Here is a 55667-nt window from a genome sequence, read left to right as displayed (position 1 = left end):
GGCCATAGATGCTCAGGGTCACCGGCAGGTAGAACAGCGCCAGCAGCAACACCCGTTTGTCCTTGAGGGCATGCAGCGGATTGCCGTGACGGGTCTGGCCGTATTCCTGCAGATCTTTTTTCAATTCACCGGTCAGCCAGTCCTTTTCGGCCTGGTCCATCCATTTCACTTGCTGCGGGCCGTCCGGCAGCCAGCGCAATACCGGCCAGGTCAGCAGGATCGCCGGGGTGCCGATGACGATGAACAGCCACTGCCAGCCGTGCAGACCGAGGATCCCGTCCATGCCCAGCAGACCGCCGGACACGGGGCCGGTGATCATCATCGCAATGGGTTGGGAGAGGATGAACAGCCCGAGGATCTTGCCGCGATGGCGCACCGGGAACCATTGGGTGATGTAGTACAGAACGCCGGGAAAGAACCCCGCCTCCGCCGCGCCGAGTAGAAAGCGCATCACGTAGAAACTGTGCGGGCCTTGGACGAAGGCCATGCCGATGGTGATCGCGCCCCAGGTGATCATGATCCGCGCGAACCAGCGCCGTGCGCCGAAGCGTTCGAGCATCAGGTTGCTGGGGATTTCAAACAGAAAGTAGCCGATGAAAAACAGCCCGGCGCCGAGGCCGTAGGCGGCATCGCCGATGCCGATGTCGGCGCCCATGTGCAGTTTGGCGAAGCCGACAGCGGAGCGATCCACGTAGGCGATCAAGTACAGCAGGATCAGGAAGGGAATCAGTTTCAGCGTGATGCGCCGGACAAGCCGCAGTTCCTGGCTCATGAGATCGGTCTCCGATTGTTGTTTTTATGGAACCTTGGGGGACGCCTCTCGCGGAAAACCGCCAGGGCCTTCCCTCCGTCGAAATCGACTATATAGTAATACTAATTATGCAACAACACTTCCAAACCGTCGATTTTACGCTTATGTTTAACCGAAGCTCGCAAACAATAGTCTTACAATAAGAGAATCGATCATGTCTGATAAGAAACCCACACTGCGCTCCGCCCAATGGTTTGGCACGGCCGACAAGAACGGCTTCATGTACCGCAGCTGGATGAAGAATCAGGGCATCGCCGACCATCAGTTCCACGGCAAGCCGATCATCGGCATCTGCAACACCTGGTCGGAACTGACCCCGTGCAACGCGCACTTCCGGCAAATTGCCGAGCACGTCAAACGCGGGGTGATCGAGGCCGGTGGCTTCCCGGTGGAGTTCCCGGTGTTCTCCAACGGTGAATCGAACCTGCGCCCGACCGCCATGCTCACCCGCAACCTGGCGAGCATGGACGTCGAGGAAGCGATTCGCGGCAACCCGATCGACGGCGTGGTACTGCTGACCGGTTGCGACAAGACCACCCCGGCCCTGCTGATGGGCGCGGCCAGTTGCGACGTGCCAGCGATCGTCGTCACCGGCGGGCCGATGCTCAACGGCAAGCACAAGGGCAAGGACATCGGTTCCGGCACCGTGGTCTGGCAACTCAGCGAACAGGTCAAGGCCGGCACCATCACGATTGACGATTTCCTCGCGGCCGAGGGCGGCATGTCTCGCTCGGCCGGTACCTGCAACACCATGGGCACCGCGTCGACCATGGCCTGCATGGCCGAAGCACTGGGCACGTCCCTGCCGCACAACGCGGCGATTCCGGCGGTGGATGCACGGCGTTATGTCTTGGCGCACATGTCCGGCATGCGGGCGGTCGAGATGGTGCGTGAGGATCTGAAACTGTCGAAGATCCTGACCAAGGAAGCCTTCGAAAACGCGATCCGGGTCAACGCAGCGATTGGTGGGTCGACCAACGCGGTGATCCACCTCAAAGCCATCGCCGGGCGCATCGGCGTCGAGCTGGATCTGGACGACTGGACCCGTATCGGTCGCGGCATGCCGACCATCGTCGACCTGCAACCGTCCGGCCGTTTCCTGATGGAAGAGTTCTACTACGCGGGCGGCTTGCCGGCCGTGTTGCGTCGCCTCGGCGAGGCCAATCTGATTCCGAATCCGAATGCGCTGACCGTCAACGGTAAATCCATCGGCGAGAACACCAAGGACGCACCGATCTACGGTGAAGACGAAGTGATCCGTACCCTCGACAATCCGATCCGCGCCGACGGCGGCATCTGTGTATTGCGCGGCAACCTGGCCCCCCTGGGTGCAGTGCTCAAGCCGTCAGCCGCCACGCCGGAACTGATGCAGCACCGGGGCCGCGCGGTGGTGTTCGAGAACTTCGACATGTACAAGGCGCGGATCAACGACCCGGAACTGGACGTCGATGCGAACTCGATTCTGGTGATGAAGAACTGCGGGCCGAAGGGTTATCCGGGCATGGCAGAAGTCGGCAACATGGGGCTGCCGGCCAAGCTGCTGGCGCAAGGCGTGACTGACATGGTGCGCATTTCCGATGCGCGGATGAGTGGCACCGCGTACGGCACCGTTGTCTTGCACGTCGCCCCGGAAGCAGCGGCCGGCGGGCCTTTGGCGGCGGTGAAGGAAGGTGACTGGATCGAACTGGACTGCGCCAGCGGGCGTTTGCATCTGGATATTCCGGACGCTGAACTGGCAGCGCGGATGGCGGATCTGCAACCGCCACAGCAGTTGTTGGTGGGTGGGTACCGTCAGTTGTACATCGACCATGTGCTGCAGGCGGATCAGGGTTGCGACTTTGATTTCCTTGTGGGTTGCCGAGGGGCTGAAGTCCCGCGCCACTCCCACTGACACCGCCGTCCCTGCGGGAGCGGGCTTGCTCGCTCCCATATTTGGCGTGTGTATCTGCCTCAAGATTGTGTCGTGCCTGCTATGATGCGCGGCATCTCCATCGCTCAGGATCGCGCCACTACCCATGGATTACCGCAAACCTTCCGACCGTAAAAGCATGCACTCGCGCATCGTCCAGGAGCTGGGCATGCAGATTGTTTCCGGACGCTTTCTGCCCTGCGACAAACTGCCCGCCGAAGCCTTGCTCTGCGAGGAGTACGCGGTCAGCCGGCCGGTGTTGCGCGAAGCCACGCGGGTGCTGGTCGCCAAGGGGCTGGTGTATTCGAAACCGCGCGTCGGCACCGTGGTCAAGCCGCGCCGCGAATGGCACATGCTCGACCCGGACGTACTGCACTGGCTGATGCAAAGCAGCCCGCAGAACGAGTTCTTCAACGTCCTGACCAGCGTGCGCAGCATCATCGAACCGGCCGCCGCCGCCCTCGCCGCCCAGCACGCGACCGACGCCGACATCGCGTCGATTGCCGAGGCTTACCAGCGCATGGAAGCCGCACCGACCCCGGAAGCCTTGCTGCAACCGGATCTGGACTTTCACAGCCGGATTGCCGACGCGACCCACAACGATTTGCTGGCCAACCTGTGCAACATGCTTGCGGTGGCGATTGCCGAGGCGCTGAAGCACTCCAACCAGCGGCCGAACCTGCATGAGCTGGCGTTGCCTCGGCACAAGGCGATTTTGACGGCCATCGAGAATCGGGATGCGTTGGGGGCGCGGCATGCGACGTTGGTGCAGCTGGATGATGCGCGCAGTGCGCTTAGCGTCGTGCTAGGCACCGAACTTTCTTAAGCCTTCAGACCGCTTGCCCTCACCGCAGGCATGAAAAAGCCGCAACCCTAAGGTTGCGGCTTTTTCATTTCAGCCAAATGGATCAGTGAGCAAACAGAGAATTGCCCTTCTGCCCCGCCAGTTTCTCCGGCTTGATCAGGAACTTGGCCAGTGCCGGCAGCAGCCACAGCGCACCGAACATGTTCCACAGCAGCATGAAGGTCAGCATCAGGCCCATGTCGGCCTGGAACTTGATCGCCGAGAAAATCCAGGTGCACACACCAATGGCCAGGCACAGACCGGTGAACAGCACCGCCTTACCGGTGGATTTCAGGGTCTGGTAATAGGCTTCCTGCAACGGCAGGCCGGCACGCAGGAAACTTTCCAGACGGCTGTAGATGTAGATGCCGTAGTCCACGCCGATGCCCACGCCTAGCGCCACCACCGGCAGCGTCGCAACCTTCACGCCGATGCCCATGAACGCCATCAGCGCGTTGCCCAGCACCGAGGTCAGCACCAGCGGCAGCACGATGCACAGGGTCGCCGCCCACGAGCGGAAGGTGATCATGCACATGACCGCGACGCAGATGTACACCAGGATCAGGATGGTCAGCTCGGACTTCTTGATCACCTCGTTGGTGGCCGCCTCGATCCCGGCGTTACCGGCGGCAAGGATGAATTCCAGGCCTTCCTTGTTGTTTGCCTTGGCGAAGTCCTGCACCGCATGCACCGCGCGATCCAGGGTTTCGGCCTTGTGGTCGTTGAGGAACACCAGCACCGGCGCCAGCGAGCAGCTGTTGTTGTACAGGCCGTCGGCCCGGGCGATGGAGTTGTTCAGCACGTCCGGGTTGCGCGACAGGGTTTCCCATTTCAGGTTGCCCTCGTTCATGCCCTTGATCATCTGCTTGGACACGGTTACCAGCGAGATCGCCGACTGCACGCCCTCGGTGTTCTGCATCTTCCACATCAACTCGTCGATCGGCGCCATGGCTTCATAGCGCGAGCAGCCTTCGGACTTGGTCTTGACCATCACCACCAGCACGTCGGAGCTGGTCGAGTAGTTGCTGATGATGAAGTTGTTGTCCTTGTTGTAGCGCGAATCCGGACGCAATTCCGGCGCGCCCTGGTCGAGGTCGCCGATCTTCAGGTTCTGGCTGTACCAGAGGCCGCCACCGAAGGCGAGCAGCGCCAGGGCGACGGAAATCGGGGCCACTTTCGGGTTGGCGAAGTTCGACAGCAGGCGCCAGAACGGATGTTCGCGGTGCGCGTCCTTCTTGCTTTTGGCGATGGCGCGCTTGCTGATGCCGACATAGGAAATCGCCACCGGCAGCAGGATCAGGTTGGTGAACACGATCACCGCCACGCCGATGGAAGCGCCGATGGCCAGCTCGCGGATCACGCCGATGTCGATGATCAACAGCGTGATGAAGCCGACGGCGTCCGCCAGAATCGCGATCATCCCCGGCAGGAACAACTGACGGAATGTCCGCCGTGCCGCCGTCAACGCGTTGTCCGCCTCACCGGATTGGAGGGCGATACCGTTGATTTTCTGCACGCCGTGGGAAATCCCGATGGCGAAGATCAGGAACGGCACCAGCATCGAATAAGGGTCGAGGCCGAATCCGAAGAAGTGCATCAGCCCGAGCTGCCAGATCACCGCCACCAGCGTGGTGCTCAACACCGCCACGGTGCTGCGCAGGCAGTTGGTGAACCACAGCAGCAGGATCAGGGTGATGACGAAGGCGATGCCGAAGAACATCACCACCATCACCAGGCCATCGATCAGGTCGCCGACCTTCTTGGCGAAGCCGACGATGTGGATCTTGACGTTGGGGTTCTGCGCTTCGAACTTGTTGCGGATCTTGTCTTCAAGCTCATGGGAAAACTTGCGGTAGTCCAGCGCCAGCAGCTTGCCCTGATCCTGCGGGTCCGGGTAGGACTCCAGCAGCGGGATGTCGACGATGCTCGACTTGAAGTCGTTGGCCACCAGACGCCCGACCTGACCGGACTTGAGCACGTTGTTGCGCAGCAGATCGAGGCTGTCCTGGGAGCCGTTGTAGCTCTGCGGGATCACTTCGCCGCCGGCAAAACCCTCCTCGGTCACTTCGGTCCAGCGCACGCTCGGGCTCCACAGCGACTTGAGGCCGGAACGGTCGACGCCGGAGATGTAGAACACCTCGTCGTTGATCTGACGCAGGGTCTCCATGTACTCCTTGGAGAAGATATCGCCGTCCTTCGCCTCCACCGAAATACGCACGGTGTTGCCCAGGTTCGCCAGATCGTTGCGGTGCTCCATCATCTTTTCAATGAACGGATGCTTGAGCGGGATCATCTTTTCGAAACTGGTGGACGGACGGATCAGCGTGGCCTGCCAGAACAGGAAAATGCTGACCAGCAGGCAGATCACGATCACTGCCGGGCGGTTGTTGAAGATCAGACGCTCGAGAAACGTCGCCTTGTCCTGATGATGAGTGCTCAAGGAAGTCATAGCCCCGCCTTCTTATTATTGATTCGGCTCATTTGCTCAGCTCGGCGCCGTTCGGCGCAGTGACCCGAACGCCACCCTGCCCGCTCAGGATCAGATTGCCGTTGCCGGCGGCGGTGACCGACGACAGCGAGATGCGATCCGGACGGTTGAACACGCTGAAGGTTTCGCCGTTGTCGCTACTGCTGACCACCGAGCCGCCGTTACCGACGATGACGATGGAGCCGTCCGCGAGCAGTGTGGCACCGGACAGGCCGAACTCCAGCGAACCGCGCGCGGCTTTCAGTTCGACCTGCTCCCAGGTGCTGCCGAAATCGGTGGAGCGGTAAAGGTTGCCGCGCAGACCGTAGGCCAGCAGGGTCTGCGGCTGCGCCGTGCCGATCACGCCAAACAGCGACCCTTCGTACGGGCCTTCGAGCTTTTCCCAGGTCTGGCCCCAGTCGGCGGAGCGGAACATGCTGCCCGACTCACCGACGATGAACAGGCCGGCGTCTTTTACCGCGCCAATGGCGTTGAGGTGGAACTGGTCTTCGTTGTCGAGGCGATCACTGACGTCTTCCCAGTGCTTGCCGCCGTCGGTGGTTTCCAGCAGCGCGCCGTAGGCACCCACGGCCAGACCGCTGTTGACGTCCTTGAACCAGACGTCGAGCAGCGGTGATTCGCGCTTGAGGTCTTCGAACTGCTTGGTCCAGGTCAGGCCGCCGTCTTCGCTGGCGAGTATCTGTGCATCGTGGCCGACGGCCCAGCCGTGCTTGTCATCGACGAAATACACGGCGGTCAGCAACTGGCGGCTCGGCACCTTGGCCTGAGTCCAGGTCTTGCCCTGGTCCTCGGAATAGAGAATGTGCCCGCGATCCCCGACCGCCACCAGCCGGGTTCCGGCGTGAACGACATCGAGCATCAGGCTTTTCGAGGCCTTGGCCGATTCGATGGCATAGACCACGTCGGCAGGCGCTTCGGCGGCGAGAACCGGCGCCGACAATGTGGCAAAGCCCAGCAGAGAGAGTGCTGTGGCCAGCAACGCGGTGTTGCGTAACGCCGGCGGGCGGCAACGACTCATAGACCTTCCCCTGTTTATTATTGTTGGTCATGGACCTTAAGGGCGCCGCAAGGGTGCTCACGGTGACTGCCTGGTCACAAGCATAGTCCTGAAACCCGCCGTCCAGAGCCCCTTCGGAAGCTGGCTCATCCTATCGGGCATTCGAAACGTCTGACAATCGGCGCAACGTTATCTTTTGTTAACCGAAAGGGACTACAGCGGCGGCTGAATGCGCAGGCATTCGTCCGACTGATGGCAGGGAAACATGCGAGGGGGACTTGCACGATCGGTATTATGGTATACCATCAGACGCACAGACACTCTTTATCCCCTACGGAGCAGCTCATGAGTTTCGAAATTCGCAAGATCGTCAGCTATGTCGAAGAGACCTTCATTGAAGGCGGCAAGGCGTCCGACACCCCGGTGACCATGGTCGGCCTGGCCGTCGTGATGAAAAACCCGTGGGTCGGCAACGGCTTTGTCGAAGACCTCAAGCCGCAGATCCGCGCCAATTGCTCGGACCTCGGGGCAATGATGGTCGAGCGTCTGGTGGGCATCATCGGCGGCGCCGAGAAGATCGAGGCTTACGGCAAAGCCGCGGTGGTCGGCGCCGATGGCGAAATCGAGCACGCGTCGGCGGTGATCCACACCCTGCGCTTCGGCAATCACTACCGCGAAGCGGTCAAGGCCAAGAGTTACCTGAGCTTCACCAACAAGCGCGGTGGTCCAGGCACTTCTATTCAGATCCCGATGATGCACAAGGACGACGAAGGCTTGCGCTCGCACTACATCACCCTGGAAATGCAGATCGAAGACGCCCCGCGTGCCGACGAAATCGTCGTGGTGCTCGGTTGCGCCGACGGTGGTCGCCTGCACCCGCGCATTGGCAACCGCTACATCGATCTGGAAGAACTGGCCGCCGAAAAAGCCCAGTAATCACAATAAAAAAAGGCATTGCAGGAGCGCTCCATGATTCGGCTCACCGCTGAACTCACCCCGGCCGGCACCAGTTATCTGGCGACAGGCGTTGGCCAACCCGTGGTGTTGATCCACGGCGTGGGCCTGAACAAAGAAATGTGGGGTGGCCAGATCGTTGGCCTGGCCACGCAATACCGGGTGATCGCCTACGACATGCTCGGCCATGGCGCCAGCCCGCGACCGGCCAGCGGCACCGCCCTGCTCGGCTATGCCGATCAGTTGCTGGAGCTGCTCGACCACCTGCAATTGCCCCAGGCATCGGTGATCGGCTTTTCCATGGGCGGTCTGGTGGCGCGGGCGTTTGCCCTGCATTACCCGGAACGCCTGAAAAGCCTGGTGGTGCTCAACAGCGTGTTCAACCGCAGCGCAGAGCAACGCGCCGGGGTCATCGCGCGCACCGCGCAGGCCGCCGAACACGGGCCGGACGCGAATGCCGAAGCGGCGCTTTCGCGCTGGTTCAGCCGTGAATATCAGGCGGCCAACCCGGCGCAGATCGCCGCGATCCGCCAGACCCTGGCCGGCAATGATCCGCAGGGATACCTGACCACCTACGAACTGTTCGCCACCCAGGACATGTACCGCGCCGACGACCTGGGCAGCATCCAGGCGCCGACGCTGATCGCCACCGGCGAGCTGGACCCCGGATCGACCCCGGAAATGGCCGAGCAACTGGCCGCGCGCATTCCCGGCGCGAAGGTTGCCGTGCTGCCCGAGCAACGGCATATGATGCCGGTAGAGTCGCCACGGCTGGTGAACCAGACGCTGCTGGAGTTTCTCGACACCGCACACGCCCGACAAAACCATATAAAGGGGATCGTTGCATGACGCTCGCACGCTTCCAGATGTGCATCGGCGGAGAATGGGTCGACGCCCTCTCCGGCAAGACTTTCGAAAGCCTCAACCCGGCACTGGCCGAGCCATGGGCCGAGCTGCCCGACGCTGACGAGGCCGACGTCGAACGCGCCGTACAGGCCGCGCAGACTGCTTTCGACAGCCCGGCCTGGCGTGGATTGACCGCCACCGCACGCGGCAAATTGCTGCGCCGCCTCGGTGACCTGATCGCCGAAAACAAGGAACAACTGGCGCAACTGGAAAGCCGCGACAACGGCAAACTGATCCGTGAAACCCGCGGTCAGGTCGGTTATCTGCCGGAGTTTTTCCACTACACCGCCGGCCTTGCCGACAAGCTCGAAGGCGGCACCCTGCCGCTGGATAAACCGGATCTGTTTGCCTACACCGTGCATGAAGCCATGGGCGTGGTCGCCGCGATCATTCCCTGGAACAGCCCGCTTTACCTGACCGCGATCAAACTGGCGCCGGCATTGGCGGCGGGCAACACCATCGTGATCAAACCCTCCGAACACGCCTCGGCGACCATCCTCGAACTGGCGCGCCTGGCCCTCGAAGCCGGGATTCCGTCGGGCGTGGTCAACGTCGTCACCGGTTATGGCCCAAGCACTGGCGCCGCCCTCACCCGCCATCCGCTGATCCGCAAGATCGCCTTCACCGGCGGCGCGGCGACGGCCCGGCATGTGGTGCGCAGCAGCGCCGAGAACTTCGCCAAGCTGTCGCTGGAACTGGGCGGCAAGTCACCGAACATCATCTTTGCCGACGCTGATCTCGACAGCGCGATCAACGGCGCGATTGCCGGGATCTATGCGGCGTCCGGGCAGAGTTGCGTATCCGGTTCGCGACTGCTGGTGCAGGACGAAATCTACGACGAATTCGTCAGCCGACTGGTGGAACGCGCCCGACGCATCCGCATCGGCAACCCCCAGGACGACAGCAGCGAAATGGGCCCGATGGCCACCGCGCAGCAATTGGCAGTGGTTGAAGGTCTGGTGGCCGATGCCATCGCTGAAGGGGCGCGTCTGCGTCTGGGCGGCAAGCGCCCGAATGGCGTGGGTGACGGCTGGTTCTACGAACCGACGCTGTTCGAATGCGACCGCAATTCGATGAAGATCATGCAGGAAGAAGTCTTCGGCCCGGTGGCCTCGGTGATCCGCTTCAAGGACGAAGCCGAAGCGCTGGCGATTGCCAACGACTCGCAGTTCGGCCTCGCCGCCGGCATCTGGACCCGCGACTTGGGCCGCGCCCATCGTCTGGCCCGGGACGTGCGCTCGGGCATCATCTGGGTCAACACCTACCGCGCGGTGTCGGCGATGGCACCGATCGGCGGCTTCAAGAACAGTGGCTATGGACGCGAAAGCGGCATCGATTCGGTGCTGGCCTACACCGAACTGAAAACGGTGTGGATCAACCTCTCCCAGGCGCCGATGCCTGATCCGTTTGTGATGCGTTAGGAGGCCTGCGAGATGATCGAACCCGGCATTTACAAAGACGTCATGAGTTCGTTTCCGTCCGGGGTCACGGTGGTCACCACCCTCGACCCGGATGGCGGCATCGTCGGCATCACCGCCAGCGCCTTCAGTGCGCTGTCGATTGACCCGGCGCTGGTGCTGTTCTGCCCCAACTACGCCTCCGACACCTACCCGGTGCTGCGCGACAGCAAGCGTTTCGCGATCCATTTGCTGTCCGCCGACCAGACCGCCGAGGCCTACGCGTTCGCCGGCAAAGGCAAGGACAAGGCCAACGGCATCGAGTGGCACTTGAGCGAGCTCGGTAACCCGATCCTCGCCAAGGCCACGGCGATCATCGAGTGCGAACTGTGGCGCGAGTACGACGGCGGCGACCACGCGATCATCGTCGGCGCGGTGAAGAACCTGATCCTGCCGGCGCAACCGGTCACGCCGATGATCTATCACAAGGGCAAGCTTGGCGCGTTGCCGACACTGGGTTGAGCGGAGGACACATGAGCAACGAAAAATACGAGCAAGGCCTGAAGATCCGCACCCAGGTACTGGGCGAAGCCTATGTGCAGCGCTCGATCGAGAACGCCGACGACTTCACCCGCCCGTTGCAGGAAATGGTCACCGAATACTGCTGGGGCCACGTCTGGGGACGTGAAGGCCTGTCGCTCAAGGAGCGCAGCATGATCAACCTGGCGATGATCTCGGCGCTCAACCGCCCGCACGAACTGAAACTGCATGTGCGCGGCGCCTTGCGTAACGGCCTGAGTCGTGAGCAAATACGCGAAATTCTGCTTCAGGTCGGTATTTATTGCGGCGTCCCGGCAGCCGTGGACAGTTTCCGGCTCGCCCGTGAAGCCTTCGCCGAAGCCGACGCCGAGGCCTCCAGTTAACCCCTCGGCTGTTTTGATGCCCGTCTGGCATGGACAGCCACCTTAAAGAGCGGACCCCATGAAACGCCTGCCACTCGACGACAGCTTCAAGGTCAATCGCAACCCGGTCACCCTGCGCGAAATCGTGCTGGATAAACTGCGAAGCGCCATCATGAACTTCCAGTTGCTGCCCGGCGATCGCCTGGTGGAGCGCGATCTGTGCGATCGCCTGGGTGTGAGCCGTACGTCGGTGCGTGAAGCCTTGCGTCACCTGGAATCCGAAGGCCTGGTGGAGTTCGCCGACGCCAAGGGTCCGCGTGTAGCGATCATCACCCTCGCCGATGCCGTCGACATCTATGAACTGCGCTGTGTGCTCGAAGGCCTGATCGTCCAGCTGTTCACCCTGCGCGCCAAGGCCAAGGACATCAAGGCCCTGGAAAAAGCCCTCGACGAGAACCGCAAGGCGCTCAAGGACGGCGAGTTGCAACAGGTGATCGACTCGGTGCAGGGTTTCTACGACGTATTGCTGGAAGGTTCGGGCAACCATGTCGCCGCCACGCAGCTGCGTCAGTTGCAGGCACGCATCAGCTACCTGCGCGCGACCTCGGTGTCCCAGGAAAACCGTCGCGGCGCGAGCAACCAGGAAATGGAAAAAATGGTCGAGGCGATCAAGAGCGGTGATCCGCTCGCGGCGCATCAGGCGTGCGTCGATCACGTTCGCGCTGCGGCTGCCGTGGCCCTCGACTACCTCAAGCGCAAGCAGGAAGAGACCGGCGCCACTCCACCGATCACCCTGCCCATCGCGCTGAAAGAACCGCGCATAGGTCACTGACATGTTCAGCCCGAGCTTTTGCCCGAAATGCGGTGGCACTGACCTCGGTCAGCAGGTGCCGCCGGGCGATACGCACGAGCGCCTGATGTGCCGCGGCTGCGGCTACATCCACTACGTAAACCCGAAAATCATCGCCGGCTGCATCATCGAGCAGGACGGCAAGTACCTCCTGTGCCAACGGGCGATCCCTCCTCGCCCCGGCACCTGGACCCTGCCAGCGGGTTTCATGGAAAGCGGCGAGACCACCGAACAGGCTGCCCTGCGCGAAGTCTGGGAAGAAAGCGGCGTACGCGCGGAAATCGTCTCGCCGTACTCGATCTTCAGCGTGCCAAAGATCAGCGAGGTCTACATCATCTTCCGCGCCCTCGCGCTGGAAATCACCGGCCAGTACGGCCCGGAAACCCTCGCCTGCAAATTCTTCGCCCCCGAAGATATCCCGTGGGAGCAGATCTACTACCCGGCGATCCGGCAGATCCTCGAACGCTACATCGAGGAACGCCAGGCCGGGGTCTATGGCATGTACATGGGCAATGACGACAGCGGCAAGATTCATTTCATGCGTTGATCAGCCGTCACTTGCAGGAAATACAGAGCCCGGCCCAATTCCTCGGTAAATAGGTGCTCAATCCGGCATCGCACGAATGATATCCGCCAAATCATCTTTGGTGATTTCATTGGCTTTGAGAGCAGCGCAGATGTCTTTCTTGGAGAGCGGGAAACGCTTGAAAATGTCCTTCAAGGTATCGGCATCAATATTGGCGAGCCAAAGAGGATCAATAAAAGAACCGCCATATTCAGGCTTCATTGGGACTTCTTCGTGGGCAATGGCACCTTTGTGATTCAGATACACAACATATCGATCGTGCCCTTCAGGAAAGCTTTTATCGTGATATAGCGTCGTTCCCATCGGCAGGACATAGTAATTGTCATCGCCACCTTGCCCTTCGATCAGCAGGGGTTCTGTGGTTTTAACCCTCTCCAGATCGCGTCCCTTCGTACTGTTCCAAAAAATCAGAAAAGCCAGAAAGATCGCATTTACAAATAAAGCCGCCACTATCCAGAGGCTTACTCGCCAACCTGCAAACATTCCTTTTTTCATCGTGCGCATCAAACTCCCTAAAGCACATCGTGTAAAACCGCAGGCAGAAAAGTCCGTCCGGCGGACGATTTCCTGCTCCAGAAAAATATCAAAAGATCGCGGCCACGTTCGATTCTGTAGTTCCCGCGGGTTTACAGGCAAGCCGTTACGGAGCCATCCCTTCAACGATGACGATCTCCGCCCTCGCCCACTCCTCGCGAAAACTTTTCGCCTCCTGATACGCCGCCGAGCGGTAGCACGCCACCGCCTGCTCATAACTGTCGAATTCAATCACCACGCTGCGCTGCGGCGTCGCCCTGCCTTCCATCGCTTCGCTGCGCCCGCCTCTGGCCAAAAACCTCGCGCCGAACTCGACGAACGCTTTCGGCGCGCGCTGGGTGTATTGGCTGTAGTGATCGGGATCGGTGATGTCCACGTGAGCAATCCAGTACGCCTTCATAGTGACCTCTTGGTTGATTTTGTATTATGGTATACCACGAAATTCATCCACATCGAGAGTCCAGCATGGCCTTCAACAGCATCGAAGAAATCATCGAAGATTATCGCCTCGGCAAAATGGTGTTGCTGGTCGATGACGAAGACCGGGAAAACGAAGGCGACCTGCTGCTGGCGGCCGATCGTTGCACACCCGAGGCGATCAGTTTCATGGCTCGTGAGGCCCGGGGGCTGATCTGCCTGACGTTGACTGACGATCATTGCCAGCGTCTCGGGCTGGAGCAGATGGTGCCGAGCAATGGCAGCGTGTTCAGCACCGCGTTCACGGTTTCCATCGAAGCGGCGGTCGGCGTGACTACCGGCATTTCCGCAGCCGATCGCGCTTGCACCGTTGCCGCCGCCGTGGCGCCGAACGCTCGCGCAGAAGACCTGGTGCAGCCCGGCCACATCTTCCCGCTGCGCGCCAAGGAAGGTGGCGTGCTGACCCGCGCCGGTCACACCGAGGCCGGTTGTGATCTGGCGCGGCTGGCCGGGTTCACGCCCGCCTCGGTGATCGTCGAGGTGATGAACGACGACGGCACCATGGCCCGCCGTCCGGATCTGGAAGTCTTCGCGCGCAAGCACGGAATCAAGATCGGCACCATCGCCGACCTGATCCACTATCGCCTGAGTACCGAACACACCATCGAGCGCATCGGCGAACGGGAGCTGCCGACGGTGCATGGCACGTTTCGTCTGATCACTTTTGAAGACCGCATCGAGGGCGGCGTGCACATGGCGATGGTCATGGGCGAAATGCGCCGCGAAGAGCCGACGCTGGTGCGCGTGCATGTGATCGATCCGCTGCGCGATTTGGTGGGTGCCGAATACAGCGGGCCGACGAACTGGACGCTATGGGCGGCGCTGCAACGGGTCGCGGCCGAAGGGCATGGCGTTGTGGTGGTGCTGGCCAATCATGAGTCTTCCCAGGCGTTGCTGGAGCGCATTCCGCAACTGACACAGCCGCCCCGGCAGTTCAGTCGCTCGCAATCGCGGATCTATTCGGAGGTCGGCACCGGGGCGCAGATTCTGCAGAACCTGGGCGTCGGCAAGCTGCGTCACCTGGGGCCGCCGCTGAAATATGCCGGTTTGACCGGCTACGATCTGGAAGTGGTCGAGAGCATTCCGTTCACCGAATAACCCCGTTTGCCAGATAGCCGGTACGGCAAAGTGCTTGCACAAAGTTTGGAATACCATAATATGATATTCCATAGACCGGACGACTTGAAAAACCGTCCAGCTACTGCTCCCGACAGGCGGGCAACAACGCAAGCCCGCTCAAAAACACAACAATGAGGGCGTAAAAATGGTGTTGAACAAAGCTGCAACCGCGATTTTTTTCGCGGGACTGCTGAGCGTGACCGGTCAGGCCGCGATGGCCGCCGAGAGTGTGAACTTTGTCAGCTGGGGCGGTAGCACCCAGGATGCGCAGAAACAGGCCTGGGCCGATCCGTTCAGCAAGGCCAGCGGCATCACCGTCGTGCAGGACGGCCCGACCGACTACGGCAAACTCAAGGCCATGGTCGAAAGCGGCAACGTGCAATGGGACGTGGTGGATGTCGAAGCCGACTTCGCCCTGCGCGCCGCTGCCGAAGGCCTGCTCGAACCCCTCGATTTCAAACAGATCCAGCGCGACAAGATCGACCCGCGTTTCGTCAGCGACTACGGTGTCGGTTCGTTCTTCTTCTCCTTCGTCCTCGGCTACAACGAGGGCAAGCTCGGCGCCAACAAGCCGCAGGACTGGAGCGCGCTGTTCGACACCAAGACCTTCCCCGGCAAACGCGCTCTCTATAAATGGCCGAGCCCCGGCGTGCTTGAACTGGCCCTGCTCGCCGACGGCGTCGCAGCCGACAAGCTCTACCCGCTGGATCTGGATCGCGCCTTCAAGAAACTCGACACCATCAAAAAAGACATCGTCTGGTGGGGCGGCGGCGCGCAGTCGCAGCAACTGCTGGCCTCCGGTGAAGCGAGCATGGGCCAGTTCTGGAACGGCCGGATTCACGCCCTGCAGGAAGACGGCGCGCCGGTCGGCGTGAGCTGGAAACAGAACCTGGTCATGGCCGACATTCTGGTGGTGCCAAAGGGCGCGAAAAACAAGGACGCGGCGATGAAGTTCCTGGCCAGCGCCAGCAGCGCGAAGGGCCAGGCCGACTTCTCCAACCTGACCGCCTACGCCCCGGTCAATGTCGACAGCGTGGCGCGTCTGGACTCGACGCTGGCCCCGAACCTGCCGACTGCCTACGCTAAGGATCAGATCACTCTTGATTTCGCGTACTGGGCCAAGAACGGCCCGGCCATCGCGACACGGTGGAACGAATGGCTGGTCAAATGAAAATGGCGGCCACCGCGTCCCGTCCCTCCACGGCCACCGGGAGCGCCGCGAGCGCTGCCGGCCTGGCTGAAGGAAAAAAGGCGAGTGCCATGGCGCAAGCCCCGTCCCTCAAGCAACGCTGGCGCGGCGCCGGCAACCTCGCGCCGGCGCTGCTGTTCCTCGGCCTGTTCTTTCTCGCCCCGCTGATTGGTTTGTTGCTGCGCGGCGTGCTGGAGCCGGTGCCGGGCCTCGGCAACTATGAACAACTGTTCGCCAACTCGGCCTACGCCCGGGTGCTGTTCAACACCTTTTCGGTGGCGGGACTGGTGACGGTGTTCAGTCTGCTGCTGGGCTTTCCGCTGGCCTGGGCGATCACTCTGGTGCCGCGCGGCTGGGGCCGCTGGATCCTCAACATCGTGCTGCTGTCGATGTGGACCAGCCTGCTCGCCCGCACCTATTCGTGGCTGGTGCTGTTGCAGGCTTCGGGTGTCATCAACAAGGCCTTGATGGCCATGGGCATCATCGATCAACCGCTGGAAATGGTGCACAACCTGACCGGCGTGGTGATCGGCATGAGCTACATCATGATCCCGTTCATCGTGCTGCCGTTGCAGGCGACCATGCAGGCCATCGACCCGATGATCCTGCAGGCCGGTTCGATCTGTGGCGCAAGTCCCTGGACCAACTTCTTCCGGGTGTTCCTGCCGCTGTGCCGGCCGGGGCTGGCGTCCGGCGGGCTGATGGTGTTCGTGATGTCGCTCGGTTACTACGTCACCCCGGCGCTGCTGGGCGGAGCGCAGAACATGATGCTGCCGGAATTCATCATTCAGCAGGTGCAGTCGTTCCTCAACTGGGGCCTGGCCAGCGCCGGCGCCGCGTTGCTGATCGTCATCACGCTGGTGCTGTTCTACGTCTACCTGAAGCTGCAGCCGGAATCCCCGGTTGGCGCCAGTCACGCGAGGTAAGCCCAGATGCTCCTGACGCCCAATGCCATGAGTCGCCGGATGCGCTTCGGCCTGTATTTCACCACCGGGTTGATCGGCCTGTTCCTGCTGTTGCCGATCGTGTTCATCGTCCTGTTGTCGTTCGGTTCGTCCCAGTGGCTGGTGTTCCCGCCACCGGGCTGGACGCTGAAATGGTACGTGCAGTTTTTCTCCAATGCCGACTGGATGAGCGCAGCGCTGGCCAGCCTCAAGGTCGCGGTGCTGACCACGATCTGCGCCGTCGCCCTCGGATTGCCGACGGCCTTTGCGCTGGTGCGCGGACGCTTCCCCGGCCGGGAAATGCTCTACGGCCTGTTCACCCTGCCGATGATCGTGCCGCTGGTGATCATCGCCGTGGCGGTGTATGCGCTGTTCCTCAAGCTCGGCTACACCGGGACGATGTTCGCCTTCGTCGTCAGCCATGTGATCGTCGCGCTGCCGTTCACCATCATCTCGATCATCAACTCGCTGAAGCTGTTCGATCAGTCGATTGAAGACGCGGCGGTGATCTGCGGAGCGTCACGCTTGCAGGCGGTGTTCAAGGTGACCTTCCCGGCGATTCGTCCGGGGATGGTGGCCGGCGCCCTCTTCGCTTTCCTGGTTTCGTGGGACGAAGTGGTCCTCAGCGTGATGATGGCCAGCCCGACCCTGCAAACCCTTCCCGTGAAAATGTGGACCACCCTGCGCCAGGACCTGACGCCCGTGATTGCCGTCGCCTCGACGCTGCTGATCGGCCTGTCGGTATTGGTCATGGTGATCGCCGCCGCCCTGCGCCGGCGCAACGAAATCCGCGCCTGAGCGCCCAGGAGTACGACATGAGTGCCGTGATCAAAGACGCATCCCAGCAGAACGACAAACCCCTGGTCAGCCTGCGCAACCTGAACAAGCACTACGGCGATTTCGCCGCCGTGGACAACATCTCGCTGGACATCAAGGACGGCGAATTCCTGACCTTTCTCGGCTCCAGCGGCTCGGGCAAAAGCACCACGCTGTCGATGCTCGCCGGCTTCGAAACCCCGAGCAGCGGCGAGATCCTGGTCAACGGCCAGTCGCTGGTGAACGTGCCGCCGCACAAGCGCGACATCGGCATGGTGTTCCAGCGTTATTCGCTGTTCCCGCATCTGTCGGTGCGTGACAACATCGCGTTCCCGCTGGCGATCCGCAAACTCGCTGCGGCCGAACGGGACAAACGGGTCGATGCGATGCTGAAACTGGTGCAACTCGAACAGTTCGCCCATCGCCGCCCTTCACAACTGTCCGGCGGCCAACAGCAACGGGTCGCCATTGCGCGGGCGCTGGTTTACGAGCCACGCATTCTGCTGATGGATGAACCCCTCGGCGCACTGGACAAGAAACTGCGTGAAGACTTGCAGGACGAACTGCGCCAGCTGCACCGTCGCCTCGGCATCACCATCGTCTACGTGACCCACGACCAGGAAGAAGCCATGCGCCTGTCCCAGCGCATCGCGATTTTCAGCCACGGCCAGATTGTCGGGCTCGGCAGCGGTTATGACCTGTACCAGAATCCGCCGAATGCGTTTGTCGCGTCGTTCCTCGGCAACTCGAATTTCCTCAAGCTCAAGGCACAAGGCAACGCGGCGGCGAGTTTTGAGGGGCAGTCGCTGTCGATCCGCCTGACTGCCGGATTGCAGACCGGGCAGGACGTGCTGCTGATGGTGCGCCCGGAAAAGGCGTTGGCACTGAGCGTGCAGCAAGCGATCGGTGAACCGTTGGCGGCGGGCTGGAACGAGGTGTCGGCGAAGGTGGTCGAGGTGCTGTTTCTGGGTGAGAGCCAGACGTGCAGTGTGGTGACGTCGGGCGGGACTTCGATGACGGTGAAGGCGTTGTCGGCGGCGGGTATGCCGTTGAAGGCCGGGGATCCGGTTCGGGTGCGCTGGGCGACGGCGGATGCCTGCGTCTACACCGAATGGGCCGAGAGTGATTTGAACAAAGCTGCCGGCGCTCACTGAAAAAACGCGTCATTTGTTAAATCCTGCCCCCGCCCTCTCTCTCCGGGAGAGGGCGGGAGTGAGGGCCAGCAGGCGACTCGGACTACCTGATCGGCGCAAACCCATCCATTTCGTCGGGCCAGGCCGTCAACACTTCAAACCCGTCTTCTGTCACCGCCACCATGTGCTCCCACTGCGCCGACAACGACTGATCCTTGGTCACCACCGTCCAGCCATCCGCCAGGCTCTTCACATGCCGCTTGCCGGCATTGAGCATCGGTTCGATGGTGAAGATCATCCCCGCCTTCAGCTTCAGCCCCTGCTGCGGATAACCGTAATGCAGCACCTGCGGCTCATCGTGATAAACCTTGCCGATCCCGTGACCGCAGTACTCGCGCACCACGCTGAATCCCTCCTTCTCCGCCAGGCTCTGAATCGCATGGCCGATGTCGCCCAACGTGGCACCCGGCCGCACGACGCGGATACCGGCACACATGGCGTCATAAGTGGTCTTGATCAGGTGTCGCGCCTCGGGCGTCGGTTCGCCGACCACGTACATGCGGCTGGTGTCGCCGAACCAGCCGTCCTTGATTACCGCGATATCGAGGTTGACGATGTCGCCGTCCTTCAGCACGCGCTTCGACGGAATGCCATGGCAGACCACTTCGTTGACCGACGCGCAAACGGTCTTCGGGAAGCCGTGATAGCCAACGTTGGCTGGAATCGCCTTCTGCACGTTGACGATGTAGTGGTTGCACAACTGGTCGAGCTGATCGGTGGTGACCCCGGCCTTGACGTGCGGCACCAGCATCGCCAGCACCTCGGCGGCCAGTCTTCCGGCCTCGCGGGATTGGGCGATTTCGGCCTGGGTGTTGATCTTGATCGGGTTTCTCATGCCTTGTCCGCCTCTTTGACCGAGGCGTTCTGCGCGGCATCCGCCAGTGCGCAGACGTGTTGCAGATCCAGACCGCCCGACTGCTCGGCGCGAATCAGCAACCGGCAAATGGCGTGGTGATCAAGGTCGGGATACAGCTCGGCGAGCATGCCGATGCGCATCCAGTGTTCGGCCTGCGCGTTGATCGAGCGGCTGAGTGCGTTGCTGGAGATGCGCAGATTCTCGTGCATGTCCTCTGAAATCTTTACGATGCCCATGGCAATATCCGATACGAAGTGTATATGGATCGTATATTAATCGTGCATCGTCCGGGATTGCAAACGCTGCATACCGGGTAAATCGCGGCGAAAAAAATCTGCCCGGCACCTGAGATTGGTATGACGTGACTTTGCGGCGGTGTGTATTTCACATTCTGACGAGCAATCAATCAGCATTTTTCGCTGCAAGATTTTTACTACCGGATCAAGCGCTTCGTGACGCTGAAGACGCCCTTTCAATACTCGATGACGCCTGCGTATAAACCCCTGCAAATCACTGCCTGCCCCTCGCTGATTTCGTTCTATCGTTAGATCGAAATGGCAGTGTTTCCGGCCGTTTAAAGGTTGCGACAGCACAGGTCTGAGCCTATGTTGCACGCGTGCTTTTTCCCCGCGAATGGAACGCGATCAACACCACAAAGAGGTGAAGAGATGTCAAAGGATTCACGCCCTGCCGTACTTGGGCTGATCGGCAATACACCGCTGGTACAAGTCACCCGCTTCGATACCGGCCCCTGCACACTGTTTCTCAAACTCGAATCACAGAACCCCGGCGGCTCGATCAAGGACCGTATCGGTCTGGCCATGATCGACGCTGCTGAACGCGACGGTCGCCTGCAACCCGGTGGCACGATTGTCGAGGCCACCGCCGGCAATACCGGTCTGGGCCTGGCCCTGGTCGGCCGCGCCAAGGGCTACCGGGTGGTGCTGGTGGTGCCGGACAAAATGTCCACCGAAAAAGTCCTGCACCTCAAGGCCATGGGCGCCGAAGTGCACATCACCCGCTCCGATGTCGGCAAGGGTCATCCCGAGTATTACCAGGATGTCGCTGCGCGTCTGGCCAAGGACATTCCCGGCGCCTTCTTCGCCGACCAGTTCAACAACCCCGCCAACCCGCTGGCCCACGAATGCAGCACCGGGCCGGAAATCTGGGCCCAGACCGAGCATGACCTGGACGCGATCGTAGTGGGTGTCGGTTCAGCCGGCACGTTGACCGGCCTGACCCGCTTCTTCAAGCGCGTGCAACCGGATCTGGAAATGGTCCTGGCCGATCCGGTCGGTTCGGTGATGGCTGAATACAGCCGCAGCCAGCATCTCGGCACCGCAGGTTCGTGGGCGGTGGAAGGCATCGGCGAGGACTTCATTCCGTCGATCACCGACCTGTCGAGCGTGCGCAGTGCCTACTCGATCAGCGACGAAGAAAGCTTCGATCATGCGCGCCAATTGCTGAAAGCCGAGGGCATTCTCGGCGGTTCGTCCACCGGCACCCTGCTCGCCGCCGCACTGCGTTACTGCCGCGAACAGACCGAGCCGAAACGTGTGGTCAGCTTCGTCTGCGACACCGGCACCCGTTACCTGTCGAAGGTTTACAACGATCAGTGGATGACCGATCAGGGCCTGTTGCAGCGCAAGCGCTACGGCGACCTGCGCGACCTGATTGCCCGACGCTTCGAAGACGGCAAAGTCGTCAGCGTTGGTCCGGACGATACGCTGATGACCGCGTTCCAGCGCATGCGCCTGGCCGACGTTTCACAACTGCCGGTGCTGGTGGATGGCAAACAACTGGTCGGCGTGATCGACGAATCGGACATTCTGGTGCGCGTGCATGAAGATGCCTCGCTCTTCAGCAAAGCGGTCTCCAGCGCGATGACCGACAAGTTGCAAACCCTCGCCCCCGGCGCCACGCTGGCTGAACTGGAAGCCGTGCTCAGCAGCGGCCTGGTGGCCATCATCGCCGACGCATCAGGCTTCCACGGCCTGATCACCCGCGTCGACATGCTCAATCAATTACGGAGATCCCTGGCATGAGCCAGCACGACAAAAACGCCCGTCAACAGGGTTTCGCCACCCGCGTGATCCACGCCGGGCAAACGCCGGACCCGACCACCGGCGCGCTGATGCCGCCGATCTACGCCAACTCCACCTACCTGCAAGACAGCCCCGGCGTGCACAAGGGGTTCGACTACGGTCGTTCGCACAACCCGACGCGTTTTGCCCTGGAGCGCTGCGTGGCGGATCTGGAGGGCGGCACCCAGGCGTTCGCCTTCGCGTCCGGGCTGGCGACGATTTCCACCGTGCTCGAACTGCTCGACGCCGGCTCGCACATCGTCTCCGGCAATGACCTGTACGGCGGCACGTTCCGCCTGTTCGACAAGGTGCGCCAGCGCAGTGCCGGGCATCGGTTCAGCTACGTCGATCTGGCCGATCTGTCGGCCTTCGAAGCGTCGCTGCAGGACGACACGCGCATGGTCATGGTCGAGACCCCGACCAACCCGCTGCTGAGCCTGTCCGACCTCGCCGCCATTGCGCGCATCTGCAAGGCGCGCGGGATCATCTGCGTGGCCGACAACACCTTTGCCAGCCCATGGATTCAGCGTCCGCTGGAACTGGGCTTCGACATCGTGCTGCACTCGACCACCAAGTACCTGAACGGTCACTCCGACGTGATCGGCGGGATCGCGGTAGTGGGCGACAATCCTGCGCTGGCCGAGCGCCTGGGCTTCCTGCAGAACGCCGTCGGCGCCATTTCCGGCCCGTTCGACGCGTTCCTCACCCTGCGCGGCGTGAAGACACTGGCGCTGCGTATGGAGCGTCATTGCAGCAACGCGCTGGAACTGGCGCGCTGGCTGGAGCAACAGCCGCAGGTCAAACACGTCTATTACCCGGGTCTGGAATCGCACCCGCAGCACGCACTGGCCAAGCGGCAGATGCGTGGTTTCGGCGGGATGATTTCCCTGGATCTGAACAGTGATCTGGCGGGCGCCCGGCGCTTCCTGGAGAACGTGCAGATCTTCGCTTTGGCCGAAAGCCTTGGCGGTGTGGAAAGTCTGATCGAGCACCCGGCGATCATGACTCACGCAACCATCCCGGCGGAAACCCGCGCCAAACTTGGCATCGGTGACAGCCTGGTGCGTCTGTCGGTGGGCGTCGAGGACATCGAGGACCTGCGTGCGGATCTGGCGCAGGCGTTGGCCAGTATCTAAAGCCGGAAAACGTCAAAGCCCGCGCGAGGCGGGCTTTGGTATTTGAGTAGGCGGCCAGTGCTGGTCTCTGGCTTACGAGGTTTCTCAGGACTCCCACAGTACAGGCAATGTGCTCTGCTGCTTCACACGGCATAAGGGCTGGAACCCAGCGCGGGGTTCTTTCTAACCGTGTACCCTTCGGAACGCGCCCAACGCTTCCTCGCTATCCGCTTGCGCATCAGTCTGCGTCTTCGCCTACATTCTTGAGCCTAGCAAACACGCGGCATTGCGCTACGCGGTTTTTAGACTGATTGTTTTCTAGCGCAGGCCTGCAAGGAAGCTAACCGACTATCGCCTTCACGCCCCTTCGGCCTGCCTCCCGCCAAGGGCGAACTATACTTCTCAGCTCGCTTTGCGGATTCCTGTAAACCGTCGACACCCGTGCACCTTCCGGTGCCCCCGTGCCACTCACCAATCTGGTTGACCCCGGGCCGACGAGCCTTCCGTCAATGATCGAATGACGGGTAGAGCTCGGTTGCTGTGTGGCTGATGGGGCGTGGAGAACATCATGAAGTACACGCTTTGGCCGGGCCTTGTCCTGGCAGTTGCGGCAACAGTGGCAATGCCCAGTGTCTGGGCTGCGCAGGCACAGGCATTGGCGTCGGATGGGGCGGATCATGTCGGCGCCGGAGCAGTTGCTTCTGACGGCGCGGATCACGTCGGCGCTGGAGCAGTCGCCTCTGACGGCGCGGATCATGTCGGTGCTGGGGCTGTTGCTTCTGATGGCGCGGATCACGTCGGTGCTGGCGCCGTCGCCTCTGACGGTGCCGATCATGTTGGCGCCGGAGCCGTCGCCTCTGATGGCGCGGATCATGTCGGTGCTGGCGCCGTCGCCTCTGATGGCGCGGATCACGTCGGTGCTGGAGCCGTCGCCTCTGACGGTGCCGATCATGTTGGCGCCGGAGCCGTCGCCTCTGATGGCGCGGATCATGTCGGTGCTGGAGCAGTTGCTTCTGATGGGGCGGATCATGTCGGTGCTGGCGCCGTTGCCTCTGACGGTTCCGATCACGTCGGCGCTGGCGCCCTCGCCGCCGATGGCGCAGACAAGGTCGGCGCCAGCCGGCTCGCCTATTCCCGCGCAGGCGTCGGTTCGGATCAGGTGGCTTCCGCCCTCATGAGCGGCAGCTATTCCGACCAGTTCAACAGCCCGCAATAACCGCTATCGGCGCAACCAGCCCACCGCTGGTTGCGCCGCACTAGCACATTTGTGCTAATCGACCACCCCGTTCCCTGGCGTTATATTCCCTCGCAACCCCCGACGCTCCCCAACATTGCCGCTGTGCAGTGCGCGGGATCGTTGTGCCTGGAAAAACAACAACACCAAGGAAGAAACACCATGAAACTGCAGCTCAGCCTCGCCAGAATCTCGATTCTCGGTGCCCTGCTCCTCGGCGCTAGCGGTTGCCAGACCGCCAAACCCACCGAAGACAGCATGCGCGAACGTGCCCAGACCGTCATCGGCCAACCGGTCACCAGGATCGGCAACATCCGCAACGACAGCACGCTGACCTATTACACCGCCTACACCGCCGCTGGCGAATACAACTGCGAGCTGCCCAGCGGCGCGATCATCGCAGTGGCCAGCATGGGCATCATGACGCCTCCGCTGTCCTGCCTGCCCAAAGGCGCGTCGCCGATTCCGTACCAGTAATCCGGCGCAGAAAACCGTTCCAACGCCTCTTCTCATCCGGTAAAGGATTGCGTTCAATCATGAAAACACTCATCGCCACCCTCAGCCTCGCGGCCGTCGTTCTCACCGGCTGCGCCACCCCCAAGCAATGGGAAGCCACCGGCGGCAGCAAGACCGACGGCGTTGTCCAGATCTCCTATGAACTGGGCCAGTTCGAAAGCGGGCAAACCTCCGCCGCTCAAGGGTTGGCCGCGGCTGAAGGACGTTGCAAGGTCTGGGGCTACAAGAGCGCCGAAGTGTCGGGCTCGGAGAAAAACATCTGCCGCACCATGGGCCAGTACAACTGCCTGCAAACCACCATCACGCAAGACTATCTGTGTAAGCGCTGACCCCTTCGGTCTGCCGGTCGCGCAGCGCACGCAAGGTCGCGCGCAGCTCGGCCGGGCGGACCGGCTTGGACAGAATGGCGATCTGGCGATCGTGCAGGGCCGCCTGAATTTTTTCGATGTCGTGCCCGGTGATGATCATGGCCGGCACCGCATAACCGCGCTGACGGCGAACCTCATCGATGCATTCGATGCCGGTACTGTGGGAACCGAGGTCATAGTCGGCAACGATGATGTCGCAGTCCGTGACCAGACCCTGCCCGCTCAGTTCGGCCTGCACGACGCAGCCCCAACGCTCGAGCAACGCCGAGGTCGCCAACAGAACGTTGCGATCATCCTCTACCAGACACACCTTCAACCCCGTCAGTAGACCGACCAGACGAGCCTCCTCACGATTGACCGGCACCTGCGGCGGCGCCAGCGGCAGCCCATGCAAGGTCACCGCCGTGCCACGCCCAAGCCGTGAGCGGATCGTGACGTCAACACCGATCAACTGCCCCAGGCGCCGGACAATCGACAGCCCCAGCCCCACGCCTTCAACGTCTTTGTCGCGCAACTGGCGAACCCGATAAAACTCCTCGAACACCTTGGGCAAATGCTCTTCGGCGATGCCGCTGCCCCGGTCATAGATCGCGATGGCCAAACCCGCGCCGCGCTTGCGCACACCAATCAGCACCGGCCGGTGGGCGCCGTATTTGAAGCAGTTGGAAAGCACGTTCTGGACCATGGTTGCCAGCAACGCCGGATCGGTGCGTACCCAATGTTCACAAGGCCGCAGACGCAACTCCACACCTGCCCAGCGTGCGGCTTCGGCATTCTGGCGGATCAGATCCGCCAGCCACTCGCCCAGTTCAAGCGTCTGCAACCGGGGCAGAATCCGCCCGTTATCAAGGGTGTAGAGATCGAGAATCGAGCGAAACAGCTGCGACACGTTGAGCAGCGAACGGTCGATGCTGTCCACCAGCCGCCGCTCTTCCTCGCCCAGCCGTGACTCGCGCAGGCATGCGGTAAACAGGCCGATGGAGTGGATCGGCTGGCGCAGGTCATGACTGGCCTGGGCCAGGAAACGTGATTTCTCCAGATTGGCGGCGACCGCTTCTTCAGATGCCTTGCGCGTGCGTTCCAGCAGCAGGTGCGCATACACCGGAATCACCGTGCTGGTGATCATCAGCATCAACACCATGAACGGTTGCGCCTGCCAGTACGGCGTCAACCGATAAACCGCCAGCAGTGCCAGCAACGCCAACACCGTGGCGATCGCCAGGTAGCGCGAGCCGTAGCGCATGCCATTACCGAGATTGACCCAGACCATGACGGCATAGATGGGCAACGCCGCTTCACCGCCGACCACCAGCCCGAAACTGGTGCCGGTGTAATCGTGGAGCATGCCGAAAATCCGCCGCGCCGGATAATGCCCCGGCCAGCGCACGATGGCCTGGCGCAGACCGACGGAGGCCAGTAGAAACAGAGCAATGTAGGTAACCACCGGCAGATAAGTATCGAAGCGCTGGCCCGGCAGGAAACCGAGCACGGCCATGTAAACCAGCGCAATGCTGGCGATGATGATGCGCAGATTGGCCTGATCGAGCTCGGTGTTCTTTTCGAACTTCATGGGGGAACGTCCTTGTGCAGCAGTCGTCATAACGCACGAATCAACAGGCAATGCCTTCGCCCGGTGCTAAGGTGCATGCCGTGAGCAATACTGACCCAGGGAGGGTTACGCCATGGCATGCCGAATCATCATAGCCGACGATCACCCGCTGTTTCGCGAAGCGCTGCTGCGCACCGTCCAGCGTTTGCTGCCCGACGCCCTGATCGAAGAAGCCGGCGACCTCGACACCGTGCTCGCCCTGCTGCCGTCCGGCGACGAGCCTGACACCTTGATCCTCGACCTGCGCTTTCCAGGCCTGACCTGTGTCAGCCAGCTCGCAGAACTGCGCCGGCGTTTGCCGCGAACCACGCTGATCGTGGTGTCGATGGTCGATGACGAAGCGCTGATCGGCGAAGTCATGGCCGCCGGCATCGATGGTTTTATCGGCAAGAACATCGCCCCCGACGAGATCGGTCAGGCGATCCGGGCGATTCGTGAAGGTGAGGTACTGGTGAAATTCGCCCCGTCCGGCCTGCTGCCGCTGGACACCGGCACCGCCCTCACCCCGCGTCAGCAAGAGGTGCTGCGGCTGATCGCCCAGGGCAAGACCAACAAGGAAATCGCCCGTGAACTGGATATTTCGCCGTTCACGGTGCGGATTCATGTGTCGTCGTTGTTGCGGGTGCTCAACGTGCCGTCGCGCGCTGCGGCGGCAGTCAAGTATTCCGGTGCGGGGTAACGCTGGAAGCCGAGATCAAGGATCAACCTGCGCCATCAGTTCAGGCACCGATTCCTGGCGTTTCGCATAGCGTTGCGCCAGCACCGCACAAACCATCAATTGAATCTGATGAAACAGCATCAGCGGCAGAATCAGCACGCCGATGGTGCTGCCGGCGAACAACACCTGCGCCATCGGCACACCGGTGGCCAGGCTTTTCTTCGAGCCGCAGAACAGGATGGTGATGCGATCCTCCAGACTGAAACCGAACGCCTTGCCCAGCAGCGTGGACGCCAACAGCACCAGTGCCAGCAGAATGCAGCAGACCACCACCAGCCCCAGCAGGTCGCTCACCGGAATCTGGTGCCAGATGCCCTCATTCACGGCTTCGCTGAACGCGCCGTAAACCACCAGCAGAATCGAGCCCTGATCGACGAATCTCAGCCAGTTCTTGTTGCGACCGACCCAGGCGCCGATCCAGCGACGGGCAATCTGACCTGCGATGAACGGCAGCAGCAATTGCACGCTGATTTTCACGATTGCGTCGAGGGTCGAACCGCCGTCACCGTGAACGTTCAGCAGCAGCGTCACCAGCAGCGGTGTCAGGAAAATCCCGAACAGACTGGACGCCGCCGCGCTGCAGATCGCCGCCGGAATATTGCCCCGCGCCAGCGACGTGAAGGCAATTGCCGATTGCACCGTGGCCGGCAGCGCACACAGGTAAAGCATGCCCATGTACAGCTGATCGCCGATCAATGGCGACAGCAGCGGCTTGAGCGCCAGTCCCAGTAGCGGGAACAGGACAAAGGTCAGGCCGAACACCAGCAAATGCAGGCGCCAGTGGCCGGCGCCGGCGATGATCGATTCCCGCGACAGCTTGGCGCCGTGCAGGAAAAACAGCAGCGCGATGGCGATGTTGGTCAGCCAGCCGAAACCGGTCGCGACCTGGCCGCTGGCGGGCAGGAAGCTGGCCAGCAGCACCACGCCGATCAGGGTCAGGGTGAAGTTGTCGGGCAAAAATCGTGGGCGCGTCATGGTTTGCTCATCCGGGGGTTGCCAGTACGTGGCAGCGACTCTAACGTGACTGGAAATTACCGACTAACGCCGAAGAACCCACAGATGCCGCCAAAAGGACATGACAAAAGCGTCAGACGCAGCATTCCCGGGCTTCCAAGCCTGCCGCGCCCGCTCTACGGGCGCACCGAATCGCTGCCCAATCGCGCGCTGACCCGCCGTCACAGTCATCCGTGGGTGCAGTTGTCCTACGCGATCCAGGGTGTGCTCGAAGTGCAGACCGCCGTCGGTCGCTTCGTTGCGCCGCCCGAGCGGGCGGTGTGGATTCCGGCGGGCGTGCCGCATCGGGTATTCAGTTCGCCGCACACCGAAATGCGCAGCCTGTATATCGATTGCAGCGTCGCCAACTGGGCGCCGGAGCGTTGTCATGTGCTCGGCGTCAGTGATCTTTTGCGTGAGCTGATTCGGGCCTTCAGTCAGATTCCTGTCGAATATGATCAGAGCGGCCCGCACGGGCGTCTGGCTCAGGTGATCCTCGATCAACTGGCCGATGCACAGCCCATCGATCTGATGCTGCCACTGCCGCAGGACAGTCGCTTGCGCCAGATCTACCAGAGTCTGGAGCAACATCCGGAACAGCAGACCACCCTGGCGCACTGGAGCGAAAAATTCGGCGTAACCGAGAAAACGCTGACTCGGCTGTTCCTGCGCGACACCGGTTTGACCTTCCGCACCTGGCGTCAGCGCCTGCGTCTGCTGGGTGCGCTGACGCCGCTGGAACGCGGCGAACGCGTCACCGACGTGGCTTTGGCCTGTGGTTATGACTCGACGTCGGCCTTTATCGCGGCGTTTCGCCAACAGTTCGGCGAGACGCCTGGAGAGTTTTTCCGATGAAATTAACCGATATTTATCGACTTTGTGCATGCCAATGGGCCCATTTCAGGGTAGAGTTTCGTCCATCAAGAATCTTTGACATCTTTCGACGATAACAATGACCAACCACCCTTTAGCGAACCTGTCGGCGGTAACAGCATGATCGAAGTCACTGAAGTTTCCATTGCCCAATTGCGCGCGGCGCTCGAATCCGGCCAGACCACGGCGGTTGAACTGGTGCAGGCCTATCTGGCGCGCATCGACGCCTTTGACGGGCCGGACACCGCCACTGCCCTGAATGCAGTGATCGTGCGCAACCCCGACGCGCTGAAAGAAGCGCAGGCCTCCGATGCCCGCCGTGCCAAAGGCGAAACTCTTGGCCCGCTGGACGGCATCCCCTACACCGCCAAGGACAGCTATCTGGTCAAAGGCCTGACCGCCGCGTCCGGCAGCCCGGCGTTCGCCGATCTGGTGGCCCAGCGCGATGCGTTTACCATCGAGCGCCTGCGTGCGGGCGGCGCTATCTGCCTGGGCAAGACCAACATGCCGCCGATGGCCAATGGCGGAATGCAGCGCGGCGTCTATGGCCGTGCCGAAAGCCCGTATAACGCTGATTATCTGACTGCACCGTTTGCTTCCGGCTCATCGAACGGTGCCGGCACCGCCACCGCTGCCAGCTTCTCGGCCTTCGGTCTGGCGGAAGAAACTTGGTCGAGCGGTCGCGGCCCGGCGTCGAACAACGGCCTGTGCGCCTACACGCCGTCGCGCGGCGTGATCTCGGTACGCGGCAACTGGCCGCTGACGCCGACCATGGACGTGGTGGTGCCCTACGCCCGCACCATGGCCGACCTGCTGGAAGTGCTCGACGTGGTGGTCGCCGAAGACACCGATCCCCGTGGCGACCTGTGGCGCCTGCAACCCTGGGTGCCGATCCCGAGCGTCGCCTCGGTGCGCCCGGCTTCCTATCTCGATCTGGCGGTGAAAAGTGATGCCCTGGCCGGCAAACGCCTGGGCGTGCCGCGCATGTACATCAACGCCGACCCTGAGGCCGGCACCAGCGACGAGCCGGGCATCGGCGGCCCGACCGGGCAACGTATCAACACCCGCGCCTCGGTGATCGATCTGTGGAAACAGGCACGCCAGGCCCTGGAAGCGGCCGGTGCCGAAGTGATCGAAGTGGATTTTCCGCTGGTCTCCAACTGCGAAGGTGACCGTCCGGGCGCACCGACCGTGTTCAATCGCGGCATCGTCTCCAAAGAATTCATGCACCACGAACTGTGGGACCTGTCGGCCTGGGCGTTCGATGATTTCCTGCGCGCCAACGGTGATCCGAAACTCAACCGTCTGGCAGACGTCGACGGGCCGAAAATCTTCCCGCACGACCCGGGCACCCTGCCCAACCGTGAAGGCGACCTCGCTGCCGGCATGGACGAATACGTGCGCATGGCCCAGCGCGGCATCACGCCGTGGGATCAGATCCCGACCCTGCCGGACGGCCTTCGCGGCCTGGAGAAAACCCGCAAGCTCGACCTCGAAGACTGGATGGATCGCCTCGGCCTGGATGCCGTGCTGTTCCCGACCAATGCCGACGTGGGCCCGGCCGACGCCGACGTCAACCCGGCCTCGGCGGACATCGCCTGGAGCAACGGCATCTGGGTCGCCAATGGCAACCTCGCGATCCGCCACCTCGGCGTGCCGACCGTCACCGTGCCGATGGGTGTGATGGCGGATATCGGCATGCCGGTCGGGCTGACGTTTGCCGGGCGTGCTTATGACGACTCGGCGCTGTTGCGGCTGGCGGCGGCGTTTGAAGCGACCGGATCAAAGCGTCGAGTCCCGCCTCGTACGCCGGCATTACACATTGAACAGTAAAATATCTATTGGTCGCTGACGCCTCTGAGCTTGAATAATGCCGCAAGGTACTTAACCCAAGAACACTCACCAACGAAAAACACACATCTCTACAAAAAGCGCAACTGTCAAATCTGACAGTTGCGCCATATAAAACAAAACACTAACGTCGAGCTTTAACGGGTAAGCATTTTGCACGCCCATTATATTAAATTCCAACTCGACGAATGGTTGAAAACCTCATGGACAACACCCAATTAATAGCCACTCCTGAACTCGACAAAATCCTCGGAAAGACATCTTCCGGGCAAGAATTCACGTCAAAGGTTTTATACTTCAAGGCAGGTTTTACACCTGCTCACCCAGACATAGGAGAGACATTCGACGCTACCCGATTCCTCTATAAATCCCTGGTTCCCGGCAAAATCAGCGTATTGGGATGGATTGTGTTACCTGATGGAAACAAGAACCAGATCGGGGTCGTTTTTCCCGAAGATACTGCGAATGGCACCCACCCTGTCTCCAATGATACTGATAAAATATATATTGTAGTTTCTGGAGACTTCACAGCCCATATTTCACGTGAAGGCTCCATCACAATCCTCCGCGACCTCGTAAACAAAACCATTGCGGCGGAATTTGAATTCTACATCGTTATCAATGATGTAAAATTCACCATTACAGACGGAAAACTTTACTTGCCAGAAACTCCATAATCGAAAAATCGCTCGAGAGATGCTTTATCAATATTTATAAAGCATCTCGGAAGCTGCTTTACTCATTCATTAAATATGCAGCGGGCTTTTAGTTAAATTTGATTCAGGAATTATCGAGAGAGTGACCTCACGCTGATTTACATCAATACCTTCTTTCGCTCCCACTCCGCCAATCCCTCCAGCAAATCCGCCGAACGCACAAAGAACAAACGCCCCGTCACCGCCGTACTGAAATCCAGCAGCCGGTCATAGTGGCCGAGATGTGTAAACGGCGCGCCACCCTTCTACGCCGAACTCGCGAAAGTCATGCAAGGACGCCGGTCGCGGACTGCTGAACAGTCGATCCCGCGCGCCGGAAGAAAACCCGCAAACATCCAACACTTCGTTATTCACGAACAATACCCACGAAATAAACGATTTTTCTTTGTCGGAAGGCTCCTACTAGCATGGCCCCGTCTACCCGAAAAACATAACGACAGGGAGAACGGCATGCACCCCATCAACATCGGCGAACCCTGGATGTGGGTCGCCTTCATCGTTTTTGTCTTCGCCATGCTGGCGATCGATCTGTTCGTACTCGGTGGGCGCAAGGCGCATCGAGTCTCGGTGCGCGAGGCATCCGGCTGGGTGATTGCCTGGTGCACGCTGGCGATGGCTTTCGCCGGATTGCTCTGGTGGTATCTGAACGGCGAATTCGGGCCGGAAATCGCCAAGGTCAAGACCCTGGAATTCCTCACCGGCTACCTGATCGAACAGTCGCTGTCGATCGACAACATGTTCATTTTCGTGATGATCTTCAGCTATTTCGCCGTGCCGCCGGAACTGCAGCGCCGGGTGCTGCTGTACGGCGTACTGGGAGCGATTGTGATGCGCGCGGCGATGATCTTCGCCGGCGTATGGCTGGTGTCGCAGTTCACCTGGCTGCTGTACGTGTTCGGTGTATTCCTGATCATTACCGGGATCAAGATGTTGATGTTCGCCGATCAGCAGCCAGATCTCGAAAGAAATCCGATTGTGCGCTGGGCCCGTGGACATTTACGCATCACCCATAGCTTCCATGGCGAGCGCTTTTTTGTGCGGCAGAACGGTGTGCGCTGGGCCACGCCGATGTTTCTGGTGCTGGTGCTGATCGAGGCCAGTGACTTGATGTTCGCGGTCGACAGCATCCCGGCGATCTTCGCGGTGACTACCGACCCGTTCATCATCTTTACCTCGAACATCTTCGCGATCATGGGCCTGCGGGCGCTGTACTTTTTGCTGGCAGACATGGCCGACCGCTTTCATTTGCTCAAGTACGGTCTGGCGCTGGTGCTAGTGTTCATCGGCGGCAAAATGACGGTGATGCCGTGGTTTCACACGCCGGTGGAGTGGTCGCTGGCGATTGTCGGGGGGCTGATTCTGGCGTCGGTGTTGTTGAGTCTGATCCTGACGAAAGACAAATCGCCTGAAGAGAACCAGGCGAAATAACGGCCGAGGGAGCAAACGCGGTTCGCTCCCTCGCCTTGAACTTATTTATCCGACTTGATGCTGGTCCACACCCGCGTCCGCACCCGCTCCAGCTTCTGCGGCAACGGTTGCACCACGTAAAGTTTCTTCAGTGCTTCGCTGGTCGGCGTCAGGTTCGGGTTGCCGGTGATTTCCTTGTTGATCAGCGGCAGCGAATCCTTGTTGGCATTCGGGTAGCCGAGGAAGTCGCTGATCGACGCGATGACTGTCGGATCGAGCAAGGTGTTGAGGAACTCGTGGGCCTCCTCAACGTTCTTCGCGCTCTTCGGAATCGCGAAAGTATCGAACCAGATCGGCGCACCTTCCTTCGGCAAGCGCCAGTCGACCACCACGCCGTTGCCTGCCTCTTTGGCGCGGTTGCCGAACTGGTAGAAGCTGCCGGAATAACCGATGGCCACGCAGATGTCGCCGTTGGCGATGTCGGTCATGTACTTGGCCGAGTTGAAGTAGGTGACGTAAGGGCGAACCTTGAGCATCAGGTCCTTGGCTTTCTCATAGTCGGCCGGGTTTTGGCTGTTCGGGTCCAGGCCCAGGTAATGCAGGGCCAGAGGCAGGATTTCCGACGGCGAATCGAGCATCGCCACGCCGCAGGATTTCAGCTTTTCCATGTTCTCCGGTTTGAACACCAGGTCCCAACTGTCCACCGGCGCGTTCTCGCCGAGGGCAGCCTTGACCTTGGCCGGGTTGAAGCCGATCAGCACCGTGCCGACCATATAAGGCACGCCGTACTGGTTGCCCGGGTCGTTGGCGTCGAGCAACTTGAGCAGCGCCGGGTCCTGGTGACTCCAGTTAGGCAGCTTGGACTTGTCGAGTTTCTGGAACACGCCGGCCTTGATCTGAGTATCGAGAAACTGGTTCGACGGCACCACCAGGTCATAGCCGGAGTTGCCGGTCAGCAGTTTGGCTTCGAGGGATTCGTTGGTGTCGAAGGTGTCCCAGGTCACTTTGATGTTGCTTTTGGCGGCGAAATCCTTGGGCACCGACGGCAGGATGTAATCCGCCCAGTTGTACACCCGCAGTTCGCGCTGTTCGGCCTGTACGGCGCTGGCCAGCAGCGTCAGCCCGAAAACAGTGGCGCCCAGAATGCGTTTCATCGTGACCATGTTGTGTTTCCCCGAATGCAGCGTGAGTCGATGGTTTTTATGTTCTGTACACGGCAGCGGCTTGCAAATCAGCCAAGGGCAAGGAAGGTGCAGCGTCTTGTTGTGGCTTCGATTCTTGCTGACAGCGTAGCCGCAGCACAGTAGCCGGTTGGCCAAAAGGGGATCGAAACGGCCAATTTGCGTGACCGCCGGGATGCGGAAACAACAATGCCCGACGATGTGCCGGGCATTGTTTGGACAGCCAGCGAACGGTCAGTCGGTAAAACCCAACCGCGTCGCCCTGCTCTGCTGCGCCTGCCCACGGGTCGCCAGGCAGTAATACAGCGGGCATGTCACGATCAGGCCGACCAGCCACGACAGATCCGCACCTTCCACCAGATTGGCGTACGGCCCGACATACAACGATGTGTTGGCGAACGGCAGCTGCACGATGATGCCGATGAAGTAGGCAATGATCGCGTGCAGGTTGAAGCGCCCATAAATGCCGCCGTCGGCACGGAAGATCGAGGCGATGTCATAGCTGCCGCGCTTGATCAGGTAGAAGTCGATCAGGTTGATCGACGCCCATGGCACCAGTACCAGCAGCAACGCCAGAATCAGCCCGATGAACTCGGAAATGAAATCCGCCGACGCCCCCAGCGCCACCACGCAGCAGCCCGCCAGCACCACGCTCGACAAGATCACCCGCACCTTGATGCTCGGCGTCCACTGGCTGGCGAAGGTCTGGATCGAGGTGATGATCGACAGCACCGCGCCATACAGATTCAGGGCGTTGTGGCTGATGATATTGAGCAGGAACAGCACCATCAGAATCGGCCCGAGCCAACCGGTGGACTGCTTGACCGCCGCCATCGCCTCGGTGCCTTCCGGCGTCGCCAGCACCGCCACCGCGCCGAAGGTGAACGACAGAATCGTGCCCAGCGTGGCGCCCAGATATGTCGCGATAAATGGCTTGCCGATACCGATGTCGGCCGGCAGGTAACGAGAGTAGTCAGACACGTACGGCGAAAAGCTGATCTGCCAGATGATCCCCAGCGACACCGTCGCCAGCCATCCCGAAAGATTGAAGCTGCCCCGGGTAAAGAAGTCCGCCGGCAACTCATGGGCAAAGATGTAGATGAACCCGGCCAGCAGCGCGCTGCCCATTACCCAGGTGCCGATGCGGTTCAGCGTGTGGATGAAGTTGTAGCCAATCACGCCAATGGCCGTGGCGCTGAGGGCGCCGATCAGGATGCTCAACGGCGCCGGCACCGAAGGCGCAATGCCGACGATGGATTTGCCGGCCAGCACGATGTTGGAAATGAAGAAACCGATGTAGATGATCGCCGCGAAGAACACGATCAACAGCGCGCCGTAACGCCCGAACTGTCCACGACTCTGCACCATTTGCGGAATGCCCATGCGCGGGCCTTGCGCCGACGCCAGGGCGATCACCACCCCGCCGATCATGTGCCCCAGCGCAATCGCCAGCAACCCCCATAACAGGTCGAGATGAAACACCTGAACCACCATGGCGCCGGTGACGATGGGCAGTGGCGCAATGTTGGTGCTGAACCAAAGCGTGAACAGGTCGCGGGCCTTCCCGTGGCGTTCCGCGAGTGGGACGTAGTCGACCGTGTGATTCTCGATCAACGGATCTTGCCGGGACATCTGGGACATAAAAATGAACTCGATTGGGTCTGTTCTTATCGTTGTATGAAGCCAAACCGGGGGCGCTTCGTGGCCGCTCCTCAGATGGAGACCATATTATGGTATTCCATCTTTTTCACAAGACTGATCCGCTGTTTGCGACGGTGTCTGATCCGGCATCCTCCCTGATAGTCAGCGTTCACGGCTAGAGCAAAGCCCCGTAAATGCTGAGTTTCCGACGGATGAACCACGTTTATCGTTTCACCAAAAAAGCGCTTGCAATCGATGTATTACGGTATACCATCAGACCCATAAACACATAAAAACACGCTTCACCGCACTCGAGGATTGACCAATGATCGATGCTGCCGTCTACAAACAAGTCATGGGCTCGTTCCCGTCCGGCGTCACTGTCATCACCACGCTGGATGACGACGGCCAGATCGTCGGCCTGACCGCCAGCGCCTTCAGCTCGCTGTCGATGGACCCGGCCCTGGTGCTGTTCTGCCCCAACTACAGTTCCGATTCCTACCCTGTCCTGATCAAGAACAAACGCTTTGCCATTCACGTGTTGTCCGGCGGTCAGCAGAGCGAAGCCTATGCCTTCGCCCGCAAAGGCAAGGACAAGGCGCAGGGCATCGAGTGGACGCTAAGCGAACTGGGCAACCCGATCCTGGCCAACGCGACAGCTATCATCGAATGTGAGCTGTGGCGCGAATACGAAGGTGGCGACCACGCGATCATGGTCGGCGCGGTGAAAAACCTCATCGTCCCTCAGCAGGACGCCGGCCCGCTGGTGTATTGCCACGGCAAGATGGGCGCCCTGCCCGCCTTCGCCTGATCCGCACCATTGCACTTAAACAGGCCGGCAAGCGACCGGCCGACCACAAGAGATTCGAGGTAGCGTCATGAAATTTTCCCTGTTCGTACACATGGAACGCTGGGACGAAAGCGTCAGCCACCGTCAACTGTTCGAAGACCTGACCGAACTGACGTTGATGGCCGAGGCCGGTGGTTTCAGCACCGTGTGGATCGGCGAACACCACGCGATGGAATACACCATCTCGCCGAGCCCGATGCCGCTGCTGGCCTACCTCGCGGCCAAGACCACCACGATTCACCTGGGCGCCGGCACCATCATCGCGCCGTTCTGGCATCCGCTGCGGGTCGCCGGTGAGTGCGCGTTGCTCGATGTGATCAGCAACGGCCGGATGGAAGTGGGCCTGGCACGTGGCGCCTATCAGGTGGAATTCGATCGCATGGCCGGCGGCATGCCCGCCTCATCCGGCGGCCAGGCGTTGCGGGAAATGGTCCCGGTGGTCCGCGCCCTGTGGCAAGGCGACTACGCCCACAACGGCGAGATCTGGAAATTCCCCACCTCCACCAGCGTGCCGAAACCGATCCAGAAGCCCAATCCGCCAATGTGGATCGCCGCCCGCGACCCGGACTCGCACAACTTCGCCGTGGCCAACGGCTGCAACGTGATGGTCACGCCGTTGATGAAGGGCGACGAAGAAGTCCTCGACCTGAAGAACAAGTTCCAGACCGCGCTGGACAACAACCCCGACGTGCCGCGCCCGCAACTCATGGTGCTGCGTCATACCCACGTGCACTCGGCGGATGACCCGGAAGGCTGGAAGGTAGGCGCGAAAGCCATCTCACGTTTCTATCGCACGTTCGATGCGTGGTTCGGCAACAAAGAAGTGCCGGTGAACGGCTTCCTCGCCCCGAGCCCGGAAGAGAAGTTTGCCGGGCGGCCGGAGTTTGAGCTGGAGAGCCTGCACAAGACCGCGATGATCGGCACGCCGGAAGAGATCATTCCGCGGATCAAGTATTACCAAGAACTGGGCGTGGATGAGTTCAGTTTCTGGTGTGACAACAGCTTGCCGCATGCGGAGAAGAAGAAGTCGCTAGAGCTGTTTATCAAGCATGTGGTGCCGGCGTTTCGTTAAATACGCCAAGCGACCCTGAATGCAGAGCGCCCTGAACAGAACGTCGGGGCGCTTTTTTTGGTCTGACGCAGGTGTCAGTACGCAGTCGAAGTTGTCGCGATATCTTCCGGCGCCAACTGGCGACCATCGGCCGATAGCAGCTCCAGCTTCCTGATCGGCTTTCGCTTCTGCGCATCGACCATCACCGACCCCGGCTCGCCCGGCTCGAACATGAATTCACCACCCCACTGCGACAACGCAACGATCACGGTTTGCAACGCCCGGCCCTTTTCCGTCAGCACGTACTCCTTGTAGGCGCTGCCGTCGGACGCCGGCACCAGGCGCAGGATGCCCCGCTCCACCAGCCCTTTGAGCCGGGTGCTCAGCATGTTCTTGGCGATGTCCAGGCTCTTCTCGAAATCGCTGAAGCGACTGATGCCTTCCAGCGCGTCGCGAATGATCAGCAACGACCACCAGTCACCGATCAGGTCGAGTGTCCGGGCGATCGGGCAGGCATTGCCCGCAAGGCTTTTGCGCTTCATTTCGGGTGTCTCCGGCAAAACGGCAGGTTCGATTCGGTTGCATCTTACAACCCGTATCGCAAAACCGATAACGCCATGCGCCACGAACTTAGCACCTGCGTACAAGTGGCCAACGCGCTTTGTCGCGATAGTGAACGCTGCCTTCACGGCATTCACGCAGGTCCACACCCAAGGAGTTTTCATGAGCACGTTCAAGACCCAAGACGGCACCGAGATCTATTTCAAGGACTGGGGCAGCGGCAAGCCCGTGTTGTTCAGCCACGGCTGGCCGCTGGACGCCGACATGTGGGAATACCAGATGGAATACCTGAGCAGCCGCGGCTACCGCACCATCGCCTTCGACCGTCGTGGTTTCGGGCGCTCCGAGCAGCCGTGGACCGGCTACGACTACGACACCTTCGCCGATGACATCGCGCAATTGATCGAGCATCTGGACCTGCGTGACGTGACCCTGGTCGGTTTCTCCATGGGCGGTGGCGATGTCAGCCGTTATATTGCGCGCCACGGCAGCGAGCGCGTTGCCGGGCTGGTGCTGCTGGGCGCGGTGACGCCGCTGTTCGGCAAGAAACCGGACTTCGCTGAAGGCGTGGACACCTCGGTGTTCGACGGGATCAAGGCCGGCCTGCTGAAGGATCGCGCGCAGTTCATCGCTGACTTCAACGCCCCGTTCTATGGCACCAATCAGGGCCAGAAGGTCTCTGACGGCGTGCTGACCCAAACCCTGAACATCGCCCTGCTCGCTTCACTCAAAGGCACCGTGGATTGCGTCACCGCCTTCTCGGAAACCGACTTCCGCCCGGACATGGCGAAAATCGATGTGCCGACGCTGGTGATTCACGGCGACGGCGACCAGATCGTGCCGTTCGAAACCACCGGCAAACGCGCCGCCGCGCAGATCAAGGGCGCCGAATTGAAGGTGTATGCCGGTGCCCCCCACGGCTTCGCCGTGACCCATGCGCAGCAATTGAACGAAGACCTGCTGGCGTTCCTCAATCGTTGAGTTGGATGTAAATCAAGCGCCAATTGAAAAGGGCCATCGACACACCTGTCGACGGCCCTTTTTTTCGTTGTCCCGGATTCCGGTGCCAAGGCGAAGCCCCTTGTTTACGGGGCTTTCAGACCTCTGCATCACGTTTTTATCTTCACATGCCAGCTTAATAATATTTTACCGATCCCCCCCCCCTCCCTAGTCTGATCCCAAGCACAGAGAACAGGTCGACAGCGACCTGAATTCAACGGCCTCGTGAGAAGGGATCAGAGATGACCACTGAAATAATAAAAACAGACACGCTTGTTGTCGGCGCCGGTCAAGCGGGGGTGGCCATGAGCGAACACCTGAGCAAACTCGGTGTGCCGCACCTGGTGCTGGAGCGCAGCCGCATTGCCGAACGCTGGCGCACCGGGCGCTGGGATTCGCTGGTGGCCAACGGTCCGGCGTGGCATGACCGGTTTCCGGGGATGGAATTCGATGATGTCGATCCGGACGGTTTCGCCCACAAGGAGCGCGTCGCCGACTACTTCGAAGCCTATGCGAAAAAATTCAACGCGCCGATCCGCACCGGTGTCGATGTGAAAAGCGTGGTGCGCAATGTCGGGCGTCCGGGCTTCACCGTCGAGACCTCCGAGGGCGTGATCGAAGCGGCCCGCGTCGTCGCCGCCACCGGGCCGTTCCAGCGTCCGGTGATCCCGGCGATTGCGCCGAAGGATGAGCGTCTGTTGCAGATTCACTCGGCCGACTATCGCAACCCGCAGCAACTGCCGGCCGGCGCAGTGCTGGTGGTCGGTGCCGGTTCGTCGGGCGTGCAGATCGCCGACGAATTGCAGCGCTCGGGCAAGCAGGTTTACCTCTCGGTCGGCGCCCACGACCGCCCTCCTCGCGCTTACCGCAACCGTGATTTCTGCTGGTGGCTCGGCGTGCTCGGCGAGTGGGACCAGGCCGCGATGAAACCCGGCCGCGAGCACGTGACCATCGCCGTCAGCGGCGCCCACGGTGGCCGCACTATCGACTTCCGTGGTCTGGCCCATCGCGGCATGACCCTGGTTGGCGTCACCGAATCGTTCAGTGACGGCGTGGTGACCTTCAAACAGGATCTGCGCGACAACCTCAAACGTGGCGACGAGAACTACCTCGCGCTGCTGGATGCCGCCGACGCCTACATCGAACGCAACGGCCTCGACCTGCCGTTGGAACCGGAAGCCCGCGCGACGTATCCGGACCCTGAATGCGTGAAGAACCCGCTGGCCAATCTCGATCTGGCCGCCGCCGGCGTCACTTCGATCATCTGGGCCACCGGGTTTGCCGTGGACTATTCCTGGCTGAACGTCGCGGCATTCGACGACAACGGCAAGCCGCAGCACCAGCGCGGTGTGTCCAGCGAAGCGGGTGTGTATTTCCTCGGTCTGCCGTGGCAGTCGCGACGCGGGTCCTCGTTCATCTGGGGCGTGTGGCACGACGCCAGGTACGTGGCCGATCACATCGCCACCCAGCGCAAATACCTGGCCTATCGCGATGCCGAACAACGCGAAGCCGCGCTGCACAACCACGCTGTCGACACCGTCGACGCTTGATTTCCCTCTTCAATACCGGCGCCCATCGCGCCGGGCCCGATTTCGTCAGGAGCCGCACATGAGTCAGCCAACCCACACCCGCATCCGCATGTTCAACACCAAGGACACTTACCCGAACCAGACTCTGGACAACGATCTGTGCCAGGCCGTGCGCGCCGGCAACACCGTGTATGTCCGTGGCCAGGTCGGCACCAGTTTCGACGGTGAACTGGTCGGCCTCGGCGACCCGCGCGCCCAGACGGAACAGGCGATGCGCAACGTCAAGCAACTGCTCGAAGAGGCCGGCAGTGACCTGAGCCACATCGTCAAGACCACCACTTACCTGATCGACCCGCGCTACCGCGAGCCGGTGTATCAGGAAGTCGGCAAATGGCTGAAGGGCGTGTTCCCGATCTCCACCGGGCTGGTGGTGTCGGCCCTGGGTCAGCCACAGTGGCTGATGGAGATTGATGTGGTTGCGGTGATTCCCGAGTAATTCGACCTTAGCGAAAGGAGGCCACACATGACATTTTCCATCGCCGCCCGCTGCCCCGAAACCGGTCAGTTCGGCATCGCCATCAGCTCCTCCAGCATCGCCGTCGGCGCTCGCTGCCCGTGGCTGTTGCCCGGTGTCGGCGCGGTGTCGAGCCAGAACATCACCCTGCCATCGCTCGGCCCGGAAGTGCTCGTTCTGATGGAACAAGGCCTGGCGCCCGAGGCTGCACTGGACAAGGTGCTGACCCGCAATGGCTACAGTCAGTACCGGCAGATCACGGCGATCAACCACCTCGGCCAGACCGCGCATTTCAGCGGCGCGCAAACCCTGGGCGTGCACAACGCCATGTCCGGCGAACAATGCGTGGCGGCCGGCAATATGCTCGCCGGGCGCTCGGTGATCGAAGCCATGGTCAGCGCGTTCGAAGATGGCGAAGGCCAATTGGCCGATCGCCTGATCAAGGCCTTGCACGCCGCCCAGGCCCTGGGCGGTGAAGCAGGTCCGGTGCATTCGGCCGCCGTGGTCGTGGTCGGTGAACTGACCTGGCCCATCGTCAATCTGCGGGTGGACTGGGCCGATGCAGACCCGATCGGCCAACTGCAAAAACTCTGGGACGCCTATCGCCCGCAGCTTCAGAACTACATCGACCGCGCCCTCGATCCGGCCAAGGCGCCGGGTTACGGGGTGGCCGGAGACGACCGATGAGCGACAGCGTCGCGTTGCTCAAGACGCTGGTGGGGTTCGACACCACCAGCCGCGAGTCCAACCTGCAATTGATCGACTTTGTGCGTAGCTACCTCGAAAGTTTCGATGTGCCGTGCGAGCTGATCTACAACGATGAGCGCAGCAAGGCCAACCTGTTCGCCACGATCGGCCCGGCCGATCAACCGGGCATCGTGCTGTCGGGGCACACCGATGTGGTGCCGGTCGATGGCCAGCGGTGGACGCTGCCGCCGTTCGCACTCAGCGAGCGCGACGGCAAGCTTTACGGTCGCGGCACGGCGGACATGAAAGGCTACATCGCCTGCGTGCTCGCGCTGGTGCCGTCATTGATCGAAGCACCTTTGCGCCTGCCGGTGCACATCGCCCTGTCCTACGACGAAGAGGTCGGCTGCCTCGGCGTGCGCTCGTTGCTCAAGGTGCTGGAGCAACGTCCGGTCAAACCGCTGCTGTGCATCATCGGCGAGCCGACCGAGCTCAAACCGGTGCTCGGGCACAAGGGCAAACTGGCCATGCGCTGCGATGTCCAGGGGCACGCCTGTCATTCGGCTTACGCGCCACTTGGGGTCAACGCCATCGAATGCGCCGCCGAGCTGATCGGCGAATTGGGGCGCATCGCTCGACAGCTCAAGGATGAACACCTCGACCCGCGTTTCGACCCGCCGTATTCCACGGTGCAAACCGGCGTAATCAGCGGCGGCAAGGCGTTGAACATCGTCCCCGCCGATTGCCGTTTCGACTTCGAAATCCGCGCCCTGCCCTCGCAGGATCCGGCGGTCGTTGCGCAGCAACTCAAAGCCTACGCCGAGCAGCAAATGCTGCCGCGCATGCGGGCCGTCAGCGAGCAGAGCGCTATCCGTTTCAGCGAATTGTCGGCCTATCCGGGGCTGGCCACCGATGCCCGAAGCCAGGCTGCGCAATTGATCGCCACATTCTGTGGCTCGGACGATTTCGGCACCGTGGCGTTTGGCACCGAGGGCGGATTGTTCGATGCGGTGGGGATTCCCACGGTGGTGTGCGGGCCCGGCAGCATGGACCAGGGTCACAAGCCGGACGAGTTCGTCAGCGCCGATCAGCTCACGGCCTGCGATGCGATGCTGCAACGGATGCTGGCGTCGATTCGCCTCTGAAAAAAACCGGTCTGGTTGCTGGATTCAAGTCCGCAGCCGAGCCGCAACAACACCGACAGACAACTGCACCGATGGATGTCAGCTGCATTGTCGCTGGTAGCACTGAAACACCCGAAACAGAGCACTTTCACCCGACCGGAGAGCCTCGTTTTTTTTTCGCCTGGCGCAACAAACTACTCATTTATCTCTCCCCTTTCCTTGCCCATGATCAGCCCAACAAGAGGTGCTGGTGCTGCCGGTCGTACTGGTGCCGTGGACCGCGATCAACCTGATCGACTTCTACGCCATCCACAAAGGTCAGTGCGACATCGGCTGGAGCTTCCAGGTCGATGCATGAACACGCCGCTGTACGTCGGGCCGGTGTTGGTCTACATCAACGGCGCGGACCTGCGCAAAACTGGCGGGCAGTCTGTAAGCCATCCGTTCTGCGTTGACACATGAAGCCCCTCGAATCCGGGGGGGCGTTCTGTTTTGGATGGAGCCGTCTATTTCGCCTTGAACGCCTCGCGCCGCGCCTGTCGTTCGGCGGCGTACGCCTCTTGCGGCTGGCTGATCAGATCCTCACGTCGCAACACTTCACCGCAGTGATCGCACAGCGGCCCGAGGCCGGCGCTGTGGTTGCAGTGCTTGTGGGTCATGTTCACCGCCAGCCCTTCCTCCGGCGATTTGCACCAGGTTTCGCCCCAGGCGCGTAACGCAATCACCACCGGGTAAAACGCCTCGCCCTTCGCGGTGAGGTGATACTCGTAGCGTTTCGGCCGCTCGTTGTACAAGCGGCGCTCGACCAGCCCGTCCGCTTCCAGGCTTTTCAGACGGGCGGCGACCATCTGCGGCGTACCGCCGGTCTGGGCCAGGATCTCGTCGTAGCGATGGCTGCCCATGAACAATTCGCGCAAAACCAGCACCGACCAGCGGTCGCCGACGATCGCCTCGGCCCGGGAAATCGGGCACAGCGTATCGGGAAGACTATCGTTTACAGCCATCAGGGCTTGCCTCTTTCACAGTTACTATGATTATCATATCAACACGATGCGGGAACAAGCCCTGAGCATCGATCACTCTCATTGCCGGAGTCCATCGTCATGTCGAAACCTCTCTATCCGCTCGACAGAACCGCCTACTTGCTGGTCGATCCGTACAACGATTTTCTCTCGGACGGCGGCAAAATCTTTCCGCTGCTCAAACCGATGGCCGAGCAGAATGGCCTGCTCGACAACCTGCGCAAACTCGATCGCGCCGTACGGGCCCTGCCGATTCCGGTCGTCATCGTACCCCATCACCGCTGGGTCAAAGGCGACTACGAGAACTGGGATCACCCAACCCCGACCCAACAAAAGATCATGCACATGCACCACTTCGCGCGCGGCGAATGGGGCGGTGAATGGCACCCGGATTTCGCACCGAAGGACGGTGACATTGTGGTTCAGGAACACTGGGGCTCCAGCGGTTTCGCCAACACAGATCTGGATTTTCGCCTGAAACAGCAAGGCATCACCCACGTGATCATCGTCGGCCTGCTGGCCAACACCTGCATCGAAGCCACCGCCCGTTACGCATCGGAACTCGGCTACCACGTCACCCTGGTGCGCGATGCGACCGCTGCGTTCAAAGAGGAAATGATGCACGCCGCCCACGAACTCAACGGCCCGACGTTCGCCCATGTCATCACCACCACCGATGAGCTGATCGCCAGCCTCCAGGCGCGTGGTGACGCAAAATGAATCTGACCGGACATCTGCTGATCGGGGCCGCCGACGTCCCCGCCACCGAGGGCACGATGAAGGCGCTGAATCCGGCGACCCACATGCTGATCGAGCCAGAATTCGCCTTAGGTGGCGCAGCCCAGGTCGATCAAGCGGCAACCCTGGCCGACGCAGCATTCGACAGCTACAGCCATACGTCACTGACCGAACGTGCAGCGTTTCTGCAAACCATCGCCGACAACCTCGATGCCGTGCGCGCCGAACTGGCCGCCCGCGCCGCCCTGGAAACCGGTCTGCCTCAGGCGCAACTGGAAGGCGAAGCCGCCAAAGCTGCGACCCAGTTCCGCCAGTTCGCCGAAGTGGTGCGCAAGGGGCGCTTCCTGCAGCTGGCAATCGACCCGGCACAACCTGATCGCCAGCCACGGCCACGGATGGATCATCGCCTGCAGAAAATCGCCATCGGCCCGGTGGCGATCTTCGGTGCGAGCAATTTTCCGATCTCCTATTCGGTGGCTGGCGGTGATACGGCGTCGGCGCTCGCGGCCGGTGCGACGGTGATTCTCAAGGCCCATAACGCGCATCCCGGCGCCTCGGAAATCCAGGCGCGCGCCATCCGTAAAGCGGTGCAGTCGCATGGCTTGCATGAAGGGGTTTTCTCCATGGTGCGCGGTGGCGGCAATGCCATCGGTGAGGCGCTGGTCGATCATCCTTTGATTAAAGCGGTGACCTTCACCGGTTCTGAGGTGGGCGGCATGGCGCTTTATCGCCGCGCTCAATTACGGCCTGATCCGATCCCCGTGTTTACCGAAATGACCAGCGTCAACCCGACCTTCATTTTGCCCGCCGCGCTGGCCGCGCGTGGCAGTGAGATCGGCGATGGCTTTGTCGAGCGAATGCTGGTGAATGTCGGCCAAGCCTGTTTGTGTCCATCGATCCTGATCGCGGTCGAGAGCGAAGGTCTGCAAGCGCTGCGCAGCGCCATGATCAAGCGAGTCAGCGAAGCGCCGGCGCGTACGATGCTGACACCGGGAATACACGGTTCATACGTCAAAGGGCTGGTGGCAATGGAAAGCGTGGGGGCGAATCCGGTGGCGGTTGGCGCGCCAACGGATGGCCAGTTTGCAGGGCGCTCGGCGTTGCTGGAAGTCAGTGGCCAGCACTTTCTCAACGAACCCGCGCTGGCCCATGAAGTGTTCGGCCCTGCTGCATTGCTGGTGACGGTCAATGATGAAGAAGAATTGCTGGCCGTTGCACGTTCGTTCAAGGGCCAACTGAGCGCAGCCATTCACCTTGAAGACCGCGATCTGGATCTGGCTCGACGCCTGCTGCCGATTCTCGAACGCCGCACCGGACGCATCGTGGTGAACGCCTTCGCCCATCCGCAGGAAGTGACCTTCGCCACCGTGCACGGCGGCCCATTCCCGGCGACGTCGGACAGCCGCTTCACCTCGGTTGGCATGACTTCGATCGAGCGCTTTTTGCGGCCGGTGGCGTATCAGGGCTTTCCCGATGCCTTGCTGCCGGAAGTGTTGCGCGACGCCCATCCACTCGACCTGCCCCGCAGCGTCGACGGCCAATGAAAAATGCCCGGTTCGGCAAATCACCGAACCGGGCAAGCCTTTCAAGCAAGGGAGCAGGTCTTCATCGAGAAGACCCGGACCCAAAGCATCAATTCTCTTCTGCACGCACCACACCGCGCTCCTCCAGCAAACGCACAAACATACTCAGACTGCGCGACACCGTGCCCCGTCGCCACACCAGCCACGTCGTCAAATAGCGAAAATCCGCCGCCAGCGGCCAGACACTCACCGTTGCGCAGCCGGGCATGCTCTGCAGCATGCTGCGCGGCATGAGGGCCAGGCCGGCGCCCGCGCTGACGCAGGCGAGCATGCCGTGATAGGACTCCATTTCAAAAATCTTGCCGGGCACCGCAGCGTCGGTGCTGAACCATTTTTCGAAGTGATGGCGATAGGAGCAGTTCGAGCGAAACGCGTAGATGTTTTCGCCATTCACGTCCGCAGCACGCTGGATCGGCCCGTGATGGAGCGGCGAGATGATGACCATTTCTTCTTCGAACGCCGGTATGCCTTCCAGTGCCGGGTGCAAGACCGGGCCGTCGACGAACGCAGCCGCCAGGCGCCCGGACAGCACTCCGTCGATCATCGTCCCGGACGGACCGGTCGACAGGTCCAGATCGACCTTCGGGTGTTGCTGGTTGTAGGTCGCCAGCAATCCGGGAATGCGCACCGCCGCGGTGCTTTCCAGAGACCCCAGCGGGAACGCGCCTTGCGGTTCCTCGCCGGCCACCGTAGCGCGGGCTTCCTGCACCAGATCGAGAATGCGCCGCGCGTACTCGAGAAAACTCCAGCCGGCCGGTGACAGGCGCAGGCGGCTTTTCTCGCGGATGAACAGATCGACACCCAGATCTTCCTCCAACTGCTTGATGCGGGTCGTCAGGTTCGACGGCACGCGATGGATCTGCGCCGCCGCAGCGCTGATGCTGCCGTGCTCGGCAACGGCCTTGAAAATTTCCAGTTGCACCAGATCCACAGTCATTCTCCAATCGTGAAAGAAACACTCTTTATTATTCAGTTTCCAGAAATCAAACGCCACCCTACTCTGAGCGCATCCACTGACCTCGCAGGACGATGCCATGAGCCCGATTTCCAGCCAGACCCACGCCATTTCGATCAACCCCGCCACCGGCGAGCAGATCGGTCACTACGCCTTCGAATCCGCCGAAGTTCTCGACGCTGCACTGACCCGCGCCGCGTTCGGCTTCAACAAGTGGAAGCGCAAGCCGCTGCAGGATCGCTCCCGTGCCCTGACCGCGCTGGCCGGTGCTTTGCGTGACAGCAGCGAAGCCATGGCGACCATGATCACCCTGGAAATGGGCAAGCCGATCACCCAGGCCCGTGGCGAGATCGAGAAATGCGCCAAGCTCTGCGAGTGGTACGCCGAACACGGCCCGGCCATGCTCAACGCAGAAGCGACGCTGGTCGAAGGCGGCAAGGCGCGCATCGAATACCGTCCGCTCGGCCCGATCCTCGCCGTGATGCCGTGGAACTTCCCGATCTGGCAAGTGCTGCGGGGCGCCGTCCCGGCGCTGATCGCCGGCAACACATACGTGCTCAAGCATGCGCCGAATGTGATGGGCAGCGCCTACCTGCTGCGCGACGCCTTCACCCGCGCCGGTTTTGCCGATGGCGTGTTTGAGGTGATCAACGTCACCCCGGAAGGCGTCTCGACCGCCATCGCCGACTCACGCATTGCCGCCGTAACCCTGACCGGCAGCGTCCGCGCCGGCATGGCCATTGGTGCACAGGCCGGTGCCGCGCTGAAGAAATGCGTGCTGGAGCTGGGCGGCTCCGATCCGTTCATCGTGCTCAATGACGCCGATATCGACGAAGCCGTACAAGCCGCCGTGATCGGTCGTTACCAGAACTCAGGGCAAGTCTGCGCCGCCGCCAAGCGCCTGATCATCGAAGAAGGCGTGGTTGAAGAGTTCACCCGCAAATTCGTCGAAGCCACCCGCCAGTTGAAGATGGGCGATCCGTTGTCCGCCGACAACTACATCGGCCCGATGGCCCGTTTCGACCTGCGCGACGAACTCGATCAACAAGTGCGCGACACCCTCGAAGAAGGCGCCACCCTGCTGCTCGGCGGCGGCAAGGCTCAAGGGCCGGGCAACTACTACGAGCCAACCGTATTGGCCGACGTCACCGACCGCATGACCTCGTTCAAGCAGGAACTGTTCGGCCCGGTGGCCTCGATCATCACCGCCCGCGACTGCGCCCACGCCGTAGCGCTGGCCAATGACAGCGAGTTCGGTCTGACCGCTACGATCTACACCGCCAACATCGCCCTGGCCCAGCAACTGACCAGCGAACTGGAAACCGGTGGCGTGTTCATCAACGGTTACTCCGCCAGCGACCCGCGCGTGACCTTCGGCGGGGTGAAGAAAAGCGGTTTCGGCCGCGAGTTGTCGCACTTCGGCGTGCGCGAATTCTGCAATGCGCAGACGGTGTGGCTGGATCGCCGCTGATCCCATAGCCAAAAACCATGTGGGAGCGAGCCTACTCGCGATGACACCTTCACAATCAACATTGCTGTTGAATGTCAGGCCGCCATCGCGAGCAAGCTCGCCCCCACAGGTTGTGTGTCAGTCCTGAAAATCCGTGCCCGCGATGGCAAAACGGGCTGAGCCGCTTTACAGATATTTCAACCAGGTAATGTCGCGGCGCCGGGCCTTCAATTCCGAGAACCAGCGCACGGTCGGGAACAGCGCGACCGCCAGCACCATTGCCGCCAGCCACACCGCCGTCACCGATGAAAAACCGAAATGCGTGCCCTGATTGAGCCCGAACAGCGCCACGCCAATCAGGTACAGCACCTTCAGCGCATACAGGTGCAGCAAATAGAAAAACATCGGCGCCGACCCGAATACGGTCAGCCAGCGAATCCAGCGTCGATCCTGCGCGCGCTCGAACACCAGCAACAGCAGCAGTCCAACACTCACCGTCAACGTGATGAACAACAGCGACGGCGGGTATTTGGTGATGTTGAAAAAGCTCATCAGGGTTTGCACACCGCTGTCACCGAAGGCCCAGGTTTTCTCGCCGTAACCGTTGACCATCCGCAGTGCTACAAAGCCAAGCAGGCCGGCGACGCCACCGACCCACAAGCGGCGCTGGCGCACGCCTGCATCGGCTGCGCGAGCGAACCACGGCCCCAACGCGTAACCCAGACCGATCACGCCGATCCACGGCAGCAACGGGTAGGAGGTACGCAGACGCAAGCTCTCGCCCGCCTCGATCCAGCCGCGGTCATGCAAGATCGCCCACGGTATGTGCAGCGCCGACTCGGCTGCGAAGTGCAGTCCGTCGAGCAGGTTGTGCCCGGCGATGATCGCCAGGCTCAGCGTCAACAGCAGCCCGCGTGGCAGCCAGACCAGCAGCGACAGCGCGATCATGCTCAAGCCGATCGCCCAGATCACTTGCAGGTAGATCACGGTCGGTGGCAGCTGGAATGTCCAGGCGAAATTCACCAGGGTGAATTCAAGCGCCACCAGAAACAAACCGCGCTTGAACAGGAAGGCACTGACGTCAGCCTTGCCGTCATACTTCTCGCCGAACAGCCACGCCGACAAGCCGGTCAGCAGCACGAACACCGGCGCGCACAAGTGCGCAAGGGTGCGGCTGAAGAACAGCGCCGGCTCCGTGCTGGCGATGTCCATCGGGTCAGTGACCTGACGATGCAACAGGAAGGTTTCGCGCACGTGGTCCAGCAACATGAACAAAATGACCAGGCCACGCAGCGCATCAATAGACAGCAACCGGCCAGTCGCCGAGGGGGCAGAACGGGGAACCGCAATCGTCATGGAAGTATCGCAATCGAAAGGTTGATCGATGCAGCCGCCCGAAAGCGGCCGTAAAATTTGCGTTACTTTATAACACGAAAAACCGATCCAATCGCTAGCGCTTCTCAAACAGCGATCACGCGGTACGCAGGATTTCCAGCACGACCTGCAACGGATGGCGCAATTGTCGATCGGCCTGGCGCTTGACCTGACTGCGACAGGAGTACCCGGTCGCCAGCGCCTCGCCCTTCTCCACCGGCGCCTCGATCTGCTTCGCCCAGGATTGCTCAAAGATCACCGCCGACGTTTCGCGATTGCGCGCTTCGTGTCCGTAAGTGCCGGACATGCCGCAGCAACCGGTGGCCTGGGTCGCCAGCTTCAGGCCGACACGTTCGAACACCTGCTCCCATTGCCGGGTGGCGGCCGGGGCGTTGGTTTTTTCGGTGCAGTGCGCCAGCAGGCGGAAGGGTTCGGCGCGGCGTTGATCGTTCTGCTCCGGCATGACCTTGAGCAGCCACTCCTGCACCAGCGCCACCTCCGGGCATTTTTCCATCCCCGGGACTTTCAGATATTCCTGGCGATAGACCAGGGTCATGGCCGGGTCGAGCCCCACCAACGGCACACCGATCTCGGCCAGCGCGCGCAATTGCCCGGCATTGCGCAACGCCGCACGATTGAACGCCGAGAGGAAACCCTGCACATGCAGCGGCTTGCCGTTGGCGCTGAACGGCGCCAGGTAGACCTGATAGCCGAGACGCGAAATCAGTTCGATCAGATCCGCCAGCAGCGGCGCCTCGAAGTATCGGGTGAAGGCATCCTGCACCAGCACCACACTGCGCTCACGCTGGGCGGCAGTCAGCGCCGACAACACCTCGACCGACGCCGGTTGAACCTGCCAGCGACGCATGGCCGCATGGAAGTCGAAACGGCTGAGCAACGGCACATCGACCATGCCGCCAAGACGCTCGAGCAAGTGCCGGCTGAACGAGGCACCCATCAAACCGTTATAGAGAAACGGAATCCGCGCCATGTACGGAATCGTGTACTCCAGCGAAGCAATCAGATAATCCCGTGCCGGCCGCAGATAACGGGTGTGATACAGCTCGAGAAACCGCGAGCGGAAGTCCGGCACGTTGACCTTTACCGGGCACTGCCCCGCGCAGGACTTGCACGCCAGGCAGCCGGCCATGGCGTCGTACACCTCGCGGGAGAAGTCTTGTTCCTGCGCACGACTGTTGCGCCAGCGCTGCAGCAGCGTGCTGAAAAACGGCGGACGGCGGCTGGCATCGGCCAACACATCGACCCCCGCCTCGCCCTGCAACCGCAGCCATTCGCGAATCAGCGAAGCGCGGCCCTTGGGCGATTGCGCACGCTGGCGGGTGGCTTTCCACGATGGGCACATGGCGTCGTCGGGATCGAAGTTGTAGCAGGCGCCGTTGCCGTTGCAGTGCATCGCTGCGCCGTAGTCCTGCCAGACTTTCTCGTCGATCTGCCGATCGAGTTCGCCGCGCAGGGTCACTTCATCGATCTTCAGCAAGGCCGCGCCGGGAATATCCGGCGTGGCGATCTTGCCGGGGTTGAACTGGTTGAACGGATCGAACGCCGCCTTCAAGGCTTGCAACGCCGGGTACAAATCACCGAAGAAGGCCGGTGCGTATTCCGAGCGCAGCCCCTTGCCATGTTCGCCCCACAGCAGGCCGCCGTAACGCTGGGTCAGCGCGGCGACGCCGTCCGAAACGGGACGCACCAGTGCGGCTTGTTGCGGATCCTTCATGTCGAGAATCGGCCGCACGTGCAGCACGCCCGCATCGACGTGGCCGAACATGCCGTACTGCAATTGGTGGCTGTCGAGCAGGTCGCGCAACTCGGCGATGTACTCGGCCAGGTGTTGGGGCGGCACGGCGGTGTCTTCGACGAACGGCTGCGGCCGTGCTTCACCGGCGACGTTGCCGAGCAGGCCCACCGCGCGTTTGCGCATGCCGTAGACACGATTCACCGCCGCATGCCCGACGGCCAGCGTATGCCCCAGGCGCTCGACCGTGGCGTCGTTGCCCAAGTGCTGGACGAAGGCCTCGACCCGGCGTTGCAGCTCCTCGGGATCGTCGCCGCAGAACTCCACCAGGTTGATCCCCAGCGTCGGTCGCTCGGCGCTTTCCGGAAAGTACTCGGCGACGCCATGCCAGACGATGTCCTGCATCGCCAGCAACAGCACTTTGGAGTCGACGGTTTCAATCGACAGCGGCTTGAGCGCCATCAACGCCCGGGCATCGCGCAAGGCATCCATGAAGCCGGCGTAGCGAATGTTGACCAGCATCGTGTGCTTGGGGATCGGCAATACGTTGAGTTTGGCCTCGACCACAAACCCCAGCGAACCCTCGGCGCCGCACAGCACGCTGTTGAGGTTGAAACGGTTGTCGGCCTCGCGCAGGTGCGCCAGGTCGTAGCCGGTCAGGCAGCGGTTGAGGTCGGGGAAGGTTTCCCGGATCAGCTCGCCCTGCTCATCGATGATCTGCCGCGCGCAGCGATACACCTCGCCGGCCCGCCCCTCACGGGCGCATTCCGCTGCCAGCTCGCTTTCTTCCAAGGGACGGCCGTGCAAGCGCTCGCCACCGCGCAGGACCATGTGCAGTTCCAGCACATGGTCGCGGGTCTTGCCGTAGGTGCAACTGCCCTGGCCGCTGGCGTCGGTGTTGATCATGCCGCCGACGGTGGCGCGGTTCGAGGTCGACAGTTCCGGGGCGAAAAACAACCCGGCGGATTTCAGCGCAGCGTTCAGTTGATCCTTCACCACACCAGCCTGCACGCGCACCCAACGCTGTTCAACGTTGATTTCGAGGATGCGGTTCATGTGCCGTGACAGGTCGACGACGATACCGTCAGTCAACGACTGGCCGTTGGTGCCGGTGCCACCACCGCGAGGGGTGATCACCACTTTCTGGTACGCCGGTTCGGCGATCAGGCGTGCCAGCAGCGCCACGTCGTCGGCATCACGCGGGAATACCGCCGCTCGCGGCAAGCGCTGATAGATCGAGTTGTCGGTGGCCAGCACCACGCGACTGGCGTAGTCGGCACTGATTTCACCGCGAAAACCGCCCGTTTCAAGGGCTTTGAGAAACTGCTGGTAATCGGTGTTCAACGCGGTGGAAGGCGACAGCTGGGCAATCATCGGAAGTGCAATCTCGGTCAAAAACGGGCCGTGTGGCGGTGAACAGTTGTGCGCAAGGAATGATTGCGTCACGCTCCCGCCCTCTCATAGGCCTTATGTTCATTGCAGAGCGATGTCGGGACAACCGTAAAATCGACCCGCAATCCATGACTAAAACGAATGAATCCGCGAACCCTTACCCCCTCGATGTCGTTGCTGCTGGCGTTTGAAGCCGCCGCGCGCCATGAAAGCTACACCCGCGCCGCCCACGAACTGTCGCTGACCCAGAGTGCGGTCAGCCGTCAGGTGCAGATCCTGGAAAAGATGCTCGGCATGCGCCTGTTCAGCCGCGAAGGCCGACGGGTGATCCTTACCGACGTCGGGCGCATGTATCAGCGCGAACTGTCCGAAGCCCTCGGCCAGATCCGCAGCGCGACGTTGCAGGCCATGGCGTTTGGCTCGGGGATTCACAGCTTGCGCCTGGCGACCCTGCCGACCTTCGGCTCGAAATGGTTGTTGCCGCGCCTGAAGGATTTCTACACCGCGCACCCAGGCATGACGGTGCACCTGCATTCACGCATCGAGACCATCGACTTCGACACCAGCGAAATCGACGCGGCGATTTGCGTCGGTGGCGGGGACTGGCCGGGGCTGACCGCCCACCGTTTGCACACCGAAGAACTGGTGGTGATCGCCAGCACGCAGCTGTCCGATGCCGAACGCCGTGCGGCCGACCAGGACATCGCCGGGCAACTGCTGCTCAACGTCAGCAGCAACGCTCAGGCCTGGTCTGAATGGTTCAGCCATCACGCCCTGCCCCATCGCAGCATGCGCATCGGCCCGAGTTTCGAGATGACCTCGCACTTGATCCAGGCCGTGCGCGCCAATATCGGCATCGGGCTGGTGCCAAGGATTCTGGTCGAAGATGAATTGCACAACGGCGAGCTGTTGCAACTCGGCGAACCGATCAGCAGCCGACGCAGCTATTACCTGGTGTACCCGGCGCGCAACGAATCCTTGCCATCGCTGAAGGCGTTTCGTGACTGGTTGATGCGCACGCTCTGAAACAGCAGAGGGCGCCGTCTGGTTGATGCCCAGGTGCGAACTGGAATGCATCGATACGCCGAGACCGAAGGTGTCGCACATTTTCGCCAGGGTCTGGGTGTCGCACAGACCGCCCCAGCAATGGTGATCGGCGAGGACAATCTGCACGCTGTTCAGCGCCTCGCCCCAGTTGTCCGGTTTGTACGGAGAATCGACGTGCTGCGCGCCCGGCGCATCGATCCGGGCATCGTCAGCACGCCGTTGCTGGAGCCGGTCAACGCGGGCATGGGCCTGGCTTTGGTGCCGCGTTGCGCGACCAGCGTGGTGTCCAGGAATGTGGTGTTTCGCGAGATCGATCTGGGCGAGGGTTTGCAGAGCGAGCTGCATCTGATCTGGCGGGAGAACAACGACAACCCGGCGTTTGCGATGTTGCCGGAGAGCATTCGCCGGGCGGTGAAGGATGGATGGGGTTAGTAGCGGGCTTGCGGTGACGGGGGGTACTTCAGCGGTGGGGGTGCCTTTGGGCCCGTGATCAATGGTTTCTCCAACAGCTTCCCGTCGGGCCCTACGAAAAGTCGCTCCAGATGTTCTGGCATTGGTTGCGGTGCTCTGGCGGTCATGATGAACCCTCTGATGCCGGGCTGAATTCAACCCATTTAACCTTCGCGGAATCTATCAGCAAAAATTCGGCGCCAATAGGATCCAATCTGACCTCTTCGTTGAGCCAGCGTGGAAACCTCATCAAAAACTGCCCGGTGTTCGACTCCGGTGGCCACTCGACTGGCCAGCCTAGAACGCGCCTTTCATCCTCCAGATGAAGGGTGATGAATCGGTCATATTGAGCGAAAGCGCAGAACCACTCACTGGGATAGGAAGATTGTTTCGTTACGTTTCTACTGCGCAACCACCTATGCAATTTGCCATTGTTTGCCAGACAACAAGCCATCAACCCCAGCAGCAACGAAGCAGAAAAGGCCCAACAGGCTTCAGCCTTCGCATCCC

52 protein-coding genes and 3 pseudogenes (1 of these 55 running past the window's edge) are annotated in these 55667 nt (G+C 61.3%); 37 read left to right on the top strand and 18 right to left on the bottom strand.

Annotated elements, in window-relative coordinates; all coding sequences use genetic code 11:
* A protein-coding gene (locus L6D81_RS23860) for an MFS transporter (RefSeq protein ID WP_236182180.1) crosses the window boundary here: on the bottom strand, positions 1-772 show its 5' portion. The gene continues 551 nt to the left of window position 1, outside the view; only the first 772 of its 1323 coding nucleotides appear in the window; its start codon is at positions 770-772; its stop codon lies beyond the left edge, outside the window.
* A gap of 193 nt (positions 773-965) precedes the next feature.
* On the opposite strand from L6D81_RS23860, the gene L6D81_RS23855 reads away from it, so the two are divergent.
* Both L6D81_RS23855 and L6D81_RS23850 read left to right on the top strand, forming a co-directional pair.
* Complete coding sequence (locus tag L6D81_RS23855) at positions 966-2702, top strand: IlvD/Edd family dehydratase (protein WP_011334608.1); 1737 nt, start codon at positions 966-968, stop codon at positions 2700-2702.
* A gap of 124 nt (positions 2703-2826) precedes the next feature.
* Positions 2827-3546: a FadR/GntR family transcriptional regulator gene (locus L6D81_RS23850; RefSeq protein ID WP_039766869.1), complete on the top strand. Its 720-nt coding sequence runs from the start codon at positions 2827-2829 to the stop codon at positions 3544-3546.
* Between the two features lie 82 nt (positions 3547-3628).
* Here L6D81_RS23850 and L6D81_RS23845 read toward each other — a convergent pair whose 3' ends face one another.
* Positions 3629-6013 carry an efflux RND transporter permease subunit gene (locus L6D81_RS23845; protein ID WP_236182179.1) on the bottom strand — a complete coding sequence of 795 codons (2385 nt, stop codon included), beginning with the start codon at positions 6011-6013 and terminating at the stop codon, positions 3629-3631.
* Between the two features lie 28 nt (positions 6014-6041).
* Positions 6042-7070, bottom strand: coding sequence for a WD40/YVTN/BNR-like repeat-containing protein (locus L6D81_RS23840; protein ID WP_236182178.1), 1029 nt, complete (start codon positions 7068-7070; stop codon positions 6042-6044).
* A 324-nt stretch (positions 7071-7394) separates the two neighbouring features.
* On the opposite strand from L6D81_RS23840, the gene L6D81_RS23835 reads away from it, so the two are divergent.
* The 7 genes from L6D81_RS23835 to L6D81_RS23805 are packed head-to-tail and all read left to right on the top strand — an operon-like array spanning position 7395 to position 12605.
* Positions 7395-7985 (top strand): amino acid synthesis family protein, encoded by a 591-nt coding sequence (locus L6D81_RS23835; RefSeq protein ID WP_007957412.1) that lies wholly within the window; start codon positions 7395-7397, stop codon positions 7983-7985.
* Between the two features lie 33 nt (positions 7986-8018).
* The gene (locus L6D81_RS23830; protein ID WP_236182177.1) at positions 8019-8852 is read left to right on the top strand and encodes an alpha/beta fold hydrolase; all 834 of its coding nucleotides are present in this window, start codon (positions 8019-8021) and stop codon (positions 8850-8852) included.
* Positions 8849-10330, top strand: coding sequence for an aldehyde dehydrogenase (locus L6D81_RS23825; RefSeq protein ID WP_236182176.1), 1482 nt, complete (start codon positions 8849-8851; stop codon positions 10328-10330). The genes L6D81_RS23830 and L6D81_RS23825 overlap by 4 nt, the downstream gene beginning before the upstream one ends.
* A gap of 12 nt (positions 10331-10342) precedes the next feature.
* Positions 10343-10828, top strand: coding sequence for a flavin reductase family protein (locus L6D81_RS23820; protein ID WP_127798405.1), 486 nt, complete (start codon positions 10343-10345; stop codon positions 10826-10828).
* Positions 10829-10839: 11 nt separating this feature from the next.
* The gene (locus L6D81_RS23815) at positions 10840-11229 is read left to right on the top strand and encodes a carboxymuconolactone decarboxylase family protein (RefSeq protein ID WP_007957404.1); all 390 of its coding nucleotides are present in this window, start codon (positions 10840-10842) and stop codon (positions 11227-11229) included.
* A 58-nt stretch (positions 11230-11287) separates the two neighbouring features.
* Entirely contained in the window at positions 11288-12040 is a 753-nt protein-coding gene (locus L6D81_RS23810) for a GntR family transcriptional regulator (protein WP_011334614.1), read from the top strand.
* Position 12041: 1 nt separating this feature from the next.
* Positions 12042-12605 carry an NUDIX hydrolase gene (locus L6D81_RS23805; protein WP_236182175.1) on the top strand — a complete coding sequence of 188 codons (564 nt, stop codon included), beginning with the start codon at positions 12042-12044 and terminating at the stop codon, positions 12603-12605.
* A gap of 57 nt (positions 12606-12662) precedes the next feature.
* On the opposite strand, the gene L6D81_RS23800 is transcribed toward L6D81_RS23805, so the two are convergent.
* Both L6D81_RS23800 and L6D81_RS23795 read right to left on the bottom strand, forming a co-directional pair.
* The gene (locus tag L6D81_RS23800; RefSeq protein ID WP_236182174.1) at positions 12663-13148 is read right to left on the bottom strand and encodes a hypothetical protein; all 486 of its coding nucleotides are present in this window, start codon (positions 13146-13148) and stop codon (positions 12663-12665) included.
* A gap of 136 nt (positions 13149-13284) precedes the next feature.
* Positions 13285-13578, bottom strand: a complete 294-nt coding sequence (locus tag L6D81_RS23795) for a DUF1330 domain-containing protein (protein ID WP_236182173.1) — start codon at positions 13576-13578, stop codon at positions 13285-13287.
* Between the two features lie 65 nt (positions 13579-13643).
* Here L6D81_RS23795 and ribBA point away from each other — a divergent pair, with 65 nt between their 5' ends.
* The 5 genes from ribBA to L6D81_RS23770 all read left to right on the top strand — a co-directional run bounded on the left by ribBA (position 13644) and on the right by L6D81_RS23770 (position 18877).
* Positions 13644-14753, top strand: a complete 1110-nt coding sequence (ribBA, locus tag L6D81_RS23790; protein ID WP_007957400.1) for a bifunctional 3,4-dihydroxy-2-butanone-4-phosphate synthase/GTP cyclohydrolase II — start codon at positions 13644-13646, stop codon at positions 14751-14753.
* A gap of 166 nt (positions 14754-14919) precedes the next feature.
* Positions 14920-15945: an ABC transporter substrate-binding protein gene (locus L6D81_RS23785; protein ID WP_210710399.1), complete on the top strand. Its 1026-nt coding sequence runs from the start codon at positions 14920-14922 to the stop codon at positions 15943-15945.
* Positions 15942-16889, top strand: coding sequence for an ABC transporter permease (locus tag L6D81_RS23780; protein WP_236182205.1), 948 nt, complete (start codon positions 15942-15944; stop codon positions 16887-16889). The genes L6D81_RS23785 and L6D81_RS23780 overlap by 4 nt, the downstream gene beginning before the upstream one ends.
* Before the next feature lie 6 nt (positions 16890-16895).
* Positions 16896-17705, top strand: coding sequence for an ABC transporter permease (locus L6D81_RS23775; RefSeq protein ID WP_236182172.1), 810 nt, complete (start codon positions 16896-16898; stop codon positions 17703-17705).
* A gap of 17 nt (positions 17706-17722) precedes the next feature.
* Positions 17723-18877 carry an ABC transporter ATP-binding protein gene (locus tag L6D81_RS23770; RefSeq protein ID WP_236182171.1) on the top strand — a complete coding sequence of 385 codons (1155 nt, stop codon included), beginning with the start codon at positions 17723-17725 and terminating at the stop codon, positions 18875-18877.
* Between the two features lie 82 nt (positions 18878-18959).
* Here the strand turns inward: L6D81_RS23770 and map are convergent, their stop codons facing one another.
* Together map and L6D81_RS23760 are read right to left on the bottom strand one after the other, a co-directional pair.
* Complete coding sequence (gene map, locus L6D81_RS23765) at positions 18960-19751, bottom strand: type I methionyl aminopeptidase (RefSeq protein ID WP_236182170.1); 792 nt, start codon at positions 19749-19751, stop codon at positions 18960-18962.
* On the bottom strand, positions 19748-20008 hold the full coding sequence (locus tag L6D81_RS23760; protein ID WP_236182169.1) for a ParD-like family protein: 261 nt from the start codon (positions 20006-20008) through the stop codon (positions 19748-19750). Before L6D81_RS23760 ends, map begins: the two co-directional genes overlap by 4 nt.
* Before the next feature lie 432 nt (positions 20009-20440).
* On the opposite strand from L6D81_RS23760, the gene L6D81_RS23755 reads away from it, so the two are divergent.
* The 5 genes from L6D81_RS23755 (at position 20441) to yecR (ending at position 25050) form a co-directional block, all read left to right on the top strand.
* Positions 20441-21817, top strand: coding sequence for a pyridoxal-phosphate dependent enzyme (locus L6D81_RS23755; RefSeq protein ID WP_236182168.1), 1377 nt, complete (start codon positions 20441-20443; stop codon positions 21815-21817).
* Entirely contained in the window at positions 21814-22992 is a 1179-nt protein-coding gene (locus L6D81_RS23750; protein ID WP_236182167.1) for a cystathionine gamma-synthase, read from the top strand. The genes L6D81_RS23755 and L6D81_RS23750 overlap by 4 nt, the downstream gene beginning before the upstream one ends.
* 656 nt (positions 22993-23648) lie before the next feature.
* Positions 23649-24149, top strand: coding sequence for a hypothetical protein (locus L6D81_RS23745; RefSeq protein WP_236182166.1), 501 nt, complete (start codon positions 23649-23651; stop codon positions 24147-24149).
* Between the two features lie 218 nt (positions 24150-24367).
* Entirely contained in the window at positions 24368-24682 is a 315-nt protein-coding gene (locus L6D81_RS23740; RefSeq protein ID WP_236182165.1) for a hypothetical protein, read from the top strand.
* Between the two features lie 59 nt (positions 24683-24741).
* Entirely contained in the window at positions 24742-25050 is a 309-nt protein-coding gene (yecR, locus tag L6D81_RS23735; RefSeq protein WP_236182164.1) for a YecR family lipoprotein, read from the top strand.
* Here yecR and L6D81_RS23730 read toward each other — a convergent pair.
* Positions 25022-26659 (bottom strand): ATP-binding response regulator, encoded by a 1638-nt coding sequence (locus L6D81_RS23730; protein WP_236182163.1) that lies wholly within the window; start codon positions 26657-26659, stop codon positions 25022-25024. The genes yecR and L6D81_RS23730 overlap by 29 nt on opposite strands.
* A 112-nt stretch (positions 26660-26771) precedes the next feature.
* Between L6D81_RS23730 and L6D81_RS23725 the strand changes: the two genes are divergently transcribed.
* Positions 26772-27377: a LuxR C-terminal-related transcriptional regulator gene (locus tag L6D81_RS23725; protein ID WP_236182162.1), complete on the top strand. Its 606-nt coding sequence runs from the start codon at positions 26772-26774 to the stop codon at positions 27375-27377.
* Positions 27378-27392: 15 nt separating this feature from the next.
* Here L6D81_RS23725 and L6D81_RS23720 read toward each other — a convergent pair whose 3' ends face one another.
* Positions 27393-28391 carry a bile acid:sodium symporter family protein gene (locus L6D81_RS23720; RefSeq protein ID WP_236182161.1) on the bottom strand — a complete coding sequence of 333 codons (999 nt, stop codon included), beginning with the start codon at positions 28389-28391 and terminating at the stop codon, positions 27393-27395.
* Positions 28392-28475: 84 nt separating this feature from the next.
* Here L6D81_RS23720 and L6D81_RS23715 point away from each other — a divergent pair, with 84 nt between their 5' ends.
* From L6D81_RS23715 to L6D81_RS23695, 4 genes are all read left to right on the top strand, one after another.
* Positions 28476-29264, top strand: a complete 789-nt coding sequence (locus L6D81_RS23715) for an AraC family transcriptional regulator (RefSeq protein ID WP_236182160.1) — start codon at positions 28476-28478, stop codon at positions 29262-29264.
* 138 nt (positions 29265-29402) lie between these two features.
* Positions 29403-31115 carry an amidase gene (locus tag L6D81_RS23710; protein ID WP_236182159.1) on the top strand — a complete coding sequence of 571 codons (1713 nt, stop codon included), beginning with the start codon at positions 29403-29405 and terminating at the stop codon, positions 31113-31115.
* A 221-nt stretch (positions 31116-31336) separates the two neighbouring features.
* Positions 31337-31810, top strand: coding sequence for a hypothetical protein (locus tag L6D81_RS23705; protein WP_236182158.1), 474 nt, complete (start codon positions 31337-31339; stop codon positions 31808-31810).
* 489 nt (positions 31811-32299) lie between these two features.
* Positions 32300-33277, top strand: coding sequence for a TerC family protein (locus L6D81_RS23695; RefSeq protein ID WP_236182157.1), 978 nt, complete (start codon positions 32300-32302; stop codon positions 33275-33277).
* A gap of 41 nt (positions 33278-33318) precedes the next feature.
* Here L6D81_RS23695 and L6D81_RS23690 read toward each other — a convergent pair whose 3' ends face one another.
* Together L6D81_RS23690 and L6D81_RS23685 are read right to left on the bottom strand one after the other, a co-directional pair.
* Positions 33319-34419 (bottom strand): polyamine ABC transporter substrate-binding protein, encoded by a 1101-nt coding sequence (locus L6D81_RS23690; protein ID WP_236182156.1) that lies wholly within the window; start codon positions 34417-34419, stop codon positions 33319-33321.
* Between the two features lie 252 nt (positions 34420-34671).
* Positions 34672-36078, bottom strand: coding sequence for a purine-cytosine permease family protein (locus tag L6D81_RS23685; RefSeq protein WP_236182155.1), 1407 nt, complete (start codon positions 36076-36078; stop codon positions 34672-34674).
* 325 nt (positions 36079-36403) lie between these two features.
* On the opposite strand from L6D81_RS23685, the gene L6D81_RS23680 reads away from it, so the two are divergent.
* Both L6D81_RS23680 and L6D81_RS23675 read left to right on the top strand, forming a co-directional pair.
* On the top strand, positions 36404-36889 hold the full coding sequence (locus tag L6D81_RS23680; protein ID WP_007950450.1) for a flavin reductase family protein: 486 nt from the start codon (positions 36404-36406) through the stop codon (positions 36887-36889).
* 67 nt (positions 36890-36956) lie between these two features.
* Positions 36957-38000: an LLM class flavin-dependent oxidoreductase gene (locus L6D81_RS23675; protein ID WP_007950451.1), complete on the top strand. Its 1044-nt coding sequence runs from the start codon at positions 36957-36959 to the stop codon at positions 37998-38000.
* 74 nt (positions 38001-38074) lie between these two features.
* Here L6D81_RS23675 and L6D81_RS23670 read toward each other — a convergent pair whose 3' ends face one another.
* The gene (locus L6D81_RS23670) at positions 38075-38521 is read right to left on the bottom strand and encodes a winged helix-turn-helix transcriptional regulator (protein ID WP_236182154.1); all 447 of its coding nucleotides are present in this window, start codon (positions 38519-38521) and stop codon (positions 38075-38077) included.
* A 181-nt stretch (positions 38522-38702) separates the two neighbouring features.
* Between L6D81_RS23670 and L6D81_RS23665 the strand changes: the two genes are divergently transcribed.
* The 6 genes and pseudogenes from L6D81_RS23665 to L6D81_RS23640 form a co-directional block, all read left to right on the top strand.
* On the top strand, positions 38703-39521 hold the full coding sequence (locus L6D81_RS23665) for an alpha/beta fold hydrolase (protein ID WP_236182153.1): 819 nt from the start codon (positions 38703-38705) through the stop codon (positions 39519-39521).
* A 260-nt stretch (positions 39522-39781) separates the two neighbouring features.
* Positions 39782-41089, top strand: a complete 1308-nt coding sequence (locus L6D81_RS23660; RefSeq protein WP_236182152.1) for a flavin-containing monooxygenase — start codon at positions 39782-39784, stop codon at positions 41087-41089.
* 58 nt (positions 41090-41147) lie between these two features.
* Positions 41148-41564 (top strand): RidA family protein, encoded by a 417-nt coding sequence (locus L6D81_RS23655; RefSeq protein WP_236182151.1) that lies wholly within the window; start codon positions 41148-41150, stop codon positions 41562-41564.
* 27 nt (positions 41565-41591) lie between these two features.
* Positions 41592-42269: a DUF1028 domain-containing protein gene (locus tag L6D81_RS23650; RefSeq protein WP_236182150.1), complete on the top strand. Its 678-nt coding sequence runs from the start codon at positions 41592-41594 to the stop codon at positions 42267-42269.
* Positions 42266-43414 carry an acetylornithine deacetylase gene (gene argE / locus L6D81_RS23645; protein ID WP_236182149.1) on the top strand — a complete coding sequence of 383 codons (1149 nt, stop codon included), beginning with the start codon at positions 42266-42268 and terminating at the stop codon, positions 43412-43414. Before L6D81_RS23650 ends, argE begins: the two co-directional genes overlap by 4 nt.
* A 223-nt stretch (positions 43415-43637) precedes the next feature.
* A pseudogene (locus tag L6D81_RS23640) lies at positions 43638-43837 on the top strand (cytosine permease); the annotation flags it as partial.
* 62 nt (positions 43838-43899) lie between these two features.
* Here L6D81_RS23640 and L6D81_RS23635 read toward each other — a convergent pair.
* Positions 43900-44397: a winged helix-turn-helix transcriptional regulator gene (locus L6D81_RS23635; RefSeq protein ID WP_236182148.1), complete on the bottom strand. Its 498-nt coding sequence runs from the start codon at positions 44395-44397 to the stop codon at positions 43900-43902.
* Positions 44398-44496: 99 nt separating this feature from the next.
* Here L6D81_RS23635 and L6D81_RS23630 point away from each other — a divergent pair, with 99 nt between their 5' ends.
* The gene (locus L6D81_RS23630) at positions 44497-45135 is read left to right on the top strand and encodes a cysteine hydrolase family protein (RefSeq protein ID WP_236182147.1); all 639 of its coding nucleotides are present in this window, start codon (positions 44497-44499) and stop codon (positions 45133-45135) included.
* On the top strand, positions 45132-46697 hold the full coding sequence (locus tag L6D81_RS23625; protein WP_236182146.1) for an aldehyde dehydrogenase (NADP(+)): 1566 nt from the start codon (positions 45132-45134) through the stop codon (positions 46695-46697). The genes L6D81_RS23630 and L6D81_RS23625 overlap by 4 nt, the downstream gene beginning before the upstream one ends.
* Before the next feature lie 88 nt (positions 46698-46785).
* Here the strand turns inward: L6D81_RS23625 and ptrR are convergent, their stop codons facing one another.
* A complete protein-coding gene (gene ptrR, locus L6D81_RS23620) occupies positions 46786-47667 on the bottom strand; it encodes a putrescine utilization regulator PtrR (protein WP_039767672.1) in 882 nt (293 codons plus the stop codon).
* 103 nt (positions 47668-47770) lie between these two features.
* Between ptrR and L6D81_RS23615 the strand changes: the two genes are divergently transcribed.
* Positions 47771-49162, top strand: coding sequence for an aldehyde dehydrogenase family protein (locus L6D81_RS23615; protein WP_236182145.1), 1392 nt, complete (start codon positions 47771-47773; stop codon positions 49160-49162).
* A 165-nt stretch (positions 49163-49327) separates the two neighbouring features.
* Here the strand turns inward: L6D81_RS23615 and L6D81_RS23610 are convergent, their stop codons facing one another.
* Together L6D81_RS23610 and ydiJ are read right to left on the bottom strand one after the other, a co-directional pair.
* Positions 49328-50497 (bottom strand): acetyltransferase domain-containing protein, encoded by a 1170-nt coding sequence (locus L6D81_RS23610; protein ID WP_236182144.1) that lies wholly within the window; start codon positions 50495-50497, stop codon positions 49328-49330.
* Positions 50498-50612: 115 nt separating this feature from the next.
* Positions 50613-53642 (bottom strand): D-2-hydroxyglutarate dehydrogenase YdiJ, encoded by a 3030-nt coding sequence (ydiJ, locus tag L6D81_RS23605; protein ID WP_236182143.1) that lies wholly within the window; start codon positions 53640-53642, stop codon positions 50613-50615.
* A gap of 159 nt (positions 53643-53801) precedes the next feature.
* Between ydiJ and L6D81_RS23600 the strand changes: the two genes are divergently transcribed.
* Positions 53802-54686, top strand: coding sequence for a LysR substrate-binding domain-containing protein (locus L6D81_RS23600; protein ID WP_236182142.1), 885 nt, complete (start codon positions 53802-53804; stop codon positions 54684-54686).
* On the opposite strand, the pseudogene L6D81_RS29740 reads toward L6D81_RS23600, so the two are convergent.
* A pseudogene (locus tag L6D81_RS29740) lies at positions 54684-54845 on the bottom strand (enolase C-terminal domain-like protein); the annotation flags it as partial. The gene L6D81_RS23600 and the pseudogene L6D81_RS29740 sit on opposite strands and share 3 nt — an antisense overlap.
* A 36-nt stretch (positions 54846-54881) precedes the next feature.
* Here L6D81_RS29740 and L6D81_RS23595 point away from each other — a divergent pair.
* Positions 54882-55139 (top strand): annotated as a pseudogene (locus tag L6D81_RS23595) (type 2 periplasmic-binding domain-containing protein); the annotation flags it as partial.
* Between the two features lie 142 nt (positions 55140-55281).
* On the opposite strand, the gene L6D81_RS23590 reads toward L6D81_RS23595, so the two are convergent.
* A partial coding sequence (locus L6D81_RS23590; RefSeq protein ID WP_236182141.1) for a hypothetical protein occupies positions 55282-55667 on the bottom strand: 386 nt, incomplete at its 5' end.

This window comes from Pseudomonas sputi (genome assembly GCF_021603585.1).
GTDB classification, from domain to species: Bacteria; Pseudomonadota; Gammaproteobacteria; order Pseudomonadales; family Pseudomonadaceae; genus Aquipseudomonas; species Aquipseudomonas sputi.
This window is presented reverse-complemented; position numbering and strand designations above follow the sequence as displayed.

What these genes read in the sequence shown, in the direction of transcription:
- L6D81_RS23805 (WP_236182175.1), top strand. Translation starts at nt 12,042, where the DNA reads ATGTTCAGCCCGAGCTTTTGCCCGAAATGCGGTGGCACTGACCTCGGT.
- L6D81_RS23795 (WP_236182173.1), bottom strand. Translation starts at nt 13,578, where the DNA reads ATGAAGGCGTACTGGATTGCTCACGTGGACATCACCGATCCCGATCAC.
- L6D81_RS23815 (WP_007957404.1), top strand. Translation starts at nt 10,840, where the DNA reads ATGAGCAACGAAAAATACGAGCAAGGCCTGAAGATCCGCACCCAGGTA.
- L6D81_RS23615 (WP_236182145.1), top strand. Translation starts at nt 47,771, where the DNA reads ATGAGCCCGATTTCCAGCCAGACCCACGCCATTTCGATCAACCCCGCC.
- L6D81_RS23835 (WP_007957412.1), top strand. Translation starts at nt 7,395, where the DNA reads ATGAGTTTCGAAATTCGCAAGATCGTCAGCTATGTCGAAGAGACCTTC.
- L6D81_RS23820 (WP_127798405.1), top strand. Translation starts at nt 10,343, where the DNA reads ATGATCGAACCCGGCATTTACAAAGACGTCATGAGTTCGTTTCCGTCC.
- L6D81_RS23725 (WP_236182162.1), top strand. Translation starts at nt 26,772, where the DNA reads ATGGCATGCCGAATCATCATAGCCGACGATCACCCGCTGTTTCGCGAA.
- L6D81_RS23670 (WP_236182154.1), bottom strand. Translation starts at nt 38,521, where the DNA reads ATGAAGCGCAAAAGCCTTGCGGGCAATGCCTGCCCGATCGCCCGGACA.
- L6D81_RS23785 (WP_210710399.1), top strand. Translation starts at nt 14,920, where the DNA reads ATGGTGTTGAACAAAGCTGCAACCGCGATTTTTTTCGCGGGACTGCTG.
- L6D81_RS23600 (WP_236182142.1), top strand. Translation starts at nt 53,802, where the DNA reads ATGAATCCGCGAACCCTTACCCCCTCGATGTCGTTGCTGCTGGCGTTT.
- L6D81_RS23650 (WP_236182150.1), top strand. Translation starts at nt 41,592, where the DNA reads ATGACATTTTCCATCGCCGCCCGCTGCCCCGAAACCGGTCAGTTCGGC.
- L6D81_RS23800 (WP_236182174.1), bottom strand. Translation starts at nt 13,148, where the DNA reads ATGCGCACGATGAAAAAAGGAATGTTTGCAGGTTGGCGAGTAAGCCTC.
- L6D81_RS23845 (WP_236182179.1), bottom strand. Translation starts at nt 6,013, where the DNA reads ATGACTTCCTTGAGCACTCATCATCAGGACAAGGCGACGTTTCTCGAG.
- L6D81_RS23710 (WP_236182159.1), top strand. Translation starts at nt 29,403, where the DNA reads ATGATCGAAGTCACTGAAGTTTCCATTGCCCAATTGCGCGCGGCGCTC.
- L6D81_RS23685 (WP_236182155.1), bottom strand. Translation starts at nt 36,078, where the DNA reads ATGTCCCAGATGTCCCGGCAAGATCCGTTGATCGAGAATCACACGGTC.
- L6D81_RS23695 (WP_236182157.1), top strand. Translation starts at nt 32,300, where the DNA reads ATGCACCCCATCAACATCGGCGAACCCTGGATGTGGGTCGCCTTCATC.
- L6D81_RS23610 (WP_236182144.1), bottom strand. Translation starts at nt 50,497, where the DNA reads ATGACGATTGCGGTTCCCCGTTCTGCCCCCTCGGCGACTGGCCGGTTG.
- L6D81_RS23675 (WP_007950451.1), top strand. Translation starts at nt 36,957, where the DNA reads ATGAAATTTTCCCTGTTCGTACACATGGAACGCTGGGACGAAAGCGTC.
- L6D81_RS23680 (WP_007950450.1), top strand. Translation starts at nt 36,404, where the DNA reads ATGATCGATGCTGCCGTCTACAAACAAGTCATGGGCTCGTTCCCGTCC.
- L6D81_RS23625 (WP_236182146.1), top strand. Translation starts at nt 45,132, where the DNA reads ATGAATCTGACCGGACATCTGCTGATCGGGGCCGCCGACGTCCCCGCC.
- yecR (WP_236182164.1), top strand. Translation starts at nt 24,742, where the DNA reads ATGAAAACACTCATCGCCACCCTCAGCCTCGCGGCCGTCGTTCTCACC.
- L6D81_RS23855 (WP_011334608.1), top strand. Translation starts at nt 966, where the DNA reads ATGTCTGATAAGAAACCCACACTGCGCTCCGCCCAATGGTTTGGCACG.
- L6D81_RS23775 (WP_236182172.1), top strand. Translation starts at nt 16,896, where the DNA reads ATGCTCCTGACGCCCAATGCCATGAGTCGCCGGATGCGCTTCGGCCTG.
- L6D81_RS23715 (WP_236182160.1), top strand. Translation starts at nt 28,476, where the DNA reads ATGCCGCCAAAAGGACATGACAAAAGCGTCAGACGCAGCATTCCCGGG.
- L6D81_RS23825 (WP_236182176.1), top strand. Translation starts at nt 8,849, where the DNA reads ATGACGCTCGCACGCTTCCAGATGTGCATCGGCGGAGAATGGGTCGAC.
- L6D81_RS23840 (WP_236182178.1), bottom strand. Translation starts at nt 7,070, where the DNA reads ATGAGTCGTTGCCGCCCGCCGGCGTTACGCAACACCGCGTTGCTGGCC.
- L6D81_RS23755 (WP_236182168.1), top strand. Translation starts at nt 20,441, where the DNA reads ATGTCAAAGGATTCACGCCCTGCCGTACTTGGGCTGATCGGCAATACA.
- L6D81_RS23770 (WP_236182171.1), top strand. Translation starts at nt 17,723, where the DNA reads ATGAGTGCCGTGATCAAAGACGCATCCCAGCAGAACGACAAACCCCTG.
- L6D81_RS23660 (WP_236182152.1), top strand. Translation starts at nt 39,782, where the DNA reads ATGACCACTGAAATAATAAAAACAGACACGCTTGTTGTCGGCGCCGGT.
- L6D81_RS23760 (WP_236182169.1), bottom strand. Translation starts at nt 20,008, where the DNA reads ATGGGCATCGTAAAGATTTCAGAGGACATGCACGAGAATCTGCGCATC.
- L6D81_RS23740 (WP_236182165.1), top strand. Translation starts at nt 24,368, where the DNA reads ATGAAACTGCAGCTCAGCCTCGCCAGAATCTCGATTCTCGGTGCCCTG.
- L6D81_RS23750 (WP_236182167.1), top strand. Translation starts at nt 21,814, where the DNA reads ATGAGCCAGCACGACAAAAACGCCCGTCAACAGGGTTTCGCCACCCGC.
- argE (WP_236182149.1), top strand. Translation starts at nt 42,266, where the DNA reads ATGAGCGACAGCGTCGCGTTGCTCAAGACGCTGGTGGGGTTCGACACC.
- L6D81_RS23705 (WP_236182158.1), top strand. Translation starts at nt 31,337, where the DNA reads ATGGACAACACCCAATTAATAGCCACTCCTGAACTCGACAAAATCCTC.
- map (WP_236182170.1), bottom strand. Translation starts at nt 19,751, where the DNA reads ATGAGAAACCCGATCAAGATCAACACCCAGGCCGAAATCGCCCAATCC.
- L6D81_RS23720 (WP_236182161.1), bottom strand. Translation starts at nt 28,391, where the DNA reads ATGACGCGCCCACGATTTTTGCCCGACAACTTCACCCTGACCCTGATC.
- L6D81_RS23745 (WP_236182166.1), top strand. Translation starts at nt 23,649, where the DNA reads ATGTCGGCGCCGGAGCAGTTGCTTCTGACGGCGCGGATCACGTCGGCG.
- L6D81_RS23730 (WP_236182163.1), bottom strand. Translation starts at nt 26,659, where the DNA reads ATGAAGTTCGAAAAGAACACCGAGCTCGATCAGGCCAATCTGCGCATC.
- L6D81_RS23635 (WP_236182148.1), bottom strand. Translation starts at nt 44,397, where the DNA reads ATGGCTGTAAACGATAGTCTTCCCGATACGCTGTGCCCGATTTCCCGG.
- L6D81_RS23810 (WP_011334614.1), top strand. Translation starts at nt 11,288, where the DNA reads ATGAAACGCCTGCCACTCGACGACAGCTTCAAGGTCAATCGCAACCCG.
- L6D81_RS23830 (WP_236182177.1), top strand. Translation starts at nt 8,019, where the DNA reads ATGATTCGGCTCACCGCTGAACTCACCCCGGCCGGCACCAGTTATCTG.
- L6D81_RS23850 (WP_039766869.1), top strand. Translation starts at nt 2,827, where the DNA reads ATGGATTACCGCAAACCTTCCGACCGTAAAAGCATGCACTCGCGCATC.
- ribBA (WP_007957400.1), top strand. Translation starts at nt 13,644, where the DNA reads ATGGCCTTCAACAGCATCGAAGAAATCATCGAAGATTATCGCCTCGGC.
- L6D81_RS23630 (WP_236182147.1), top strand. Translation starts at nt 44,497, where the DNA reads ATGTCGAAACCTCTCTATCCGCTCGACAGAACCGCCTACTTGCTGGTC.
- L6D81_RS23655 (WP_236182151.1), top strand. Translation starts at nt 41,148, where the DNA reads ATGAGTCAGCCAACCCACACCCGCATCCGCATGTTCAACACCAAGGAC.
- L6D81_RS23665 (WP_236182153.1), top strand. Translation starts at nt 38,703, where the DNA reads ATGAGCACGTTCAAGACCCAAGACGGCACCGAGATCTATTTCAAGGAC.
- ydiJ (WP_236182143.1), bottom strand. Translation starts at nt 53,642, where the DNA reads ATGATTGCCCAGCTGTCGCCTTCCACCGCGTTGAACACCGATTACCAG.
- L6D81_RS23780 (WP_236182205.1), top strand. Translation starts at nt 15,942, where the DNA reads ATGAAAATGGCGGCCACCGCGTCCCGTCCCTCCACGGCCACCGGGAGC.
- L6D81_RS23690 (WP_236182156.1), bottom strand. Translation starts at nt 34,419, where the DNA reads ATGGTCACGATGAAACGCATTCTGGGCGCCACTGTTTTCGGGCTGACG.